Genomic DNA, 56,564 nt, shown 5'->3' with positions numbered 1-56,564 from the left:
CGTCGGCGTCGGGGCGCGACCTCGCGAGGGTGGTGGTCGGGATGGGCCCGCTGCTCAGCACGAAGCTGAACGTCCCCCGGCGGCGGCGCGGCTTGGTGGCGCGGTCGCGGCTGAGCGAGCGCCTGGGTCGCGGTGACGAGGCGGCTCTGACGCTCGTCTCGGCGCCCGCCGGATTCGGGAAGACCACCGTTCTCACGGAGTGGCTGGCCGCCGCCGATGGGAGGTCGATCGCCTGGCTGTCGCTCGACGAGCGGGACGACGATCCGACCGTCTTCTGGACCTACGTCGTCTCCGCCTTGCAGACCGCGGTCGCCGGTGTGGGCACCGGCGCGCTCGCGCTCCTGCAGGAGCCGCACGCGGCCATGGACGAGGTGCTCGTCGCCCTCGTCAACGACCTCGACGCCGTGCCGGGCGACGTGGTGCTGGTCCTGGACGATTACCACCTCGTCACGGCTCGGGTCGTGCACGAGTGGATGACCTTCTTGCTCGAGCGGCTGCCGCCCCACGTCCACCTGGTGATCGCCACCCGCGCCGACCCGCCCCTGCACCTGGCCCGACTTCGGGCGCGCGGCGAACTGGTCGAGGTCCGTGCAGCGGACCTGCGCTTCACGGCCGGGGAGACGGCCACGTACCTCACCGACGCGATGGGCCTGGCCGTGAGCCCGGAGCACGTCGCGGCGCTCGACACGCGGACCGAGGGGTGGATCGCCGCGCTGCAGCTCGCGGCGTTGTCGATGCGGGGCCGCGACGACGTCGCCGGCTTCATCGCCGGCTTCGCCGGCGACGATCGCTACGTCGTCGACTACCTGGTCGAGGAGGTGCTGGAGCGCCAACCCGGTGACGTACGGGACTTCCTGCTGCGGACGGCCGTGCTCCGCCGGCTCAGCGGCCCGCTGTGCGACGTCGTCGTCGGCCGGGACGGCGGCACGTCGATGCTGGAGGCCCTGGAGCGCGCGAACCTGTTCCTGGTCCCGCTGGACGACCGCCGCCACTGGTACCGGTTCCACCACCTGTTCGCCGACGTGCTGCACGCGCGGCTGCTGGCCGAACAGCCCGAAGCCGTCCCGGAGCTGCACCGGCGGGCCGGCGACTGGTTCGCCCAGCACGGCGAACCCGCCGAGGCGATCCGGCACGCGCTGGCCGGTGGCGACCCCGAACGGGCGGCCGACCTGGTGGAGCTGGCCATGCCGGCGGCCCGGCAGAACCGCCAGGAGACCACGCTCCGCCACTGGTTCAAGCAGCTGCCGGAGCAGGTGCTCCGTGACCGGCCGCTGCTCCGCGCGGGATACGCCGGCGCGATCCTGGTCCACGGCGAACTCGACGGCGTCGAAGAGCACCTGCGCGACGCCGAACGCTGGCTGGACGCGGCCGGCGCCCGGGAGCCAGGCGGCTCCGGAGCCGACGACGCCGTCCTCCGAGCCGTCCGGGGCCAGGTCGCCGTGTACCGCGCCGCCCAGGCCCGCCTGACCGGCGACCTGCAGGCCACTATGACCCACGCCCAGCGCGTCCTCGACCTCGCCGGGGACGACGAGCACCTGGTGCGCGGCTCGGCGGCCGGGCTGCTCGGACTGGCGTACTGGACCGGGGGTGACCTCGACGCCGCGAACCGCTGGTGGAGCGAGTCCCGTGCGCAGCTGCACCGGGCCGGTCACCACTCGGACACCTTGGGCGTCTCGCTCGCGGTGGCGGACATCGAGCTGGCGCGCGGGAGGCTCCGGGACGCCGAGGCCACCTACCGGTCCGGGCTGACGGCCGCGGTGCGGCACGGCGGGTCCGTGCTGCGCGGAGCGGCCGACATGCACGTGGGGCTGAGCGAGCTCCACCTCGAACGCGACGAGCTGAACGTCGCGCGCGAACACCTGGCCGTGAGCGCCGCTCTGGGGGAGGGCGCCGGCCTGCCGCAGAACCGGCACCGCAGCAGGGTCGCGACGGCGCGGCTGCGGGCGGCGGAGGGCGACCTGGCGGGCGCGGTCGACCTGCTCGACGAGGCCGAGCGCCTGTATGTCGGCGACATGTTCCCGGACGTCCGCCCGATCCCCGCGCTGCGGGCGCGGATGTGGCTGGCGCAGGGCCGGGTGGGCGAGGCGTTCGGCTGGGCGTGCGAGCGCCGGCTGTCGCCCCGGGACGACCTGTCCTACCTGCGCGAGTTCGAGCACACCACGCTCGCCCGTGTCCTGCTGGCACGACACGAACTCTCGGGTGACCCGGGCAGCCTCGCCCAGGCGACCGGGCTCCTGGAGCGGCTGACGCACGCGGCCGAGGAAGGGAAGCGGAGAGGGAGCGTGATCGAGCTGTCCCTGCTGCTGGCCAGGGCGCAGCAGGCCGGCGGCGACACCCCACGCGCGCTCGCCTCCCTGGACCGGGCCGTGGCGCTCGCCCAGCCGGAGGGGTACGTCCGGGTCTTCCTCGACGAGGGGGAGAAGCTGATCCCGCTGCTGGAAGCCCTCGCCGCCCGGGCGGGCACGAGCCCCTACCTCCACCGACTCCTCGCCGCAGGTCCGGACCAGGACGGCGCGGCTGCCGGCCGACGATCCCTGGTCGAACCGCTCAGGGCCCGTGAGCTCGACGTGCTGCGGCTGCTGGGCACCGATCTGGACGGCCCGGACATCGCCCGCCGGCTGTTCGTCTCGGTGAACACCGTCCGCACCCACACGAAGAACCTCTACGCCAAACTCGGCGTGAACAACCGCCGCGCGGCGGTCCGCCGCGGGCAGGAGCTCGGCCTGCTCGCGCCGACCGCCCACCGGACTCGCGCGATCGCCCCGTAGCGCTGCGGCGGGCTGCCGCGGTCGGCGCCGGCCGGCCTCCTGACGGCCCGGTTCACCACCCGGATCACCACACATGGTGATCCGCACTCACCCTCCGGCTTCCTACGTTCCGTGCCGTACCGAGCAGACGCCGGAGCGGCGACCGGGAACCTTCCCGGCCCGGAGCGGCCAGGAGGTCGGCGATGGCGGAGAACCGGCACCTCGGTCTCTCCGACGGGGGGTGCTACGAGATCCGCATCGAGGGCCGACTAGGCCCCCGCTGGGCTCCCTGGTTCGACGGCCTGAGCCTCACCGCGGCCGACGACGGCACCACCGTCCTGTCCGGCCCGGTTGCCGACCAGGCCGCGCTGCACGGCGTCCTCACCCGCATCCGGGACCTGGGCCTGGCCCTGGTCTCGGTCACCCGCCTCGACAGCCACTGATCCGACGACCGCGCACCCGTTGCGGCCAGCACCCACCAGGAGATCGCGATGGCAACGACCACCCCACCCGCACCGACGACCATCGTCCCCACCGATCCGATGCGGCGCACCTCCCGCGCCGCCGGCATCCTCTACCTGCTCACCTTCGTGTCCGTTCCGACCCTCGCGATGTACCAGGACGTGCGGGAGGAGGACGACTTCGTCCTCGGCGCCGGCAGCGACGCCGGCGTGCTCTGGGCGGCGTTGTCGGAGGTCGTCGTCGCCCTGGCCGGCATCGGCACCGCCGTGGTGCTGTTCCGCGTCGCGCGGCGGCAGAGCGAGACCGCCGCGCTCGGGTTCGTAGCCTCCCGGGTCGTCGAAGGCGCCCTCATCATCGTCGGTGTCGTCAGCGTGCTCACCCTGGTCACCCTGCGGCAGGACGTCGCCGGCACCGCCGACGCGGACCCGGCGTCCCTGCTCACCGCCGGCCACACCCTGTCCGCGACCTACGACTGGACGTTCCTGCTCAGCCAGAGCCTCATGCCGGTCTTCAACGCCCTCTGCCTGGGCACCGTCCTGTACCGCTCCGGCCTCGTGCCGCGGATCCTCCCGACCATCGGCCTGATCGGCGCCCCGCTGCTGCTGGCCTCGGATCTGGCGATCTTCTTCGACCTGTACGACCGCACCTCGCCCGCCTCGCTCCTCGGCGCGCTCCCCATCGCGGTGTGGGAGTTCTCCCTCGGCGTCTACCTCGTCGTCAAGGGCTTCAAGCCGGCCGCCGTCGCCGCCCTGCAGGGTCGGCAGGACCAGCGATGAGGGCCGCGGTCTACCGCCGCTTCGGCGGGCCGGACACCGTCGGCGTCGAGGAGGTGCCGCGGCCGACGGTGGGGCCGGACGACGTCCTCATCCGGGTGCACGCCAGCACCGTCAGCGCCGCCGACCACCGCGCCCGCAGCCGCGAGGTGCCCCGCGGACTCGGCCTGCTCGCCGCTACCGGGATCGGCCTGCTCCGTCCCAAGCGGCGCGTGCTCGGGATGGACGCCGCCGGCGTCGTCGAGGCCGTCGGCCACCGCGTCACCCGGTTCGCGCCCGGCGACGAGGTGATCGCGATGCTGGGGGCGGCCTTCGGCGGGCACGCCGAGTACGCCCGGATCCGGCCCGACGGCGCGGTCGCCCACAAGCCCCCGAACATGACGTTCGAGGACGCCGTGACCCTCGTCTTCGGCGGCCTCACCGCCCGCCGCTTCCTGCAGCAGGCGCACCTCGTCCCCGGTGCCACGGTGCTGGTGAACGGCGCCTCCGGCGCGGTCGGCACCGCAGCCGTGCAACTGGCCAAGCACGCCGGCGGGCACGTCACCGCGGTCTGCAGCGGGCCCAACCGAGACCTGGTGAGCTCACTGGGAGCCGACCGGGTGATCGACTACGCGACCGAGGACTTCACCGCCGATCCCGCCACCTACGACGTGATCGTGGACTGCGTCGGCAACGCCCCGTACGAGCGCGTCCGGCACCTGATCCGGCCGGGCGGCGCGCTGCTGCTCGTCATCGCCGACCTGCCCGCGATCCTGCGCGCCCCGATCCGCAGCCGGCGCACCGGCCACCGGATCACCACCGACGGCGGCAAGCCCACCGCCGAGGATCTCCGGGCGCTCGTGGCTCTCGCCCGGGCCGGCGCCTACCGGGCGGTCCGGGACCGCACCTTCGACCTGGCCGACATCGCCGAGGCGCACCGCTACGTCGACACCGGCCACAAGCGCGGCAACGTCGTCCTCCGCCTCCCCGGACCGACGACCTCGTCCATCCAGCAGCACTTCCGAGAGGCAGCGTCATGATCGAGGCACACGAGCTCACCAAGCGCTACGGCGACAAGATCGCCGTCGACGGCATCAGCTTCACGATCGCCCCCGGCTCCGTCACCGGCTTCCTCGGACCGAACGGCGCCGGCAAGTCCACCACCATGCGGATGATCATGGGGTTGGACCGGCCCACCTCCGGGTCGGTCACGGTCAACGGCAAGCCCTACGCCGACCACCGTTCTCCGCTGAGCGAGGCCGGTGCGCTGCTCGACGCCAAGGCCGTCCACCCCGGCCGAAGCGCCCGCTCCCACCTGCGCACCATGGCCGCCACCCACAACATCCCCGCCTCCCGCGTGGACGAGGTCATCGAGATGACCGGCCTGGCCACCGTCGCGGGCAAACGCGTCGGGGGCTTCTCCCTGGGCATGGGCCAGCGCCTCGGCATCGCGTCGGCGATGCTTGCGGACCCCCGCACCCTGATCCTCGACGAGCCGGTCAACGGCCTGGATCCCGAAGGCGTGCAGTGGGTGCGCCGGCTCGTCCGGTCGCTCGCCGACGAGGGGCGGACGGTCTTCCTCTCCTCCCACCTGATGAGCGAGATGGCGCAGACCGCCGACCAGCTCCTGGTCATCGGCCGCGGCCGGATCATCGCCGTAGGCCCGGTGCAGGAGGTCATCGACTCCGTCTCCGCTGCTGCCGTCCGCGTGCGCAGTCCACGCGCCGGCGAGCTGGCCGACCTGGTTCGAGGCGAGGGCGTCGTCGTCACCTCGCCCGAGCCCGGGACGCTCGAGCTCCGTGGGGTCGACGCCGAGACCATCGGGGAGACCGCGTTCGCCGCCGGGATCGTGCTGCACGAGCTGAGCCCGCGCAGCGCCACCCTCGAGGAGGCCTACATGAGCCTCACCCAGGACGCCGTCGAGTACCGCTCCGACGCCACCCTCTCCGCCGCCACCGCTGCCACGACATCCACCGCCATGCCTGCCACTGCTGAGGAGACGAACCGATGAGCACCACCCTCGCTGCCCCCGACCCCGTCGCCGCCGTTCCGCCGCCTGCTCCCGCACCGGCCGCGAGGGCACGCCTGACCTTCACCGGCGTACTTCGCGCGGAGTGGATCAAACTGCTGTCCCTGCGATCCACCTGGTGGGTGCTCGCGGCGACCGTGGCGCTGATCGTCGGCGTCTCCCTGGCCGTGGCCTTCTCCCTCGACGCCGTCGCAGCCGACCCGGCGACCGCGGCCGCGACGGCCGCGTTGACCGGCGCCGAGGTGGTGTCCGGCGGCTTCCAGCTCGGCATGCTGACCATCGCGGTGCTCGGCGCGCTGCTGATCACCGGCGAGTACTCGACCGGCATGATCCGCTCGACCCTGGCCGCGGTACCCACCAGGCTGCCGGTGCTGGCCGCCAAGGCCCTCGCGCTGGCCGCGGTCACCGCCGCGGTGGCCGCCGTGTCGATCGCGCTGGCCTTCGTGGTGACGATGCCGATCCTCTCCGGGCAGGACCGCACCGTCGCCCTCGGCGACGCGGATACCTGGCAGGTGTTCGGCGGCACGGTGTACTTCCTCATCGCCGCCGCGGTGTTCGCCCTCGGCATCGGGACTCTGCTGCGGTCCAGCGCCGCCGCTATCACCGTGGCGATCACCGTGCTACTCCTCCTGCCCGGCGTGCTGACGTTCATCAACCTGAGCTGGGTGCAGACACTGGTGGACTACCTGCCCGTACCGGCAGCCGGAGCGTTCCTCGGCGGCGGCGAGGACTCCCTGGCCTCCGTCGGCAAGGACCTCAGCCCGCTGACCGGAGTGCTCGTCGTCGCCGCCTACGCCCTCGTGCCCCTCGTCGCCGGTGCGGTCGCGCTGCGCCGACGCGACGCCTGACCGCCACCGGTCGATCCGCTCGAGCGCCGCAGACCCTCCAGGCGGCACCGGGATCGCCGCCACGCGGCGGTCCCGGTGCCGCCCACGACGAGCAGCAGCAGCGGCAGACCGACGTAGAGCGCCGCCGTCAGCGCCGCCGTCAGCGCCTCCGCGCGCGTCGTGCTGCTGCGGCGCGTGGCCAGCCGCTGGATCACAGCCGCGGCGGGTGTACCGGTCTCCAGGCCCCGTCGGATGCGGCCCGATGGCCCACGAGATCCGAGGCGGCGCCCTTAGCCGTCGCACGGGGGGACGCCCACTCATCGCCGGCACCCTGACCGTCATCGGAATCCCCACGACCGGTTCGATACGCGACCGGCCCTCCAGTCAGAGGCCGCCTCCGCCCACCGACGGGGAGGCCCCGGGTCCGCGAGCTCGCCGCCGGTCGCGGGGAGGAAGGGGCAGTCGCCGGCAACCTGCGGTGGGATCGGCCGTCAGCAGAAGCGGGCGCCGGTGATGGTGGCGCGGAAGAACGCGCCTTCGTCCTGCCGGTCGGTGCCCCACCACCACCCCGCACGGAGCCGGGAGCCGATGGTGACGCCGTCGAAGGTTTCCTCGGTCTCGATGGTCACGCCGAAGGGGTAGCGGCCGAAGGGTTCACCGCCAGGGTTGCCCCAGCGCTGCATGAGGACGCCGAGCAGCCGTCCGTCGGGAGCGACGTGGAACTCGGCGCGCTCCTCGTGCTCGTCGATCCGCCAGGTGACGACGGCGTGGTCCTGGTCGCGGCCCGGTGTCCAGGTAGCGGATCGGAAGGTGGTCGGGGCAAGGGCCATCTCGCCGGCGAGGCGGCCGGCGGCGCTGCGGGTGACGTCGGGTCCGGTCGCGGTCATCACGGGGACCAGCCCCGCGAGCCGCCAGTTCATCTGTCCGGTACCGGAACTGTACCGGTCGAAGCCGGTGACGGGTACGCCGAACAGGCGGGCCGTGGCTGCCCACACGAAGCCGTGGGGAGGGGCGAGCACCTGCTGGGCGGTGAACTGTCGCCAGGCTCCGAGCCGGATCTGCCCGTGCATGGTGAGTGTCACCGACGGCCACAGCGGCGTCCCTGGGGCGATTGCGTGCCGCAGCCACCGGCGTGCGGCCGCGGGGAGGTCGGCCACCGCCGCGGGATCGAAGGTCTCGGCGGGCCGGCTCCGTCCGGCCAGCCGGTCCCACTCGGCCCGGACCCTGCGGGCGGACCTCGGGGCCGGGGGAGGGGTCATCGGCCGCTCCTGGCGGCGGGCCGCGGCTGCCGGTGGGCGGATGCGACGGCGAAGGCGATGGCGACGAGCACCGCCGCGTCGACGATCAGCCCCGCCCAGGCGAGAGAGGCCGACGGCAGGAGCACCGCGATCGAGATGAGCGATGCCAGCAAGCCGACCGGACGCCACGTCGGCCGACGGGCGGCCAGGAGTCCGGCGGTGAGCAGGAAGAGCACGACGGCAACCAGCCAGGTCCCGCCGACAGCCATGCCGGCAACAGAGCCGGCCTCCGGTTGCACGTCCGTGTACCGCAGCTCACCGGGCTGGCCCCACCGCCACAGCAGCGCTACACCCATCAGGTGCACCAACCCGTGGATCGCCAGTACCAACGCGCCCATGGTCCTCAGCGCCCGCCGCAGGCCGCGTTCCCGGAGCATCGGCCCCGTGCCGGTCACCTCGCGAACACTACCGTCCGTCCTCGGATCCAGCCGGAGGCCTGGGGGTCGCCGAACTGCGCTCACCGCAGCGCCGGAAGCATGCGGTCAGCCGTGACCGGTTCCAGGGCGGACGGCCACGCGTTCGGCACCAGCGACCGGCAGTCGCTGGACGACGCCGGCGTCAGACGGGCCGTCGGACCGCGAACCGGTACGCCCGGCAGCGGGAGCCGGCGGGTGGTTGCCGGGCCCGGGGCGGTGGCCATCGGTTGATCAAGACAACGGCGACCTGTGCAGGCCCGGGAGGTGAGCGATCGCCCACATCGAAGTGTCCGAGGGGCGACACGCTCCATACACACGGCTCCGAGCCGGCTCGACACGATGACGGGAGCGCCGGTCTCACCTGCCAATGCGGTCAGCCAGGCGGTCGTTCCTCGATGCGCTCTCTGATCGATCGAAGGCTCGCGCGCATGGTTCGCGTGAAGCGTGCCCTCATCAAGGGCAGCACCAGGCGGAGCGCGCCGCTGGCCCGGGAGTCGATCACCAGGACCAGGTCGGTTCCGCCCGTCGTCCGGGGAGAACAGTGGACCTCCTGCCTCAGCTGGAACGATCCGTGGTCGACGGTGGCGGCGAAGTGGGTCTGCGGCCGGTAGACAGTGACGGTCACGGTCCCCTCGATCCGTCTGCCGCCCTGGATCCGGACCACCCGCGCGGTGGATCCGGGGCCCATCGGCCCGACCGAGGTCTGCGTCATGTCGATTATCGAGGGGTCCCATCTCGGGTGGTTGGCGAAGTGCTCGGTGGCGACGAACCGGAAGACGTCGGAGGGCGCGGCGTCGATGTGCTCCCCAGCGCTCAGGCGCACGGGCCCTCCTCCGCTCCGATGGACCGGTCAACCGGCTGTCAGAGGAGTGTGCTCGCCCGGTCCCGGCTCCACGAGGCGTTCCCATGTCACCTCCAGTGGCGACGGCGGGTGGTGGCGCGGCGGGGTGGCCGCAGCGCTCGGAGCCATGTCGACCGTCCTTGCTGCCGCGCGTGATCCGGTCGGCCCGGAGACGAGCCTGGTGTCGCTGGCCGAGGAAGGGTCTGCCCCGGTGAGCACAAGGGCGCACCGACGACGATCCTCACAGCGGCGAGGACTGGATCGACGTCCTGGCGTTCTTCGAGGGGGGCGGCGCGTCGGGTGGGGGCCTCAGCGGGACGGAAGTGACGAGATGGAAGTTCCCGGCCGGCAGGACCGTGGTCCCTGACCCCAGCAACAGTCATTGCGGAGGCTCACCTCGTGCAGCTGCCAGCCGCCGTCGGCGATCCGACCGCCGCAACCCCCGGTCCCGACCGGCACGGCGGAGGCTCGCCTACGGGTCTCGATCCTGATCTCGTCTGACCGAAGGGCGGCGGCCGCCGCCTGACGCGCCTCGGCGGGCGGCCTTCGTCAGTCCAGCGCGCCCGCTCTCGGGACCGCGAACGGCGGAAATGGGCACGCGTCGGTCCCGCAGCCGGATCTGGACGAACCCCTGCCAGGCGGCACCCTTGGCCAGGTTGCTCGCGAGGGCGGCAGCAGCAGGCCGAGCAACGTGCTCACGCCGACGAACGGCGCGGTGGGGAGGTCAACCACCACGGGGGCGGAAGCGACGGCCTGTCCGACCGTGAAGGAACCACAGGAGTGGGCTGGGAACGGGGTGGGCGCGGACGGTCCCGGTCAGGGTGCGCCGACCCGCTCATCCGGCGTCCCGACGGCGAGAGACGGTCATCGTCCGAGGGCGGTCAGGGGCCGCCGGGGAGCGCTGCGGTACCAGCGGACGGTCGCCTCGATGCCTTCCCTCTAGGGGGTGACCCGACCAGGTCCGAAGGCGTCGAGGTAAGCGGTTGCGTCGACGCAGTGCGGCTGGCGGAACTGGTACAGCATCTCGGCGCCTTCCCGGGCGACCGGCCAGGCGCCCCCGACGACGCGAGCCGCGTTGGCGCTCAGCCGCGCCACCCTCAGCGATCGCCCCGCCTGCCCGAACAACTCCTCGAGAAAGGTGCGGGCGGTTCCCGGTGGCGGCGTGGGCAGGTGCCAAGCCCGGCCCAGCGCGGCGTCGTGCTCGCCGAGGTCCACCAGGCCGTGGGCGAAGTCGTCGATGAACATGGGGGCCAGTGGCTCATCCATGTCCCCGACCCACATTGCGGGCCCACGGCCGAGCGCCGGGCCGAACACGTTGCGCCCCAGGACGGACTCGACGGCGGCCCGTACAGCTCCGTTGCCCGGCCGATGACCGTGCGCACCCGCCCGCTGCTGTGCGCAGCGAGCACACGCTCGGCGAGCCAGGCGCGCAACACTCCCTTCCAGCTGACCGGCCGGAGCGGCAGGTCCTCGGTCATCGGTCCGTTGACGCGCCCGTACATCCACGTGTCGTCGACGAACACCATGCGTGCGTCGGCCGAGTGCGCCCCGGCGAGCACCCCGTCCACCGCGGCAGGCAAGCTCTCCCGCCAGGCCACCAACGGCACGTTGACGGCGTTGTAAACCACACCCGCGCCGCGGCACACCTCCCGCATCCGCTCGGCGTCCGTGGCATCGCCGGCGCTGGCCTCCACCCCGGGCGGCAGCGTCATCCGCCCACTGCGGTTCACCGCCCGTACCCGTCGGCCGCGCCGGACGAGCTCCCGTACGAGCGCGGTACCGGTGCGGCCGCTCGCGCCGATGACCACGTGCGGGCCGTCCGCGTCGCTCATGGTGGTCCCTCCGTCGGCGACGAGTGTTTCCCGGGCGTCTTCGAGTCAAGCGCGCCACGAGCCGTCGCCAAGAGGACATCGCGTCACTACTTTGCGACTTTGCGCACCAGCGGCTGCCCGGTGCGGCGAGCGACACCTCCGGCCATTCGGTCGCATACACGAGTGATGGAGGCCGAGTGTCGAGAACCGGTCAGCTGCCGGACCCCCGGGTCAGGCCCACGCGTCAAGCGCTGCGGCAGGCCCTGGTGGCGGTCGTCGAGGAGCAGTCGTACCAGGCCGGTGACGGTCACCCGGGTCTGCCGGCAGGCCATGGTGAAGAAGGCCACCTTCTACCTCCACTACCAGGACAAGTACGACCTGCTGCTGGACGTGGTGGGGGAGCGGTTCGGTGTCATGAGCCTGCGCGACAGTCCGCCACCGCCGGACCTGGCGAGCTACTCCCTTGAACGGGCCTCCGCGACGGTCCTCCCGTTGCTCGAGCACGTAGCTGCTCACGCCGGCTTCTACCGCGGCATCGTGGGTGCCGGGGGCTCCCAGGAGATTCGCGCCGACCTGCGGACCTACGTGCGGGGGTTGATCCTCCAGCGCATCCGGGCGGTTCTTCCGGCGGGGATCAGCACGCCGGTGCCGGTCGACGTCGTCGCCGCCTACACCGCGGCGGCCGGGCTCGGCGCCGTCGTGTGGTGGCTCGACGCCGGGATCCCCTCGACACCCGGCCAGTTCGCGGAGTGGTTGCTGCGGCTGCTCTCGTTCGGCGCGCACCAGGCGCTCGGGCTCCCGGCTCCCGCACCGCAGCCCTAGCAGCGCCGGGCCGGACGGCCCGGCGGTCGACGAACGGCGCATCCAGGGCCTGCTGGCCCGCACAGGAGTCCTCCGGTGGTCGGGGAGGGGCCGGTCCCCGCAGTCGTGGGGATCAGCCGTGACGGCGGTCGCCACGGTCGGGGGGCGTCATGCGCGCTGCGCCCAGGGGTGGTCGCACCGGTGCCGCACCCCCCCGGCACGCGCGGGGGCGGCCCGGGCGAGCCGGAACCCCCCTGCGGGGTGCTGCTCTCTCGGTACGTCGTGCAGGTGAGGTGGTCGAAGGCGACCTCGGCGGCCTCGAAGGGGCGAACCCCGGGTCGCCCCAGCGCGGGTCGTGCTCGCCGACGCAGTAGCGGGTGCTGCCGCCGTCTGCCGCGACGATCGACGAGAAGTCGATGTCGCCGCGGCCCACGATTTCGATCCGTCGGTCCGGAGTCGGGTTGAGGTTCTTGACGTGGAGCCGCTGGACCCGGTCGCCGTACTACTCGTGGCCGCCGCACGGGCAAGGAAGGCATCCCCGCCCCCAGCGGCCAGTGCATCGCGAACCGCTTGGTGGGCGGTCCTGGACGGGGGCGCCGCAGTGGTGACCCCATGCTGCCCTACTCGAGCCGCCCGATGCCTTCGGCAAAGCGCAGCAACGCCTGAGCGCCGGGCTCACCGAAGTCGGCGAACGGTGCGGTGTCGAGCGTCGCCATTGTCCGGCGCAAGAGAACGTGCAGCTGCACTTCGAGGGCCCTTGCATACCTGTATGACTAGCGGCGCAGCGCCCGAACTGGGAATCCCGGCGTGATCACTACGTGTGGCCTTGCGGAGAGCTGGGCATCCGCGCTGTGACGTAGGGACCAGTCGCCGCAGTCGATCACGATGGTTGCTGACTTGTCGCTCCTCCCCAGTAGCGGTCGATGACCCACTCGATCGCCGGTCGGATGCCGAGCGTGCACGGGTACGCCGTACCCCGGATGCCGCGCAGAGTGACGTGCCTGTTGATGTGAGTCAACGATCGGTCCACGGGTGGCGAGCCCGGCCGCGCCTACTCCGGATTTCGTCGGACGACTCTCTTCGCCGGGTGACAGCCGCGGGATGTGGGATCGACCTCGATGCATCGGCACCGGGGAGCCGTGGGGACGTTGACCTCCGTAGGAGTGAGACGGGCCGTTGGGTGCTCGGGGAACGGACCAGGGTTGCCGACCGCTAAGCAGCGAGGCAGGCGAGCGAAATCGCACTGCGCTGACCAGCTCCGGGATGGGAGGTGAACTGATGGACGTGCGCCTGCACGAGCACGAAGCTGGCCCGGCGTTCGACGATGGTTTCGCCGCGGCCGTGCTCGACGCGCTTCCGGACGCCACCGCGGTCGTCGACGCCACCGGCACCATCGTCATGGTCAACCGGGCCTGGCGGATGTTCACGCTGGACAACGGAGGTAACCCCAGCAGCACCGGTATCGGAGTGAACTACTTGGCGGTGTGCGAGAGGGCTGCAGCCGCCGGCTGTCCGGAAGCGGCTGCGGTCATCGCCGGTCTGCATGCCGTGCTGACCGGGGCGACAGTGCAGTTCGACAACGAGTACCCCTGCCCTTCCCCGGCCGTGGAACGCTGGTTCCTGTTGCGGATCACCCCGCTGACCGGATCTCGCGGTGGGGCGGTCGTCTCGCACGTCAACATCAGCCGCCGCAAGATGGCAGAGGACGAACTCGCCCACGAGGCGTCTCACGACCCGCTCACCGGCCTGGCGAACCGGGCGCTGTTCTTCCAGCACCTGAGCTTCACCCTCGAGCCGCGCCCGGGGCGCCGCCAAGAGCCGGATGCGGGTGTGATCTTCCTCGATCTGGACGGATTCAAGCCGGTCAACGACATGTTCGGGCATGACGCCGGCGATGAAGTTCTGCTGACCGTTGCCCACCGGCTGCGCCGCGTACTCCGCGAGCAGGACACCATCGCCCGACTGGGCGGCGACGAGTTCGCAGTGTCCGTTCCCCGTGCCTCAGCGGAGCAGCTCGCCGGCCTCGTCGAGCGACTGGATGCCGCCCTCGCCGAGCCCTACCGCGTCCACGGTCGGCAGGTGCACGTCCGTGCCAGCATCGGGAGTCACGTCGCCACCGCCGGTGATTCCCCGGCCGACGCGCTGCGGTGTGCCGACCTGCACATGTACCAGGTCAAGCGGAGACGCCAGCAACAGCGGAGTCACCCGGTCGAAGGCCTTCGTGGCGGGCGACCGGAGTAGCCCCGCGGCGGAACGGAGCAGCCGGGCGACCGTGCACGGGCTGCTCAGGCCCGTGCCGGTCAGCGCTTGGCGCCGGCGCCTGCCCTGCCGATGCTTCCGGGTGACGTCCCACTGCGGCCCCATGGTGCCGAGTCGACCGGCTGATTCGACTGCCGCCATGTAGTCACGCCCGAACTCGCGGGTACCGGATGATGGCCGGGCCCCGGGACAGCCGGCGGATGTAGTCCTTCAGTCACTGCGCGGCCATGCCGACATCCGAGACAGCGTCCCCCCGGCGCGGAAGCCGCAGGGGGTTCCCGCGGTATCCGAGGGGAATCCGCACACCGCAGGGGTCCGCACCCTGTTCAGGCCGGTCGAGAGGATCGGCCTCGCTGGGCGGCGATCCACGAGGAAGCGGATGACGCTCGGCCATCGACCGGACGGCGTCGTGGCGGCCCATCCCCGGCGTTTCGTCGAGCACAACCCCCGAGATCCGCGAGCGAGCCGCCGTCGGCCGTGGCCTGAACTCCGAGATACCCCGGAGGTGCAAGGCGACCCGGACTCAACCAACTGGCGCCGACCCGTCCCCGCCGGTCGAGGGGAGCCACTCCTCCGTCAGGGCGGCTGGCGACGCGGGTCGCCCTAGGTGATAGCCCTGGACGAGGTCGCATCCCAAGTTCTTCAGGTGCTGCAACTGGGCGGCTGTCTCGACTCCCTCGGCGACGCAGGTCATCCCGAATTCGTGCGCCAGGCTTACGACGGCCGCCACGAGGGCGGCGTCTCGCGGGCTGCCGGGGATGCCGGCGACGAACGACCGGTCCACCTTCAGCTGGGCGAGCGGGAGGTAGCGGAGATAGGAGAGCGAGGAGTAGCCGGTGCCGAAGTCGTCGATCGACAGGGAGACACCGAACTCGGCGAGGGCGGCGAGGGCGTCGCTCATGACGGAGCGCTCGGACATGAGCGTCGTCTCGGTGATCTCCATAGTCAGTACGGCGGGCTCCAGGCCGTAGTGGGCCACGAGTCGTTCGACCATACGGACCAGCCCGGGGTCCAGCAGCTGCCGCGGGGAGAGGTTGACCGCGACGGAAAAGCCTTCGGGCACGGCACCGGCCCGTTGCCAGACGGAGACCTGGTGCAGCGCCTCGCGGAGCACCCACTCGCCGATCGGGACGATGAGGCCGGTGTCCTCGGCCAGCGGGATGAAGTCGTCCGGGGGCACCTCTCCGTAGCCGGGCCGGTTCCACCGCAGCAGGGCCTCGACGCCCCGCAGTGCCTCATCGGACGTCGACAGAACCGGCTGGTACTCCAGCGCGAGTTCTCCTCGGGGGAGTCCGTGCCGCAGCGCCTCCTCGGTGTCCAGGTGCCGGAGTGCCTGGTAGCGGAGGCCGGCCTCGAAGCGGGAGAAGCGGTTGCGTCCGTGGTCCTTGGCCAGGTACATCGCGGTGTCGGCCTCCCGCAGCAGGTCTGCGGCGCGGTGATGCTCCTGGGCCACGGTCACCCCTACCGAGGCCGTGATGCGCACATCTTTGCCGTTCAGGTCGACGGGCTCCTGGAAGCCCATGACGACGCGTTCGGCCAGAAGGGCCGCCTCTCCGGTGTCGGTGTCCTCGCACAGGACGACGAACTCGTCGCCGCCCAGGCGGGCCACCGTGTCCGACGCCCGGGTGGTGGCGAGCAGCCGCCGCGCCGCGTGCTGGATGAGCTGATCGCCCACGTCATGGCCGAAGGAGTCGTTGACGAGCTTGAAGCGGTCCAGGTCGATGAACAGGAGGGCGACGGGGACCCCTCGCGCGTGCCGATGCAGGGCGTGCTCGAGCCGGTCCATGAGCAGCCGGCGGTTCGGTAGCCCGGTCAACGAATCGTGCAGGCCTTGATGGGCCAATCTGGCCTCGGCCCGGCGGAGCAGGACGTTGTCCACGTCCCGGCGGAGTTCAGAAGCCTCCTGCACCTCGAGTTGCTCCCACGGCAGGGAACGCCCGCTCACCGTCTGTCGCCAGAGCTGGAAGGAGTTCCGGGGTGACAGCGGCGTCGCTCGGTTGCTGGACGACTGGTCACCCAGCCAGTCGACGCTGTGCATGACCTCCCGCCGGAACCAGGCGAGGTAGTCGCCGTCGCCTCCGAAGGGGACCACGAGCAAGCCGGCCACCGTGGGAACGAGGTCGGCCAGGTCCGGTCGATCGGTGGCGAGCGCCTCGCTGACCAGGGTCGGCACTGCACCGTCACCGGCGAGTGACAACCGGGAGATCATCGCGTCAACCGCCGCGGGGGGAGGGGTGTGCCCGATGGCCACATGGCGCTCCTCAAGGCAGACGATCGCGCCGTCCGCAGACACGAGGTCGAGCAGGGTGACCTCCTCGTCGACCAAGCTTGCGCCGACGTCCGAGCTCTCCGTCATCTGTTCCACGAGCAGCGTGCGTACCTGCTGGATCTGCAGCTGCCGCCGCAGCCGCGCATTTTCTGACATGACGCGGAGCTGCAGGGACACCTGCTGGGTGAGCAGATCGCAGGCACGGCGCACGACGTAGGGCACGTGGCGCGGCCGATGGTGTGTGCACGAGATCATCCCGACGAGCTCGCCGTCTCGAACGAGCGAGAACGACATGCTGGCCGCCACGCCCATGTTGCGCATGAACTCCAGGTGGTGTGGCGAGACGCTGCGCAGCTGGGACAGGCTCAGGTCCAGCGGTACCCCCGTCCGGGAATTCACGGCAGGCACCAGAGGAACGGGCACGTAGTCGCTGGTCACGATCAGTCGCGAGGGCTGCAGCGTGTAGAGCCGGCGGGCCTGGGCCGGAATGTCCGACGCGGGGTAGTGCAGGCCCAGGAAGGGCTCCTGATCGGCGGATCGATCTTCGGCGACCACCTCGCCGTGGCCGTCAGGGTGGAAGTGGTAGACCATGACGCGGTCGAAGCCGGTGAGCGCGCGCAGTTCCCGGGCGGCCCCGGCTCGGAGTTCGTCCACGTCGACGGCAGTGGAGAGCCGCTGCGCCGCCGCGTGAAGCTGGGTGACCAGCCTGGCCTCCGGTTGCGTCGGGGCCGGCTCCATCTCGATGACCAGCAGCCCATCGGCCTCGTGCGGGATGGCGTCGAACGGACGGGCCCCGACGACGACCTCGACCGGGGCGCCGGGGGCTTCGGCGAGTGCGGACCGGAGACGGGGGAACCACTCAGGCCACGCACCGTGCCGGGCACGCACGTCGAGTCGCGGCGACGCGTCGACGCCGAGGAGCTCCGTGGCGTTCCGGCTGGCCTGGACGAGGGTGAAGTCGTGCGGATCGACCGCCAGCAGCACTCCGTGTGGCTGGATAGCTCCCGGTGCGTGCAACGGTTCTCGCGAGCACTCGTCCAGTCGCAACCGCTCGTCCTCCGGCAGGAGGTCTTGGGCGCGCGTCACGTCGGCGTCCCGAGACTTGGGCAGCTGCCCCGGTCCCTACCGGTCTCACCGGCCCATAGCGGTAGGACGACTGCCCCTGACGGCGAGATCGGGCCAGCACAGCGGGTCACGGTAGGGGCATCCGTCCAGGGGAGAGGGCTTGCAGCTGGAGCATCACCGTACGGGTGGTGAGCGGCAACTTCCGGCCGTGGAGCGGCGTACCGGTCGCCGAGCTGCCGGAGAGGCGGCACCGTCGAAGGGGGAGCCTGTGCGGTGACGCTCCGCCGCCCGGCCCTACCGGGCTCGCGGTGGGGAGCCGGTGAGACTTCCTGCGGAGCGAAGAAGACAGACACTCACACGGCCATCGTTCTCGCTGCCCATCGAGACCTGTGTCCCGGGACGGCGGCAGGGAACAACCCGTGTTCACGGACCCCAAGTCCTGCCGCCGAGAGCGGCCACTCCCCGCGGCGACTGGCGGGCCGGTACCACGCATGCAGCGGCAGCTCATTCAGCTATCCGCGTACCAACGCTGCACCAGTCAGGAGTGCCGCACGACATCTCGCCCGGCGGCGCTCTACGCCACGCCCGCGCCGGTGGCTGTTGCCCGGGGACGGGTCAGCGTCTGGTAGGTGCCCGGGGACGGGTCAGCGTCTGGGAGGCCAGAGACGCGGCCTCGGCCCGCAGCCTTGCGAACGCGGTCGATCTCTCCACTCGTTGCCGGCGACTCCTCATCGCCCTCGAGGTGACCGTGGTGGCCCTGCCGTCCGCTTCTCCGCGCAGTCCACACTGCGAAAACGTCCCCAGCTCCTCGCGCGCCGGGACCTCGTGACCGGCCGCCTCGACCTGGTGGCACGGCTGGACCGCGCAACCGCGTACCCGGTCCGGGACGCCCTCTCCGCGCTGCTGGTCACCACCTGCAGGCGGCGACACGCTCATCTCGTGGGGGTCCACCCGGTGCGTGGTCTCGGTCCGGACGGTCGCAACGACTGCCCGCCCACCGTGCGTCAGTGCGAATCGGACCAAGCCAGAGACGAGCGAACCCCCGCCGGCCAGTGACGCCGTGGGGGTTCAACTCGGTGTCCGAGGGGCGACACGGTACATACGCACACCCCTGCGCTCGGTCTGAGCCAACCGGACCATGGGCAGTCCCGGGACCGCGCCGCTTCCCCCGGTGGGCGCCAGCGGGTCCGGTCACGAATACGTAGGAAGTCCTACTCCTGGCGCGGTCGGGTGTCGCGGCTCGGCGGTCCGGTAGTCGGGCACGGTGCTGCCCGGCCGAACCTCGGTCAGCAGTCCGCCCGAGGGGTCCATGTGGCAACGATGACTGTGCCGCCGTGGTCACCTGAGCACCCGGTGCTCGAAGTCTTCACCGTCCTGCCAGATCACGTCGAGATCCAGGTACATCGACGCGGCGCATGAGAGGTCGTCCTGGGAAGGTTCGCCGGGCAGCAGTACGGCTACTCGGTCGACGAGCGTCCGGTCGGCTGTGAGGTTCAGGAGGTATCGGTACCGGTGCACCTGCCCGATCGCCGGGAACAGTCCGTCGACGGTGGCCTTCGCCTCGACGATCAGGCGGCGACGCTCGTCGTAGATGTCCGCGACGAGGTCCGTGCCCCCGTCCCTCCCGATCCGGTACTCAAGCCTCGGCCTGTAGTCGAGCGTCGCGATGTAGGAGGCGACGAGGTGGGCCTCGAGCCTCCTCTCATCGGCGAGTGCCTGCGCGACCGTGGTGTCCGGGTCCGCGAGCCGGGTCGCGGCGAGTGCCAGTTCGCCGCGGGCGCGCCAGCACTTCATGGCGTACAGCTCGAGCTCGCGCCCCTTGAGCCGCTCGTGCATCGCCCGGTAGACGTCGGCGTGCCGGTATCTGCCGTCGAGCGCCACGAAGGTCTGGTAGATCGTCCGGTGCCCACCGTCGGCCTTGGTCGGCCAGCCGAGGGCGAGCACGGCGTCGGCGACCTCGGCGAGCGGCGCCTCCCGCGGGTCGGTCGGTCGAGCCCGCCGGTACTCATCGGTCTCGAGGTCGTGGGCGAGCGCGCCGGTCGACTCGAGGTCGATCACGGCCCGCAGGACGGGGTCGATGGTGAGCGCCGGCGCGATGCCGAGGGTCTCGGCGAGGTGCTCCCGGGTGTCCGCCCAGGTGGCGGTGCCCGCGGTGTCGAGCTGCTGCTCGATGTAGCGGGTCGCGCGGCTCACCCGGTGCTCGAGGGTCGGGCCGAGCGGGGATGTCACGGTGCGACCGTCCAGACAGCCTCGAGCAGCGGCGGGACCGTGCGGGCGACCTGGGCCTCGGTGGAGACCTGCACGACCTCAGGGCGCGGTGCGGGTCGAGCATGGGCGCGGGCGGTGAGCGTGGCGCTCGGTGGGGTGGCAGGCGACGTCATGACCGCGACCGTGCCATGCACCAGGCGCTACGTGCAGGGCAGGCGCTTCAGAACGCCCGTCCGCCCGGCGAGCAGGCACGCCGGTGCCGGTGCCGGTGTTCAGGCATCAGACGAGCGTGCCGACAGTTGAGACAGGTGAACCCCCATCGGCCGGATTGCCGTGGGGGTTCAACTCGGTGTCCGAGGGGGACTTGGGCACCGGGAAGTGGGAGCCGTCCCACCGGCTGCTCCCGCTGGGGGAGTGGAGCGCGGTGTGCGCGGCGTCGTGGACATGGTCGGAACGTAGCGCGCCGGTCGGACAGTGAGGATCGTTCTGCTGTCGTCGACCATCCATCCGGCGTCAGCTGCCGGATTGCTTCCTGTGCGGCGAGCCTCGATCGGCGACAGCCAGCAAGGCAGATGTCCCCGGGGTCGCCGGGAGGTATCCCGGTGAGAGGCGCGCGATACGCGAGGACACCGGTGAGCTGATCGAACGGTTCACGCACCGGGCGATGGATCCCCCGATCCCGACCCCACGTCGTCCAGGCCCTCGAGTGGCGCTCGGCGACGTCCGGCGGCCGTGAGCCCTGGCCGAGTCGCGATCACGCTGCGGTTGCCGCCATGGGCCGGCCGGCCCCGCCTGTGGACAGAGGAAGCACCCCCTGGACTACGGCGTCGCCGGTGGGTGCTCGGCGACGCAGAAGAGGTTCCCTTCTGGATCGGCGAGAGTGGTCCACTGCACGTGCGGGACCTCGTCCAGGACGTCCCATCGGTAGGTGGCCCCCAGGCGGATGAGGCGCTCCACCTCGAATTGCCGTGAGCCCCACGGGACGGTCAAGTCCAGGTGGACCGCCTGGCGCTCCGGGCGGGCACCCTGCCGGGGGCGGAAGAACATCCCGAACCCGCTGTTCCCGGCGGGCGGCAGGTAGACCGTGCCGTCGCCCGGTGAAGGCGTGGAGCCGGTGACGGACGCCCAGAACCTGGCGAGCGTCGTCGGGTCCTGTGCCTCCATGTTGATGGCTCCTAGGCTGACCGGGGGAGGCGTCACTGCGCACCCACCTTCCTGTGCGACTCGCCGCGGGCGGGTGGCGGCGAGGGTGGTGAGGAAGGCGGGTGAGTGAGCCAGGGGGAGAGCCCCGGGCACTGGGTGCTGCTCGAGTGGCGGGTGCCCACGCTACGCATCGGGGGGCCGGTGCCAGGCGGGACGTGGCTCCGCACACGCGCGAGACGTCAACCGGGAGACCTCATGCCGGCCGCGCCGCCAGGACCCGTGCTGCCTCCCGCTCCGCCTCGGTGTTGGCCACCCCGGCCCGCGAGCCGGCCAGCTTCGCCCGGATGTGCTCCCCCACGGTGACCGGCGGGTACGCCGACGTCCCGTCGGCGTCCAGGCAGGTCGGCAGCGTCTCGATGACGGCGTCGATGTTGCCGTCGTGGAAGAACGCCGCGGAGCGCCGGCGCTCGATGCACCCGTCGACGATCGGCGGCTTCACCCGGTGCAGGGTCGACATCCACCGCTCGTTGGTCCACCGCGCCATGAGGTCACCGAGGTTGATCAGCAACGCGCCGTCGGCGGGCATGACGTCGTGCCAGGCGCCGTCGCGGCCGAGGACCTGCAGGCCCCTGACCTGGTCGGCCCACAGCACGGTGACGATGCCGTAGTCGGTGTGCTCGCCCATCCCGGTGAGGTCGCCGTCAAGCGTCACCTCGCCCGGCGGCAGGGCGTAGTTGTTCATCCGCAGCACGTCGAGGCTGTGGTCGGTGTACCGCTCGAAGAAGCCGGGCGGGAGGCCCAGCGCGTCGGCGAACATCGTCGTCAGGGTCCGTGCCACCCGGCCTGCCTCGCCGAAGTAAGCGGCCACCGCCTCACGGAAGCCATCGGCCTCGTGGGGCCAGACGTTCTCGGCGTAGTCGACGACGGGCAGGTCGACGCCCGGGTAGTCGCTGCGGGCGGCGCCGACGTTGAAGGCCTCGAAGAAGTCGTGCATCCGGTTGGAGGGCGCCAGCCCCAGGCTGAGGCTGAGCGACTCGGTCTTCGGCGGGCTGTACCCGCGGTTGATCTCCGGGGGCGTCCGATAGCCCTTCTTCGCCTCCAGAGGCAGGCCGAAGAAGGAGTCGAGAGCGGCCCCGAAGGCATCGGTGACCGCGGTCGGGATGCCGTGGCCGAGCACCTGCACGAAGCCGACGGTGCGCGCGGCCTCGTCGAACGACCGCGCTGCGGCCGCCCGGGCCTCGGCGGTGCCGGCCTGGTCGACGTAGGCGGAGATGTCGACGACGGGCACGGTGAACTCGTTCACGGGGTCTCCTCGAGAAGGTGCGAGTGGGCTGTGGGAGGGGCGTCGGGGGTGGTGGCCACCATCGCCGTGGCCCGGCGGCGCAGGTCGGCCTTGCCGGACTCGTCGAGCCAGCAGGCGTCGATGGCGTTGGCGGTGAAGGCGGCCAGCTGCTCGCGGCGGTAGCCAAGGGCGTGCGCGAGCACCCGGAAGTCGTGCGTGGGATCGGTGCCGAACATCGGCGGGTCGTCGGAGTCGATCGTCACGCACAGCCCGGCGTCGACCATCTGCCGGATCCGGGTGTGCGTGCCGTCACCGCTGCCGGAGTAGCGGCCGATGTCCGAGCTGACCGGCGTGCAGGTGAACGGGATCCGCTCGGCCACGCATCGGGACGTGATCTCCGGGTCGTCGACGACGTGGTAGCCGTGGTCGATCCGGCTGCAGCCGAGCTCGTCCAGCAGGGTCACCACGTGCCCGGGAGGACCGGACTCGGAGTGGGCCGTCCGGCCCAGACCCGCGCGGCCGGCGAGCCGGTAGGCCTCGACGAACCGCCCGGGTGGGCCGTTGACCTCGGCGTAGTCCAGCCCGATGCCGACCACCTCGTCGACGCGGTGCTCGATCACCTGCTGGACCAGCTCGACCGCCTCGGCGCCGCTGCGCTCGCGGTTGATGCCGACCACCAGGCCGGCGTCGATGCCGGTGTCGTCGCGGGCATCGCGCAGGCCTGCGACGACGCCCTCGAGGATCCGCGGGTAGGGGATGCCGGGGTGCCCCGGCGGGCTGAGCTGGATCTCGCGGTAGAGGACGTTGTGGTCCGCGCCGCCCGCGGTCAGCGACTCGTAGGTCACCCGGTGGAAGTCGTCGACGTCGCGGATGACCGAGCCCACGACGTCGAGCACCCGGAGGAACTCGCCGAGGTCCTCGTAGCTGTCGTGGTCGTAGAGGTCCTCGACGCCGCGCCCGAGCGGTACCCCGTGCTTCGCAGCGAGCTCGACGACGGTCCCGGGCGCCACCGTGCCGATCAGGTGGCAGTGCAGGCTCACCTTGGGTAGGGCCGCCACCATGGCATCCACGGCCGGGTCGGTGGGCACGGGCCGGGAGTGCGGTGGGTAGCCGGGCGGGCGGCGCGCCGTCGCAGTCATGCGCGGTCCGCCTGCCCGAAGCGGCTGAGCACCGCCGCCTCGACCAGCTGGGCGAGGAGGTAGAGCAGCAGCGACACCAGGGTGATGACGACGACGAGCGCCCACACCTTGCCGATCTGCGACCGGGCCGCCGCCGAGACCACCGCGTAGCCCACGCCCTGGCCGGTGGCCAGCCACTCGGCCAGCAGCGCGCCGGTCATCGACCCCGGCACCGCGATGCGGACCGAGGCGAAGAACGCCGGCAGCGCCGAGGGGAAGGCCACCTTCCTGAGCACCGTCATCGGGCTGCCGCCGTAGACCAGCACCAGGTCGCGCATCTGCGGGCCGACCGACCGCAGCCCGGCGACGATGTTGACCAGCGCCGGGAAGAGCACCACCACCGCGCTCATGACGGCGACGATCACGTAGCCGCGCCCCACGAGCAGGATGAGCATCGGCGCCAGCGCGATCAGCGGAACGGTCTGCAGGATGAGCGCGACCGGCATGACGGCGCTCTCCGCGGCACGGAACCGCACGACGACGGCGGCCAGCGCCACCGCGACGAGCATGCCGGCGGTGAAGCCGATGCCCGCGTCCAGCAGGGTCCGGCCGAGCAGCCTGGCGATCTCGGCCCGCAGCGCGGTGGCGTCCTCGTCGACGAACAGGATGTCGACGACGTCCAGCGGACCCTTGCCGACGTAGCTCGAGACGTCGAAGGCCCACAGACCCCCCACCCACAGGGCCACGACGACCGCCAGGACCAGCGCCATGGTGCCGACGGTCCGCAGCGTCGCCCTCAGCAGCGGGTGCCGGCCCCGGCCCGGGCCCCCGACCGGGTGGGACACCAGCAGGTCGGCGCTCACGCCACACCTCGGGACCACGGGGTGACGACCCGTCCGAGCAGGGCGAACAACCCGTAGAAGGTGCCCGCGACCAGCGCGCAGCCCAGGCCGATGGCCCAGGCGCCGTCGACGTCGACGTTCTGCTGCGCGATCTTGAGCGTGACGGCCACGCCGCGCTGCACGCCGCCGACGTACTCGCCCAGGATGGCCCCGAGGAAGGCGAGCGGCGCGGCCACGCGGAGCGCGGCCAGCACGGAGGGGAGCGCGGCCACCAGCCGCACCTTGGTCAGCTGCCGCAGCGGTCCGCCGCCGAAGACGCGGACGACCTCCAGGCTGGCCGGATCCGCCGACCGCAGGCCCAGCACGGTACCGACGACGGTGGTGAAGAAAACCGACAGCGCCGCCAGTGCGGTCGCGGTGCCCGCCCGCTGCCCCTCGTCGGGGTTGCCGATGACGATGAACAGCACGGGGGCGATCGCGACCAGCGGCACGCAGTAGGTGATCACCGCCAGCTGCATGATCAGCTGCTCCACCGCCGGCACCAGCAGCGTGACGGCGGCCAGCGCGACGGCTGCGACGGTGCCGTAGCCGAAGCCGACCGCGGCCTCCTGGAGCGTCATCCCGAAGTGGGTGGCGTAGAAGGTCCAGCCCCGGTCGGCGGCCGCGGCCACGACCCCGGCCGGGGAGGGGATGCGGGCGTCGGCGAGCAGGGTGAGCACCAGCAGCCACCACACGGCCACCACGCCCAGCAGGCCCAGCGCCCCGAAGGCGGCTGTGCGCACCGGCTCACGGGACAGCACGCCGTTCACCCCGCCGCCGTCCCGCTGCCGAACAGCAGTTCGGAGGCGTGGTCGTGCAGGGCGTGGAACTCCGGCGTCCGCATGATCTCCGGGTGCCGGGGGCGCGGCAGGTCGACGTCGATGACCTCCACGATCCGGCCCGGCCGCGCGCTCATCACCGCGACCTGGTCGGACAGGAAGACCGCTTCCGAGATCCCGTGGGTGACCATCAGCGTGGTCGCCGGCTTCTCGGTCCAGATCCGCAGCAGCTCCACGTTCAGCCGCTGCCGGGTCATGTCGTCGAGGGCACCGAACGGCTCGTCGAGCAGGAGCACCGACGGCTTCACCACCAGCGCCCGGGCGATGCTGACCCGTTGGCGCATGCCTCCGGACAGCTGCGCGGGCTTGGCCTTCTCGAACCCGGACAGCCCCACCAGCTCGATCAGCTCGGTCACCAGCCCGGCGTCGGGCCGGGTGCCGGCGACCTCGAAGGGCAGCCGGATGTTGGCCTCCACCGAACGCCACGGCAGCAGCGCGGAGTCCTGGAAGGCGATGCCCAGGGCGTGCGCCCGCCGCAGCTCGGCCGGGGTGGTGCCGTCCACGAGCGCGGTGCCGCCGGTCGGCTGCTCGAGGCCGGCGAGGATCCGCAGGATCGTGGATTTCCCGCAGCCCGAGGGGCCCAGCAGCGAGGAGAAGCTGCCCTGCGCGGTGTGCAGGGTGGCGTCGGTGAGGGCCTGCACCTGTTTGCGGCCGGAGCCGAAGGACTTGGTCAGGCCCTGGAGGTGGATGCCGGTGCCCCCGGCCGGCCGCGGTGCGGCCGACCGGAGGACCTCGGCCTCGGAGAGCGAGGTCACGATGGGGTTCCTGTCCGGATCGGGGCGGTCAGGCCGCGCTGGGCACCTCGACGAGCTCCGGCTTCTCCTCGAGCAGCTCCTCGAGGAGGGAGAGGTCGAAGAGGTCGTCGGCGTCGGAGATGTCGATGCCGGCGGCGGCCAGGGTGGCCAGGTTCTGGTCGATCAGCTCGTCGGAGATGGTCAGCAGCCCGTTGGACTCGACGTCGGGCGTGACGATCAGGGTGCTCTGCACCTCCGCCTGCTCGACCTCCTTGGCCATGTCCAGGTCCAGGTCCGCCCCGTACTCCTCGACCGCGAGCCGGGCGCCTTCCTCCGGGTCGCGCAGGTAGTCCTGCCAGCCGAGGATCTCGGCCTCCAGAAACGCCTTCACCGCTTCGGGGTTCTCGGCGATCATCTCGTCGGTCGTGATGATGCTCTCGGCGACGAAGGGCAGGCCGTTGTCGGCGAAGGGCAGGTTGGTCACCTCGTAGCCGGCGGCCTGGACGGTGATCGACTCGTTGGTCAGGTAGGCCAGGAAGCCGTCGACCTCGCCGTCGATCAGCGGCGCCGGGTCGTACTCGACCGGCACCTTCTCCACGGAGGCGGGGTCGATGCCGTTGACCTCGAGCAGCGCGTCGAACAGCGTCTCGTTGCCGCCGGCCTGGACGCCGATCCTCTTGCCCACCAGGTCTTGCGGAGTGGCGATGTTCCCGCCGTCGGCCAGGGAGAGGATGGTGAACGGGTTCTTCTGGAACTTGGTGCCGACGATCTTGAGCGGCGCGTCCTCCTCGGCGATCACCTGGGCGGTGGCCACGGCGTTGCTCAGGCCGAAGTCGGCCTCCCCGCTAGCCACGAGCGTCTCGATCGGCCCCGGGCCGGGGTCCATCGTCACGTCGGAGAAGCCGACCGCGGTGTAGTGGCCGTTGCTGTCGGCGAAGTACTCGCCGGCGAACTCGGCGTTCTTGATCCAGGACAACTGCAGCGTCAGCGGGCCGAGGTCCCCGCCCTCGCCCTCGGCGGCGGCGGTGTCGGTCTCGGCCGAGCCGCCGCACGCCGTGAGGGCGAGGACGGCCCCGGTGAGCGCGCTGGCGGTGCGCAGGACGCGCTTGTTCATGGGCTTCTCCTGGTCGGAAGGGGCGGGTTCTTCTCGACGGCGGAGCGGTTCCCCGGCCCCGTCGTCGTCCGTGCGGGACGCTAGGAGCGGTGGGTTTCGGCCCAGGTGGAGCAGCGTTTCGGCGGCGTAAAAGAAACTCCCATCCCGGCCTGGAACGGTCGTTCCGCCGGGTCAGTAGTCGACGCGCACCGGGTTGTCCCGCCAGGCCGCGAACGGCGTGACCGCGGTGCCCAGCCGCAGCTCGTGCACGGCGGTCGGCCAGGAGAGCGGGGCCGCGGTGAGCAGGTCGTAGAAGGCCCGGTCGTCGAAGCCGCCGTCGGCCGCGTCGTGGCGGTTCGCCGCGAACACCACGCGGTCCAGCCGCGCCCACAGCGCGGAGGTCGCGCACATAGGGCACGGCTCGCACGAGGTGTACAGCGTGCACCCGGCGAGGGAGAAGACGCCGAGCTCCCGGCAGGCCGCGCGGATCGCGCTGACCTCGGCGTGGGCGGTGGGGTCCAGGTCGCGGGTCACCCGGTTGACGCCGATCGCGACGACCTCGTCGCCACGGACGACGACCGCCCCGAAGGGGCCGCCGCCGGCGGCCACGTTGGCGGTGGCGAGGTCGACGGCCTGCTGCAGCCACGTCTCGTCGGCAGCGGACGTCATGGGGTGCCTCCTCGGGTCAGGCGCCAGATGCGGTCCCTGCTCATCGGCAGGTCGTGGGGGCGGACGCCGAGGGCGTCGCGCACGGCGTTGGCGATCGCGGGTGCGACCGGGTTGTAGGGGGCCTCGCTCATCGACTTGGCGCCGTGCGGGCCCAGGGCGTCGACGGTGTCCGCGACCAGGACCCGCGTCGTCGGCACGTCGCCCAGCTGCGGGGTGCGGTAGGTGCGAAAGCCGCGCGTGCGCACGTCGCCGTCCACGACGACGACCTCCTCCTGCAACGCGGAACCGACCGCCTGCGCCACCCCGCCCTCCACCTGGCCGCGCAGCTGCTCGGGGTTGAGCACCACCCCGGCGTCCACGGCCTGCACCGAGTCCAGGACGCGCACCTCGCCGGTGGCCGGGTGCACCGCGACCCGGACGGCGTGGACGTTGAAGGCCACCGAGCGCCGGCCGCCGTCGCAGGTGCCGGTGGCCACGACGGGGCCCTCCGTCCGGCGCAGGGCGGGGAGCCCGCCGAGGGCGTCCAGCCGGTGGCGCACCTCGGCCGCGGCGCGCTGAACGGCCAGTCCGGCGACCACCGACCCGGTGGATCCGAAGGCGCCGGAGTCGTAGCCGGAGGTGGCGGTGTCGGAGGCGATCAGCCGGACGCGGTCGGGGTCCAGCCCCAGGGCCTGGGCAACGAGCTGGGTGTGCACGGTCGCCGTTCCGTTGCCGAACTCGGCCGTGCCGACCGCGACCGTCGCGGTGCCGTCGGTCGAGAGGGCGATCCGCGCGTGCGAGTGGTGCCCGCGCGGCGGGATGGTGGCGATCATGGCCAGCGCCATGCCCTCGCCGATCGCCCAGCCCTCGGCGGGCGGGACGACCGGGCGGGTGTCGGCCAGCGCTGCCTCGGCGAGGTCCAGGCACTGGTCCAGGCCGTAGCTGCCGAACTCCAGGTCGGTCGTGGGCGGACCGTTGACGACCAGCGGGTCGCCGGGCACCACCACGTTGCGGCGCCGCAGGTCGAACGGGGTGATCCCGACCTCGCGGGCCAGCTCGTCCAGCGCCGACTCGATCGCGAAGACCACCTGGCCCAGCCCGTAGCCGCGGAAGGCACCGCTGGGCGGGTTGTTCGTGTAGACGGCCTCGGCGTCGACCCGCTTGGCCGGGCAGCGGTAGACGGCCACCGATTCGTGGACGCCGTGGAACATGACCCCGGGCCCGTGGTTGCCGTATGCCCCGGTGTCGCTGAGCACCTCGACCCGCATCGCGGTGAGCCGTCCTTCCGCGTCGGCCCCGAGCTCCACGGTCACCCGCATCGGGTGGCGCAGCGGGATCGCGGTGAACTGCTCCTCGCGGGTCATCTCCAGCTGCACCGGCCGCCGGTCGCCGCGCTCGGCGAGCCGCAGCGCCGCCAGCGCCACGACGTCCTCGACGAGGAGTTCCTGCTTGCCGCCGAAGCCGCCCCCCACCCGGGCCGCGACCACCCGCACCCGGTCCGGTGCGTGGCCGAGCACCCGGGCCAGTTCGTCGCGGACGAGGAACGGCACCTGGGTGCTGGTGCGGACGACGAGGGTGCCGTCGTCGTCGACCCAGGCCCGGGCGCCGTGCGTCTCCAGGGCGGCGTGGGCGACCCGGCCGCTGGTCCACGTGCCCCGCACGGTGTGCGCGGCGGTCCGGAGCCCGGTCGCGACATCGCCGACCTCGCCGTGCGTGGCGGCCACGACGTTGCGGGCCGGGTCGGCGATCCGGGAAGCGGCGGCGTCCTTGTCGCCGTGCAGCAGCGGAGCACCGGGGGCGCGCGACGCCTCGGGGTCGAAGACGGCCGGCAGGACTTCGTACCGCACGTCGACCAGGGCGGCGGCGCGTTGCGCGGCGGCGGCGGACTCTGCTACGACCGCCACGACCCGTTGCCCCCGGAACCGCACGACCTCGTCCAGCAGGCGGGTGTCGTCGGGGTCGTCCAGCCGGTTCTCGTGCCGGGCGGTCGAGTACAGGACGTCCGGGGAGTCGGCCGGCGTCAGCACCAGCACGACGCCGGGCACCTCCTCCGCGGCGCTGCGGTCGACCGCGACGACGCGGGCGTGCGCGTGCGGCGAGCGGACCAGGGCCACGTGCAGCACCCCGGTGTCCGGCAGGTCGAGGGTGAAGGCCTCGCGGCCGGTGACCACCCGCGGTCCGGCCGGGGCGGCGACCGAGCAGCCGACGCCGCCCCCGGCCGTCACGTTGACCGTCCCCGCGAGGGCGTCCCGGATCGAGCGGTAGCCGGTGCAGCGGCACAGGTTCCCCTTGAAGGCCCGCTCCGGCTCGGCCACCTGCACGGTGCCGTCGGCGTCGGCCAGCGCCGTCGCGGTCACCACCCACCCGGGCGTGCAGAACCCGCACTGGAACGCGCCGGCCTCGACGAAGCGGCGCTGCACCGGTGACAGCTCCCCAGGCGTCCCGAGCCCGGCCGCCGTCGTCACCGCCCGGCCGGCGGCGCGGGCCGCCGGGGTGATGCAGGAGTGCACGGGCACGCCGTCCAGCAGGACGGTGCACGCGCCGCAGTCACCGGAGTCGCAGCCCTTCTTCACCGCCGTCCCCCCGCAGGCGCGGATCCAGCTGCGCAGGCACTGCCCGGGCGCCGGCGCGCCGGGCACCTCGTCCCCGTCGAGGATCATGCGGCTCCCTCCACCAGCTCGGCGTGCACCTCGGCCGCGAGCCGTACCGTCTGGGCGGCCCGCCAGTCGGCGGCACCGTGCGGATCGGCGAACCACCCCGTGGCGTCGCAGGCGGCGGCGACCGCGTCGCGCACCGCCGCCGCGGTCTCGGTGGGCGGCAGCGCCAGCACCACCGGCCGGGGCACCGAGGCGGTCACGGTGAGCACGACCGAGTCGGCGCTCCGCCGCCCGATCACCAGGGCGGCGGAACGGCCGTAGGTGGTCAGCGCCGCCCTGCGCAGGGCGCTGGCCTGCCGCAGCGCGGGCCCGGGCAGCTCCACCGAGCGGAGCACCTCGCCGGGCCGCAGGTCGACGACGCCTGCGTCGAGCACGAAGTCCGCCACCGGTGCTCGCCGCTCGGCGCCGTCGGGCGTCCACACGACGACGTCACCGGCCAGCGCGGCGGTCAGCGCGATCATGGCGCCGGCCGGCAGGCCCAGGCACAGGTTGCCGCCCACGGTCGCGGCCGACTGCACCTTGAACGACATCAGCAGGGCGTCGGCGCACTGCTCCGCCAGCGCGGGGGAGGGCCACGGTGCCGAGCGGGCCTGCTGCACCGTGCAGGTGGCGGCCAGCCGCAGGCCGCCGCCCGGCAGCGGCTCCCAGGGCTCCCACTCCATCGCCGTGAGGTCGACCAGGCCGGTGACCTCCGGCTGCGGCTCCGAGAACAGCCACGTCCCGCCGGCGAGCAACCGCTCACCCGGGCGCAGCCGCAGACCCTCCCGGTCGTGCGCGCCGCGGTAGGTCTCCACGTGGGTCAGGTCCATTCCTCCACCTCGCCCAGCCGTGAGTAGGTGTCGCTGATCGCCGAGATCCGGTCGCGACCGGCGCGGCCCACGCGGGCGAGGACGCCGTCGGCGAGCACCGCGACCACGCTCATCGCGGCGGCGTAGGAGTCGTAGGCGAGCGTTCCCTGCACCGGGCAGGGCAGCCACACCCGCGCGGCACCCGAGTGGCCGGCGGCGGTCGGGTCGCCCAGGAGGACGACGTCGGCGCCGGTCGACGCGGCGGTGGCGAGGAAACCGGCGAACCCGGCCGGCCGGCGGCGGAAGCCGACGGCCAGCACGACGTCGCCACGGCCCAGGTCGGCGAGCTCCTCACCCAGCACCTGACCCGGCACGGGCGCCAGGTGCACCCGGGGCCGGGCCTGCACCAGCTGCTCGCGCAGGTGCAGGGCCACCGGGTGGCTGTTGCGCCAGCCGACGACCAGCACCTGGCGGGCGTCGGCGAGCACCGCCACGGCCTCGGCCACCGCCGGCTCCAGCACCGCGGTGGCGACGGCGTCGGCCTCGCAGGAGGCGTGCGCGGCCAGGTCCGGGGTCCCGCCCACCCGCCGCGGCTCGCCGGCGGTGCGCAGCGACCGGAGGTGGTCACGGACCTCGTCGAAGTCGCTGAAGCCGAGCGAGCGGAACAGCCGGCTCATCGTCGCCTTGGAGACCCCGGCCAGGGCGGCCAGCTCGGCGGCGCGGTAGGTGGCCAGGTCGTCAAGGTGGTCCAGCAGGGTCTCGGCGGCCCGCCGTTCCTGGGAGGTCAGCGCCGGGTGGCAGCGAGCGATCCGCTCGTCGATCCGGAGCCCGGTCACGTCCGCGCCTCGACCTCGGCGGCCACCCGGAGCACCGCCGCCTCGAACGCGTCCAGCCCGCGCGCGACGTCGACCTCGCGGACGTCCTCGTCGGGGGCATGGCTGATCCCGTCCGCGCAACGGAGGAACAGCATGCCGACGTCGGTGACCGCCGCCATCGCCATCGCGTCGTGCCCGGCCCGGCTCCACAGCCCCATCGGCTGGTCCGCTCCGCGGTCGTCGGTCGCGCCGATGCCCTCGACCACCGCTTGCTGCAGCCAGGCGGCGCAGGGCACGGCGGGGGCGCGGTGGTTCTCGACGACCTCCAGCCGGAGGCCCCGGCGTGCGCAGATGCCGTCGATCTCGGCGTGCAGCGCGTCCCACATCCCGTCGCGCTCGGCGTCGGTCGCGGCGCGCAGGTCGAGGGTGAGGTCGGCGCGGCCGGGGACGACGTTGACCGCGCCCGGCTGCACCTCCAGCCGGCCGACGGTGGCGATGCAGCCGGAGGCCCGCGCCAGCCGCTCGACGGCGACCACCGCCTCGCCCGCGCCGACCAGCGCGTCGCGGCGGCGCTCGTACGGAGTCCCGCCGGCGTGCCGGGCCTCGCCCAGCACCGCGAGCCGGAACCGGCGCGCGCCGGCGATCGTGGTGACGTAGCCCAGCGACCGGTCGGCCGCCTCGAGGCAGGGGCCCTGCTCGATGTGCGCCTCCAGGTAGCCGACCAGCTCCTCCGGCGCCCGGGCGGCCGCGCCGATCCGCGCCGGGTCGAGCCCGAAGTCGACGAAGGCCCGGTGCAGCGACACGCCCCCGGCGTCGCGCAGCTCCCACCACGCCGGGTCCCAGGTGCCGGCCACGGCCCGGCTGCCGAGCAGCGCGGTGCCGAAGCGGGCACCCTCCTCGTCCCCGAAACCCACCACCTCCAGGGCGAACGGGAGATCGGCGTCGCGGAGCCGCTCGGCCACCGCCACGGCCATGACCACGCCGAGCATCCCGTCGTAGCTGCCGGCGTCGGGCACGGTGTCCAGGTGCGACCCGAGCACCAGGGCCGGCAGCCCCGGGGCCCGTCCCTCGCGTCGGCCCCACTGGTTGCCCGCCGGGTCCTGCCACGGGGTCAGCCCAGCGGCCGCCATCCACGACGCGGTCAGCCGGTTGGCCGCCGCGTGCTGCGGCGTGAGGTGGAGGCGCTCGAGGCGGTCGGGGGAGGCGGAGAGGCGGTCCAGCTCGGCGCAGCGGGCCAGCACGGTGGCTGCGGTGGTCATCCTGCGTACACCTCGCGGGCGGCACCCACACCGCCGCCGGCGGGCACCGCCGCCCCGCAGCCGCGCAGCACCTGCTCGAGCGCGGCCAGCGTGGTGAGGACGGCGTCGCGCCGGGCGTTGTAGCCCATCGTGCCGATCCGCCAGACCCGCCCGTGCAGGGGGCCGAACGAGGTGCCGATCTCGATGCCGAAGTCCTCGAGCAGGGCGGCGCGCACGGTGTCCGCTGCGACGCCGTCGGGGACGTGCACCGCGACGACGTTGCTCATCCTGTGCGCCGGGTCGCCGAAGACCTCCAGGCCCAGGCCGCGGACGCCGGCGAGCATCGCCCGCCCGTGCAGTTCGTGCCGGGCGACCGCGGCGTCGAGACCCTCCTCGACCAGCAGCCGGGCGCACTCCCGCGCGGCGTAGAGCATCGAGCTGGCCTCGGTGTGGTGGTTGAGCCGGCGCGGGCCCCAGTACGCCATCACCTGGGCCAGGTCGAGGTAGTTGCTGGCGATGCGGGTGCCCCGGTCGGTGTCACCGTCGTCGCGGATGCCGGCCTCCACGTGCGTGCGGGCCTCGATCAGCTCGACCGCCCGCGGCGAGAGGGTGATCGGCGCGCTGCCCGGCGGGCCGCCGAGGCACTTCTGCAGGCCGGCGGTGGCGACGTCGACCCCCCAGGCGTCGGCCTCGAAGGTGTTGCCGCCGAGAGAGGCGGTGGCGTCGCAGTAGAGGAGGACGCCGTGCCGGCGGCAGATCTCCCCGATGTCGGCGAGCGGCTGGCACATCGTGGTCGAGGTGTCGCCGTGGACGACGGCGACGAGCTTCGGCCGGACCCGCAGCACCGCCTCCTCCACCACCTCCGCCGGTACCACCTCGCCCCAGGGCACCTCGACGGTGTGCACGGCGGCACCGCAGCGCTCGGCGATCTCGCGCAGCAGGGCGCCGAACCGCCCGAAGACCGGCACGAGGACCCGGTCCCCAGGCTCCAGCAGCGAGACCAGCGCCGCCTCGATGCCGGCGCGGGAGGTGCCGTCGACGAGGAGGGTCTGCTCGTTGGCGGTGCGGAACACCTCGCGGTAGAGGGCCATCGTCTCGTTCATGGTCGCGGTCATGAACGGGTCGAACTGCCCGACCAGCTGGGCGGACATCGCGCGCAGGACCCGGGGGTCGACGGTGATCGGCCCGGGGCCCATGAGCAGCCGTGGGGGGACGTCGAGACCGGCGGTGGCGACCATCAGGCGGTCCTCCTGAGCTGCCGGCCCCACCCGTGGTCGGGCCGGTCGGGGTCGACCACGGAACCGCGCACGAGGGTGCGGGTGACACGGCCGGGGAAGGTGAGCCCGTCGTAGGCCGAGATGGGGTTGCGGTGCGCCAGCCGCTCGGCGGCGACGGCGGTCTCCTGAAAGGGGTCGTAGACCACCAAGTCGGCATCGGCGCCGACCGCGATCCGGCCCTTGGCGCCGAACCCGACGAGGTCGGCGGTGTTCCGGGACATCCAGCGGCTGACCGTCGCCACGTCGATGCCGCGCCGGGCGGCCTCGGCGGCGACGGCGGTGAACCCGACCTGCAGCCCCGAGACGCCGCCCCAGGCCTGCTGGAGGTCGCCGTCACCCCGGGTCTTCTCCTCGGCCGTCGCGGGGGAGTGGTCGCTGACGACGCAGTCGAGGACCCCCTCGGCGAGCGCCGCCCAGAGCTCGTCGCGGTTGCCGGCGTCGCGGATCGGCGGGCAGCACTTGAACTCGGGCGCGGCGTCCGGGATCTGCTCGGCGCTGAGGACGAGGTAGTGCGGGCAGGTCTCGACGGTGACCGCCAGGCCCTCGTCGCGGGCGTCGCGGAGCAGGGGGAGCGCCCGCGCGCTGGAGAGGTGCAGCACGTGCACCCGGGCGCCGGTCTCCCGGGCGCCGTCGAGCACCTGCCGGATCGCCCCGGTCTCGGCCTCGTCGGGCCGGCTGAGCAGGAAGTCGGCGTACGCCCGGCTCGGGCGGGCGGGTGCGGCGTCCAGGACGGCGGGGTCCTCGGCGTGCACCACGACCAGCCCGCCGAACCCGGCGACGGTCCGTAGCGCGCGGCGGAAGCCGGCAGGGTCCAGCGGCGGGAACTCGGCGACGCCGCTGGGGGAGAGGAAGCACTTGAAGCCGACCACGCCCGCGTCCCACAGCGGTTCCAGGTCGCGCTCGTTGCCCGGCACCGCGCCACCCCAGAACGCCACGTCGACCGCGAGCCGGCTGCGCGCCGCGTCCTGCTTGCGCCGGAGGTGCTCGACCGTGGTCGTCGGCGGGATCGAGTTCAGCGGCATGTCGACCACCGTCGTGACGCCACCGAGAGCGGCGGCCAGCGTGGCGGTGGAGAACCCCTCCCAGTGGGTCCGGCCCGGCTCGTTGACGTGCACGTGCGTGTCCACCGCGCCGGGGAGCAGGTAGGCGGTGTCCGGCACGTCCGGGGGGAGATCGGTGTCGTAGGGCTCGATCCCGGCGATCCGGCCGCCGGCGATGCGCACGGTGGCGGGCCGGACGTCGTCGCCGATGAGCACCCGCCGCGCGCGCAGCGTCGAGCCGGCCGTCGGGGCGGCGTTCACGCGAAGGCCGGCACGGCGGTCCAGGCGCGGGGCTCGGCGGGGACGCCGGCGCGCTGGAGGGTGGCCTGGATCAGCCCGTAGGGCCGGTCGGCCGCGACGAACACCTCACCGCCGTTGGTCAGCCCGAAGGGGCCGAGGTCGACCTCGAAGTGGTGCTTGTTCGGGCAGCTGATACGGATCTCGGCGACCTCCGGGACGGCGTCCATCGCGGCGGAGCCCATGGCGTGGATGGTCTGCTGCAGCGCCAGGCTGTGGGTCGCGGCGAACGCCTCCACCAGCGCGGCGCGGACGGTGGCGTGGGCGGCGTCCCAGTCCGGTGGGGGCTCCGCGTACCGCCACCAGGCGGTGACGCTGGTGGCGAGGATCCGGTCGGTGGTCTCGGCGAGCGTGGTGAACCGGTCGCGCGGGAACCCGGAGAACTCGCTGCCGGTGCTCTTGAGCAGGGTCAGCCCGGTGAGCCCGCCGAGCACGAACGTCTCGTCGCCGTCGGTCTGCACCACCGCGGTGCGCACCTCGCCGCCGTGGCGCGCGAAGGAGTGGCCCGCCCCCGGCGTGCCGGCACCGATGCGGTCCCAGGCGTGGTGCTCGGCGGTCATCTGCGTGCCGGCCACCCACGGCTGGGCCCGCCAGTGGCCGGCCAGCAGGAGGAGGAACGCCTCGGGCGAGGCCACACCGTGCTCCTTGGCGAGCGCGTAGACGGTGTTCTTCTGCGTGTCCGTGGCATGCACGTGCGCGTTGTCGCCGTCGGTGTACGCGTCGCCGAAGTCGCCGCGCAGCTGGGTGGTGACGGTGAGGTCGGCGATGCCGTGCTGCGGCGCCCCCCGCTGGAGGCGGACCAGCCGGACCTCTGCCTTGCCGTACTGGTGCGAACCGAGCACGTACGAGCTGCCCATCAGGACCCCCGGTAGGTGGTGTAGGAGAACGGGCTCAGGAGCAGCGCGACGTGGTGGTGCTCGCCCTCGACCATCGCGAAGGTCACCGTCACGACGGGGTAGAAGGTGGCGCGTCGCCGGCCGGCGAACCAGGCGCCGGTCTCGAACTGCACGGTGTGCACGCCCGCCGGCAGGTCGGCGTCCACCCGGGCGCGCCCGTCGTCGTCGGTCCGGCCCGGCCGGGTGCTGCCGTCGGGCAGGGTGAGGAGCAGGTCCATCCCGGCGGCCGGGCGGCCGAGCGCGGCGTCGAGGACGTGGGTGCTGAACGAGCTCACGGGCTCACCAGCCCCTCCAGCCGGAGCAGGGCAATCTCCGCCAGCTGCGACCGGGTCACCGAGAACTCCGTCGCGGGGTCGTTGGCCAAGCGCTGCTCGAGCAGGTCCAGCAGCTCCGGCCCGCTGCGCCCTGCGGCGCGGACGAGGTAGATCCGCCCGAAGCGCTCCTCGTACCGCCGGTTGCCCTCGGCCAGCCGCCGCCGCAGCAGCTCGTCCGCCGGGTCCACGCCGGCCTGCTCCCGGCCGGCCAGCGCGGCGGACGGGCCGCTGCCGGCCGGTTGCTCACCGATGCGGGGGTGGTCGGCCAGAGCGGCATCGACCTCGGCGTCGGTCCAGGAGGCGGTTCCCTCCCGGGCGGCGGCGAGGAGGGCGTCCACCGAGCCGTAGGGACGCCCGCCGGCGACGGCCGCCACGAACGAGGGGATGTCGGCGCAGCGCCGCAGCAGCGCCGCGGCCTCCCCGGCTGCGAGGGCGTCGAACTCGGCGATGCGCACCGGGCGAACGTAGGAAACGGTGGTTTCAGCCGCGTTGCGTCCGTTTCAGCGTTGTGTGTACTCGACGACGAGGTCGAGCAGGTCGCGGTCGCGCCCGGCTCCGGCCACCAGGCAGACGCCGGCGGGAAGCCCCTCGGGGGTGCGGACGGGGATGCTGACGGCGGGCAGCCCGGCGATCCCGGCCAGGCAGGTGAGCCGCATGGTGGCGTTGCGGTCCTCGAGGGTGGCGCCGGTCGAGATCGACGGGGCCACCGAGGGCGCGCTCGGCAGGGCCAGCACGCGGTCGCCGACGAGCTCCCGCACCCGGACGCGGGCACCGTCCAGCACCGCGCGCGCCCGCTCGGCGGCGGCCTCGTCGACGCGCGAGGCGGTCTCGAAGCGGGAGCGCACGTCGTCGCCCAGCACGTCGAGGTTCCCGTCGAGCCACGCGCCGTGCGCGCGCCATGCCTGGAACGCCTGCCAGGTCTGGAACGCGGTGCGCCACTCGTCGAGCTCGTCGAGCCGCACGTCGAGGGCCTTCCCGCCGGCCGTGGCCGTCCAGGCCCGCACGGCCGCCGCGACGTCGGGCTGCGCGCAGCCGACGAGCTGGTCGACGACGACGAGCTCGGTGCTGCCCCCCGGGGATCCCGGCGGCAGCAGCACGTCGCCGACCGTGCGCAGCAGCTCCGGGGACCGGGTCAGCCAGCCCACCGCGTCGAACTCCGGCGCCAGCGGTACCAGGCCGGTCCGGTCGACGGCTCCGTGGGTCGTCCGGATGCCGAACAATCCCTGGTAGGCGGCCGGCACGCGGATAGACCCGCCGGTGTCGGTGCCCAGGCCGATGGTGGCGTGGCCGAGGGCGACCGCGCTGGCGCTGCCGCTGGAGGAGCCACCTGGGATGCGGTGCGGGGCCCGCGGGTTCGGTGGTGTGCCGTAGTGGGGGTTCGTACCGGCCAGGGAGTAGGCGAGCTCGTCGGTGCGGGCGATCCCGCGCACGGCCGCGCCGGCGGCCAGCAGCGCGTCGACGGCGGCGGCGTGCCGGAGTTCCGGGCGGGCGCCCGCCAGCCACGCCGGGTTGCCCGCGCCGACGGGGTGACCGGCCACCGCGTAGAGGTCCTTGACCGCGACGGTCTGCCCGGTCAGCGGGCCGGTCCCCGTCGGCCGGACGAGCGGGTCGCCGACGACGCGCCAGACCCGGCTGTCCAGGGCGGGGGGCGCCACCGAGACGTGCGCGGCGGTGACCCGCCAGCCCCCGTGCTCCGGCACCCCGGGGGTCCTGCGCCACAGCTGCGTCTGCAGTCCGCGCCCGCCGCGGGCGAGCTCGGTCACCGCCACGACGAGGGCGGAGTCGGCGTCGATCACCTGCACGTGCGTCTCGGTGACCGTGCGCCGGGGCGCGCCGCCGCGGCGCGCCCGGAAGGCGACGATCCGCTCGTGCCCGACCAGCACGCCGTCGGCGTCGGCCCGCAGCGTCTCCGGCCCGGGGGCGAACAGCCGGTCCAGGACGGCGACGTCGTCGGCCATGAGCGCGGCCTCGTAGGCGGCGACCGCCTCGAGCAGCCCGGGTGGCGTCCCGGCGTCGGTCATGCGAAGTCGGCCTTCCGGATCGTGGCGTGCACGCCCTTGACGACGTCGACCACCTGGCTGATCCGGAAGTCGGTCGCGGCGGAGAGGTACGCGTAGGCCAGCCGCGGGTCCATCCCGAACCGCGCCTGCAGGAGCGCGATCGCGGCACGCACGCAGTTCTGCACGGCGGTGTCGAGGTCCTCGTCCAGCCCGGTGGGCACCAGGTGGTCGGTGGTCTCGGCGAGCGGGCCGGCCAGCTCCCCGAACCGCCGCACCGCCTCCTCCCGGGCGAGGACGTCCAGCCGCAGCGTCGCGCGGAGACTGCCCTCCAGGGCGGTCAGGCTCACCTCCCCGTCGCCCTGCGCGAAGTGCGGGTCCCCGACGTAGGCGAGCGCGCCGTCGACCTGGACCGGCAGGTAGAGGGTGCTGCCGGCCGTCAGCAGGGCGATGTCGATGTTGCCGCCGTGGCGGCCGGGCGGCACCGAGTGCGGTCGCTCGCCGCCGAGCACCGCGACGCCCATGATGCCGAGGAAGGGGTGCAGCGGGAACCGCGCCCTGCGCTCACCGCCCGGAGTCAGCGGCAGCGAGGCGTGCGCTCCGTCGGCGTCCACGCCGGCGAAGGCGCTGAAGACGGGCAGGTCCTCGCCGGGGTACTCGCCGGGCAGGGCGCCCCGGCCGTGCCGGTTGGAGATGACGCCGTAGGGGACCCGCGGCGTGGCGTCCAGCAGGGTGATCGCCAGCAGGTCGCCGACGCGGGCCCCCTCGACGGCGACCGGCCGGCTGACGACGTGCGGCCCGTCGACCCCGAACCGGTGCGGGTCGTCGCTCTTCGCCAGGGCGACGGCGTCCTCGAGCACCTCGGCGACGCCGTGCCGGCCGAAGTACGTCACGGGATCGCGACCCTGGTCCTCCAGGATCCCCTCGTGGCTCACGGTGTCGACGGTGATCTCGGTGCCGGCGGTGACGGTGAGCACCGGGGAGTCCGCCGCGCACGGCAGCCGGCCCCACAGCACGGCGTCCGGGGTGGCGGGGAGGTACGTGCCGGCGGCGATCGGGCCGCTCCCCGGCTGGAGCACTGGAATGATCACCGGCGGAAAGCTACGGAACCGACGTTTCAGCCGTGTTCCGCCGGCGCGGCCCACCGGTGCTCCCCGCGCGCCCGTCCCGGTGCAGGCTGCACGACGTCGGCATGCGACGAGGAGCACACCCGGCCGAGCGCGTGATCCCGGCGGGAAATGTCCGCGCTACGACCCCGCAACACGTGCCCACGAGCATCGGCCCATGCCAACTGCGTCCCTGTCCTCCTCCTTCCTGCGCCGATCCATCGGCGCCCTCGCGCCGCTCGCCCTGGTGACGGCGATGGCCGGCTGCACGTCGACGGGCGCCAGCACGGAGGAGAGCGGCGAAACACAGGTCGTCCAGGTGGGGACCCTGCGGGGTCAACCGCACTTCTACGCGCCGTACCTCTACGCCGAGCACGCCGAGGGCGACGTCGAGTTCGAGGTCGTCGCGCTCGAGACCGCGCCGGCACTCAACGACGCGCTCGCCAGCGGGTCCGTGGACATCGCCGTCGGCAGCATCACGGCGACGATCGCCGGCGCAGCGGCCGGCCGCGACGTGCAGATCGTCGCCGCTGCTGCGGACGGCGGCAGCGGCATCGTGGGCACCCCGGAGATCCAGTCCGTGCGCGACCTGGTCGGCAAGCGGTTGGGCTACCTCGAGTCCAGCTCCCAGCTGGTCGCCCTGCGGCTCATCCTGGAGCGCGAGGGCGTGGACGTCGAGGACGTGGAGCTGGTGTCGCTCAGCGCCCCCGAGTTCTTCAACGCCTTCAACACCGGCCAGATCGATGCCTTCGCCGCACCCGAGATCGGCGTGTCCCTCGCGCTCGGTGCCGGCGGCCAGGTCATCGCCGACCCCTACTCGACCGAGATCGGCCGGCTCAACATCGCGCTGCTCACCACCGGGGGGCTCATCGAGGAGAACCCCGAGCTCGTGAAGGCCGTGGTGGACACCCACGCCGCGACCACCGCCTACATGGCGGAGAACCAGGACGAGTGGCTCCCGGAGATGATCGGGGAGTACGGCGGCGACCAGGCGATTCTCGAGAGCGCGCTGGAGAACTTCTGGCTCCGCGCCGACCTCTCGCCGACCTACGAGGAGCAGATCGGCAACCTCGCCGCCCAGATGGCCCGTCTCGGGATGATCCAGGAGGCCCCGGCGCTCGAGGACGTCGTGGACGCGTCCTTCGCGTCACGCGACGAGCCGGCAGGGTTGTGAGCTCCCCGACGACCGGACGGTCGGCCGCGGCGGGCCGGGCGGCACTGGGGTTCGGCGTTCTCGTCGGCATCGTCGGTCTGTGGCACCTCGGTGTCCGCGGGCAGTGGGTCCTCGTCTTCGACATCAAGATGGCGTTCCTGCCCGAGCCGGCCCGGGTCGCCCGCCTGCTGTGGGACTTCGCGTTCGGCGGGGTCTTCGACGACGCCTTCAGCGGCACCCTGTGGCAGCACCTGTGGGCCAGCACCGGCCGGGTCCTCGCCGGTTTCGGCCTGGCCGCGGCGCTGGCGATCCCGCTCGGCGTGCTGATGGGTCGCTACCGGCTGGTGCACGCGGCGTTCGACCCGGCGGTGAACCTTTTCCGCCCCATCCCGGCGACCGCCTGGGTGCCGCTGATCCTGCTGATCATCGGTTTCGGCAGCCAGGCGACGATCTTCCTGATCACCTTGTCGGCCTTCTTCCCGATCCTCCTCAACACCGTGGCCGCGGTCCGGGAGGTGCCACCCCGGCTGGTCGAGGCGGCGCAGATGCTGGGCACCTCGCGCGCCAACGTGCTGCTCAAGGTGGTCGTTCCGGCGTCGACCCCCGGCATCGTCAGCGGGCTGCGGATCGGGTTGGGTCTCGCCTGGGTCATCCTCGTGCTCGGCGAGAGCAACGGCATCGAGTGGGGCCTGGGCAGCATGATCACGCTGGCCCGCGAACAGGTCCGCACCGACCGCGTCGTCGTCGGGATGATCGTCATCGGGCTCGCCGGCTTCCTTTCCGACCGCATCCTGCTGCACGGTCTGCGCGGGATCTTCCGCCGACGTCCCCTGGTGAGGTCCACATGAGCGTGTCCGACCTGTCCCGTCTCACCCGGCACACCGACGGGGGTCGGGTGCTCGTCGACGACCTCGGGAAGCGCTACGGCGGGGCCGCAGGCGTGGACGCCGTCGCCGGGGTCACCCTCGACATCGCGCCGGGGGAGTTCGTCGCCATCGTCGGCGCGAGCGGCTGCGGGAAGAGCACCCTGCTGCGCATCCTCGCCGGTTTCGAGGCACCCACCAGCGGGACGGTCGAGGTGGGCGGCCGCCCGGTCACGCGCCCCGGCCCGGACCGGGGGGTGGTGTTCCAGGACTACGGGCTGTTCCCCTGGCTGACCGTGGCGGAGAACGTCCGCTTCGGGCTGCGGCAGCGGGGGACACCTCGCCGCCGGGCGGGCCAGATCGCCGACGCGTTCATCGAGGTGGTCGGCCTGACCCGCTTCGCCGACCGCTTCCCGGGGGAGCTCTCGGGCGGCATGCAGCAGCGCGTGGCGATCGCGCGGGTGCTCGCCAACGACCCGGCTGTGCTGCTGATGGACGAGCCGTTCGGTGCCCTCGACGCCCTCACGCGGACGCAGATGCAGCAGGAGTTGCGCCGGCTGTACCGCGAGGCGGGGACGACCGTGGTCTTCGTGACCCACTCCATCGAGGAGGCGGTGTACCTGGCCGATCGGGTGGTGGTGATGACCGGGGGCGCCGCCAAGGGGGTGCCGGGGCACATCACCGAGGTCTTCCCGGTTCTGCTGGGCGATGACCGGGACGTGAACGCGGCGGACTTCAACGCCCTCGAACGCGCCATATCCGAACGGGTCCACGCCGGCTGACCGATCCGAGCTCGCGCGCCCGGTCCTCGCCCGGAACAACCACCCGCCAGCCCCGAAGGAGCGATGTTGTCCCGGGACACCGATGTAGGTGTCTCGGGACATCGAGCTGGTGTCCGAGGGGGGACTTGAACCCCCACGCCCGATAAAGGGCACTAGCACCTCAAGCTAGCGCGTCTGCCATTCCGCCACCCGGACGAGTGCGAGCAGAAGACTACCTGACCGCCGGCGCCGGATCACGCACCCCCCGGCGGCTCAGCCGGCGGCCAGCGCCACCCGCCCGCGACCGGCCCGCTTGGCGTCGTAGAGCGCCGCGTCGGCCGACGTGTACAGCCCCCGCCGGTCGCGCGAGTGCCGCGGCAGGTGAGCCACCCCGAGGCTGATCGACAGCGAGAGCAGCGAGTCGTCGGGGAGCACGAAAGGCTCGGCCCGGACCGCCTCCAGCAGGTCCGCGGCGCGCCGGGCGGCGGCCTCCCGGTCGCACCCCGGCAGCAGCACGGCCAACTCGTCGCCGCCCAGCCGGGAGAGCACCGCGTCGTCGCTCCGGATGCGGCTGCGCAGCACCCCGGCCAGGTGCACCAGCACGTCGTCGCCGACCGGGTGGCCGTACGTGTCGTTGATCGTCTTGAACGAGTCGACGTCGATGAGCACCAGGGCGGTGCCGCCGGGCACGGGCCGGTCGAGCGCGGCCTCCAGCGCCTCGTCGAAGGCCCGCCGCGTGGCCAGCCCGGTCAGGGAGTCGACGGTGAGCTGGCGCTGCAGCGCATCCACCAGCACCTCCTGCGTCCGGTTGGCGCGCACGAGGAGGCTGGCCATGGCCACGAGCAGGGCGCCGACGAAGACGAAGTCGGCCAGCGCGGCGGCGGGTGGCAGCAGGACGAGCAGGGTGAGCAGCTCGGCGGCGAGCGCGACGGCGGTCACCACCACCACCGCCGGGGTCCGCAGGTGCACGGCCGTCCAGAGCACCGGGAAGGCGTAGAACGCCTGCGCCCCAGCCGACGTGTCCGCGGTGAGCAGGTTGAGCGAACCGGTGAGCAGGACGCCGGCCAGGCCCAACCCGAGGAACCCGTTCCACCGGTCGATCCGCTCGGGGGGCAGGACGCGGCAGGCCACCGCGGTGCCCAGCAGGGCGGCGAGGCCCACCCAGTGGACGACCGCCGCCGCCGCGCCGCCGCCCGACTCGTAGAAGGCCGGCAGGACGAACAGGACCGCCGCGCTGACCAGCAGCAGGACCGCGGCGTTGGCGGCGGCGGCCTGCGGGTCACGGGCGCCGAACGGGCGCATCGTCCTCACGGATGGTCCATCGGCCGCAGGTTTCGGACGGCGGAGTACCGCATCACCCGCCGGGGTGAGCCCCGCCGGGGTGGCACGATCGCGGTCATGGCCGACACCCCCGCCCCGCTGGCCGGCGCCCAGGCCGAGGTGGCCGAGCTGCTCAGCGACCTCATCCGGATCGACACCACCAACACCGGCAGCACGGCCACCAGCGCGGGGGAGCGGGCCGCCGCGGAGTGGGTCGCCGGCAAGCTCGACGAGGTCGGCATCGCCTCGGTCATCCACGAATCCGAGCCCGGCCGGGCCAGCCTGGTCGCCCGCATCCCGGGCGCCGACCGCAGCCGCCCCGCGCTCCTGGTGCACGGTCACCTCGACGTCGTCCCCGCCGACCCGGCGGAGTGGAGCGTGCACCCCTTCTCCGGCGAGGAGCGCGACGGCTACATCTGGGGCCGCGGCGCGGTCGACATGAAGGACATGGACGCCATGGTGCTGGCGCTCGTGCGCGACTGGGCCCGCACCGGCGTCCAGCCGCCGCGCGACATCGTGCTGGCCTTCGTCGCCGACGAGGAGGCCGGCGGCAAGCTCGGCGCGCACTTCCTCGTCGACGAGCACCCCGACCTTCTCGAGGGGTGCACCGAGGCGATCAGCGAGGTCGGCGGCTTCAGCATCACCGTCCGGGACGACCTGCGCCTCTACCTGGTGCAGACCGCGGAGAAGGGGCTGGCCTGGATGCGGCTCACCGCCGCCGGCAAGCCCGGTCACGGCTCGATGCTGCACGAGGACAACGCCGTCACCCGGCTCTGCGAGGCCGTCGCCCGCATCGGCGGCCACCGCTTCCCGCTCACGCTCACCCCGCCGATGCGCCAGTTCATCGCCGCGGTGGAGGACGCGTACGGCATCGAGATCGACCTGGCCGAGCCCGAGCTGGCGCTGGCCCGGCTCGGCAGCATCAGCCGGATGATCGGCGCGGCCCTGCGCAACACGGCCAACCCCACGATGCTCGATGCCGGCTACAAGGCCAACGTCATCCCCGGCACCGCGAGCGCCACCGTCGACGGGCGCTTCCTCTACGGCCAGGAGGAGGAGTTCGAGCGGCAGCTCGCCACGCTGATCGGCGAGGGCGTGCAGCGCGAGTGGCTGGTGCACGACCAGGCGGTGGAGACGACGTTCGACGGGCCGCTGGTCGACCAGATGGTCGCCGCGCTGAAGGCCGAGGACGGCGGCGCCCGGCCGGTGCCGTTCACCATGAGCGGCGGCACCGACGCCAAGAGCTTCCAACGCCTGGGCATGCGCTGCTTCGGCTTCTCGCCGCTGCGGCTGCCGCCGGAGCTGGACTTCGCCTCCCTGTTCCACGGCATCGACGAGCGGGTGCCCGTGGAGTCGCTGCGCTTCGGTGTCCGGGTGCTGGACCGGTTCCTGCGCAACGCCTGAGCCGTGGTGTGATGCCGGGGTGACCTCCACCACTCCCGCACCCCGCCCCGGTTCCGTCGCCCTCATCACCGGAGGGACGGGCGGCTTCGGCCGCGCCCTCGCCACGAAGCTGCGCGAGCGCGAGGTCACCGTCGTCCTCGCCGACCTCGACAGCGAGCGCAACCGCCAGGTCGCGGCCGACCTGGGCTGCGAGTTCGCCGTCCTCGACGTCACCGACCGCGCCGCCAACGAGGAGCTCGTCGCCCGCATCGAGGGCGACCACGGCCGCCTCGACGCCGCCTACCTCAACGCCGGCATCTCGGCGGCCAAGAGCGACGACGCCCTCGACCTGGACGAGTTCATGCGCGTCGTCGACATCGACCTGTTCGGCGTCGTCTACGGCGTCGCCGCGGCCCGCCCGGCGATCAAGCGGGCCGGGGGAGGGGCGATCGTCGTCACCGCGTCGCTGGCCGGGCTCTCGCCGATGGCCACCGACCCCGGCTACAGCGTCGCCAAGGGCGGGGCCATCGCCTTCGTGCGCTCGATGGCCCCGCGCCTGGCCGCCGAGGGGACGACGATCTCCGCGATCTGCCCCGGCTTCGCCGACACGGCGATCATCGACCGCATCCGCGACCAGTTCACCGCCGCGGGCTTCCCGGTGCTCACCGCCGACGAGGTCGCCGACGCGATGATCATGGCGTGGGGGCAGGCCGAGCCGGGAGCGGCCTACGTCATCCAGCCGGGCGTGGGCACGGTGCCCTACAAGTTCAAGGGCGTCCCCAGCGCCAAGACGGCGACCGGCGAGACCGCCGTCGTCCCGGAGGCGCTGCGCCCGCCGTCGATGCGGTAGGACGTCGAGGAACGCCCCGACGTGCTGGAGGCAACCCGATGAAGCACCGGATCCACAGCGAGATCGAGATCGCGGCCTCGCCGGGCACGGTGTGGGCGCATCTCACCGACCTGGCGTCCTACGTCGAGTGGAACCCCTTCATCCCCAGTGCCGCCGGCACCGCCGAGGTGGGGGCGCGGCTGTCGATGCGGTTGCAGCCGCCCGGCGGCCGTCCCCTGCCGATCAAGCCGCAGGTCACCGAGGTCGTGCCGGGGGAGGTGTTCGAGTGGCTGGGGCACCTCGGCGTCCCAGGGGTGTTCGACGGTCGGCACCGCTTCGAGCTGACCGGCGTGCCGTCGGGCACCCGGCTGGTCCAGAGCGAATCCTTCCGCGGCCTGCTGGTGCGCCCGCTGAAGGGCTTCCTCGACGGTGCCACGCTCGCCGGGTTCGAGGCGATGAACGCCGCGTTGGCCCGCCGTTCGGAACAGGGCCGGACGGGGCCCTGATCAGCTCTCGACCGGGTCGGTGCAGGCGAACAGGAAGGCCGGCGGGACGTTCCACGGGGTGACCCGCCAGCGCACCGCGGTGAACCGCTTCCGCAGCTCCGGCAGCAGCAGCGGTGAGTACTGGATGACCACGGTCGTGCCGCCCGGCGCCATCGACCGGGGGACGACGTCCAGGATCCGCCGCCGGAGCCCCGGCTCGAGCGAGGTGTAGGGCAGCGCGGAGACGACGACGTCGGCGCGCGCGTCGCCCAGGTGGGCGGCGAGGTTCTCCGCGGAGTCGCACACCACCTGCACCCGCGGGTCGTCGAACCGCTCGTCGAGGAGCTTGGCCAGCCGCGGGTCGATCTCCATCGTGATCAGCCGCGCGCCGGGGCGCAGCCGGGCCAGGATCTCCTGGGTCTGCGCCCCGGTGCCCGCCCCGAGCTCGACGACCAGGTCGGCGGCCGGCACGTCGGCCATGTCAAGCATGTCGCGGACCGCGGCGCGCGAGGTCGGCAGGACGGCGCCCACCTGCCGGGGGTGGGCCAGGAACGCGCCCAGGAAGCGCAGCCGGTCGGTCACGTGCTCGATCATGGGTTCCCCTCCTGAGGCCGCCCGGGAGGGCGACCACCGCTGCGCACCCTGGCACGGCGGGGCCGCCGGGGCCAAGCGGCCCCCGTGACGACGGTCACCGGTCGTCTGGCAAGGTCGGGCCCATGCGTGCATGGCGGGTACACGAACTCGGTGATCCCTCGAAGGTCATGAGCCTCGACGAGGTCGACCGGCCCACACCGGGCGAGGGCCAGGTGCTGGTCAAGGTGCGGGCGGCGGCCCTGAACTTCCCCGACGTGCTGATGGCCATGGGCATGTACCAGGAGAAGCCGCCGCTGCCCTACACGCCCGGCGTGGAGCTGTGCGGCGAGATCGTCGAGACCGGCCAGCGGGTCATCGGCTCGCCGGCCGGTGGGCCCGGCGCCTTCGCCGAATACGCCCTCATGGACGCCGCGGCCGCCTTCCCCGTGCCCGAGGGCATGACCGACGAGAAGGCCGCCTCGCTCTACCTGACCTACCAGACCGGCTACGTCGGCCTGCACCGCCGCGCGCACCTGCAGGCGGGCGAGACGCTGCTCGTCCACGCCGGCGCCGGTGGCGTGGGCACCGCCGCGATCCAGCTGGGCAAGGCCGCCGGAGCGACCGTCATCGCCACCGCGGGCGGGGCGCGCAAGACCGAGGTGTGCACGCAGCTCGGCGCCGACCACGTCATCGACTACACGACCGAGGACTTCGTCCCCATCGTCAAGGAGCTGACCGGCGGCCGCGGCGCCGACGTCGTCTACGACCCGGTGGGCGGCGACGTCTTCGACAAGTCGCGCAAGTGCATCGCCTTCGAGGGGCGGCTGGTCGTCGTCGGGTTCACCAGCGGGCGCATCCCCGACGCACCGGCCAACCACATGCTGGTGAAGAACTACAGCGTCGTCGGGCTGCACTGGGGGCTGTACCGCAAGCACGACCCCTCCGTGTTCACCCAGACCCACGAGCAGCTGGTCCGGCTCTTCGGAGAGGGCAAGGTCGACCCGCTGGTCGGCGAGGTCCTGCCGCTGGACCAGGCCCCGCAGGCGCTGCTCAAGCTCGCCTCCCGCGACACCGTCGGCAAGGTCGTGCTCGTTCCCTGAGCCGGCCGGGCGGGGACCGGGCCTGGCCCGCCACTGCTGAGCGGCGCGCCGCCTAGACCAGCGGCTTGGGCAGGTAGGAGAGGCGGGCGCGGCGGCGCAGGATGACCTTGCGGGTGCCGTCGGCGTGCAGCTGCAGACGGGCAAGCTCCCAGCCGCCGACGTCCGACTGCAGGCTGAGCATCGTGGCGGCCGCGGACCGGGACGTGCCCGGCGGGATGCGCAGCGGCGCGAACTCGTAGTCCCCGGCGGTGTCCATCGCGCCGATTGTGCCCGGCGTTCGCGCCGCGGGCACGTGTTCGTCATCTCCCTCACACCGTCCCGCCCTGCCGGCTGCGCAGGTGGACGGCACGATGGGGGCAGACCGCAGCCGCTTCTCAGGGGAGGACGACGTGACCGAGCCCGGTTTCTCGAGCGACGTGCCCGACGCCGACCGCGCGGAGCAGGAGGCGCCCCTCCAGCCGCCCGCGCCGACCCGCGCGGCCGAGGCGAGCCCGCCCGCCGGGGACGTGCCGGAGGCGGATGCGCTGGAGCAGCAGCTGGCCGCACGCCCCGGCGAGGCCGGCGCCCCGCGCGGCCCGCTGGGTGCGCGCGAGGCCGACGACGCCGACGTCCTGGAGCAGGAGGCCGACGTGCCGCTGGACGACGAGGACCAGCCCGGCTGAGACGGCGCCGCGGCGCCCCGGAGCCGCCCGATCGGACGGCGCCCCGGGCGGCCGCCCCCAGGACTCCCTGGGACGCTCTCTGCCCCGCCCCGGTGGGCAGAGGGCGACTGTCCGCGGGGCCTCATCGGCCGGACGGGGGCCGGGGGCGCGACGCCCACCCGGCCGGCGGACCGTCGGCCGGGTGAATCGGCCCTCCCGGGCTGCCCCGCGGCCCGCCGGCCACCAGAGTGGGCGGCGGACGCCGGGAGGTGGATCGATGACCAGGGACGGCCACGGGTCGGCCGAGGCCGAGGTGCACGCCGCCGCCGAGCGGTGGGCCCGTGCCGCCGGGCACCCCACCCCGGTGCTGGATGCGCCGGGCCCGACCCGGTCGATGGCCACCCGGTTCCTGCGCGGGCTGCTGCTCGGGGTCGCGGTCGGCGCCGTGCTCCTCGTCTCGACCGCGCAGGGCCCCACCGCGGCGCTGTGGGGCCTGCTCGCGCTGGTGGGCGGTGTCCTCGTCGGCCGCATCCTCCAGGACCGGCGGCGTCCGTCGCCGCGCGCGGTCCCGCACCGGTCCTGAGCGCCGAGCGGCGATCACGCACGCTGGCCGGATCCGCTCTCGTTTGGTTAGGCTGCCCTAACTGATCGAGGAGGGGCCATGCCGAGCAGCCCGACCCACCCCGCACCCGAGCGCCGTCCCGAGGCCGACGCGCTGCGCCCGGAGCCGGCCGAGCGCGCCCGCACCATCGCCACCCGGATCGCGGCGACCGTCTGCGCCCCCGGCACCGGCGGCGGCCGGCTGCTGGCGCACACCGTCACGCGCGCCGGGCAGGTGCTGCTCGTCGTCCCCGCCGACGGGGACGTCGCCGCGGCCGTCCGGCAGGCCCCCGACCAGGACCTCTCCGCCCTGCTGTTGGTCAGCGACCACGCGCCCGTGCCGCTGCGCCGGCCGACGAGGGCGCAGCTGTGGCTCTCCGGGTGGGCGACCCCCGTCCGGCCCGAGGACCAGCGCGCCGCCCTGCTGGCCTTCGCCGAGACCCGGCCCACGGAGGCACTGCTCGACGTCGGCCGGAGCGCGCTGCTGCTGCGGCTCGACCTCGCGGAGGTGGTGCTGGGCGAGGGTGGGGCGGGGGTCGACGTGAGCCCCCAGGAGTTCGCCGCAGCGCGCCCGGATCCGCTGGCCGCCGTCGAGGCCGACCACCTGCGCCACCTCGCCGGCGCCCACGCCGACGTCCTCGAGCTGCTCGCCGCCCGGATCCCGCCCGAGGTGGTGGGCCCGGCCGGCGTCGTCCGCCCGCTGGGGCTGGACCGGTTCGGCTTCCGGCTGCGCGTCGAGCGGCCGTACGGGCACACCGACGTGCGCGTCCCCTTCACCCGGCCGCTCGCCTGCGCGGGGCAGCTCGGCGCCGCGGTGGGGCAGCTGCTCTGCGCCGCCCGGGCGGGACGGCGCGGCCACCGCTAGCCGGCGATCTCGCGCAGCAGCTCGGCCAGCCGGGTGCGCCGCGGCCGGACGTCGACGTCGCGCACCGCCCGCGCCAGGGCGGCGCCGCTGGCGTGCACGATCGACAGGTGCCGCTGCGCCCGCGTGAGGGCGGTGTAGACCAGCGGGCGGGAGAGCATCCCGCCCGCCTCCGGCGGCAGCACGACGACGACGCCGGGCCACTCGGACCCCTGCGCGCGGTGCACGGTGATCGCCCAGCCGTGGCGCAGGTCGGGGAGCGCGTTGCCGCTCACCGTCACCGGGCCGGAGCTGAAGTCGACGTTCAGCGACCCGTCGCCGGTGCCGGTGACCACGCCCACCTCGCCGTTGGCGAAGCCGGTGGGTTCGAGATCCAGGTGGTTGGCGGTCGCCACGACGCGGTCGCCGACGTCGAAACCGAAGACGGTCCCGTCACCCGGGTTCAGCTGGGCCTTGAGCGCCTTGTTGAGCTCGATCGTGCCCGCCGGCCCCCGGTGCACCGGGGTGACCACCTGCACCGCGCCCGGATCGATGCCGAGCGCGCGCGGGATCGAGTCGGTGACCAGCTGCACCACCCGCCGGGCGGCCTCGGCGCTGCCGGTGGCCGGCACGACGACGACCTCGCGGTCGGGGGAGTCGACCGGCGGCAGCTCGCCGCCGCGGACCGAAGACGCGAGCCGGGCGATCGCCCCGCCCTCGGCCTGGCGGTAGAGGGTGCTCAGCTCGGTCACGGGGACGACGCCGGAGTCGATCAGGTCGCCGAGCACGTGCCCCGGGCCGATCGAGGGCAGCTGCGCGGGGTCACCGACCAGCAGCAGGTGCGTGCCGTCGGGGCAGGCCTCCAGCAGCGCGGCGGTGAGCTCGACGTCGAGCATCGAGGCCTCGTCGACCACGATCACGTCGGCGTCCAGCGGCCACTCCTCGTTGCGGGAAAACCCGCCGGAGGCGCCCTGCGCGCCGAGCAGCCGGTGCACCGTCACGGCCGGGTGGTCGGTGAGCTCCTCCAGCCGCTTGGCCGCCCGCCCGGTCGGCGCGGCGAGGGCGACGTCGGTGCCCTTGGTCCGCAGCAGTTGCACGATCGCGGCGATGGTGCGGCTCTTGCCGGTGCCCGGGCCGCCGGTCAGCAGGCTGACCCCGGCCGAGAGCACCTGGGCCACGGCCTTCTTCTGCGCCTCGTCGAGCCCCTTCGCCACCGAGCGCACCGACGCGGGGTCGGCGATCCGCTCCGCGGCGGCGGCCAGCCGGGCCACGTTCTCGGCCACCGCCTCCTCGGCCATGCCGTAGCGCGCCAGCGACAGCATCCGCAGCGCCGGGTCCGGCTCGGCCGGCTCGTCCGCGTCCTCGTCGAACTCCGGTTCGGGCGGCTCGTGGTCGAGCACGTCACCGGACTCGACGGCCGCCACGATGGCGGCCGCCGGGTCGGCGATGCCCTCCGCCTGCAGCGCGGCGACGACCAGGTCGACCGGCAGCACGGTGTGCCCGTCGCGGGTCGCCGTCCGCAGGGTGAGCCCCACGATCGCGCGGCCGCGCCGGGCGTCCTGCCGGTCGGCGCCCTTGAGGACGGCGATGGCGAGCCGGTCGGCGTCGCCGAGGGAGACCCCCGAGAGGCCCAGCAGGGCCCACGGGTCGTCCCGCAGGCGGCGGGCGGCGTCCGGGCCGAGCGCGTCGGCGACCCCGGCGGCCAGCTTGGCCGGCAGGCCGGCGCCGACGAGCAGCTCGACCACCTCGTAGGTGGGGGCGGCGGCGAGGAAGCTGGAGAAGAGCCGCTCGGCCCGCTGCCGGCCCACCCGCGGCAGCTTCAGCAGCCTGTCGGCGGTGACGTCGTCGGGGGTGGTGATGCCCGCGGCCGGCAGCTCGGCCGCCGCGCGCTTGCCCAGCCCCGGCCACAGCCCGGCGGTGCAGAAGGCGGCGAAGACCAGGTCCGGGCCGGGGGTCGTCGGGTGCGCGCTCACCGGTCCGACCGGCGATCGGGGTAGCTGAAGTGCGGGGCGGAGACGTCCTCCAGCGCCGTGCGGATCGCCGCGGGCAGCCGGACGGTGTCGGCGTCGATGGACGCCTGCAGCTGCTGGGCGGTGCGGGCACCCACCACGGGGGCGACGACGCCCGGCCGGTCGCGCACCCAGGCCAGCGCCACGGCGAGCGGCGTCGTCCCCAGCCCCTGGGCGGCGGTGATGACCGCCTCGACGATGCGGTCGGCGGTGGCCGAGCGGAGCCCGTCGATGAACCCCTGCCACTGCGCCGAGGCGCCCCGGGACTCCGACGGCGTGCTGTGCCGGTACTTGCCGGTCAGCAACCCGCGACCCAGGGGGGACCAGGCGAGCACGCCCAGCCCCAGCGCCTCGGCCGCCGGCACGACCTCCCGCTCGACGCCGCGCTGCAGCAGCGAGTACTCGACCTGGGTGCTGACCAGCGGGGTCCGCCCCGGCCAGGCCCGCTGCCAGGTCGCCGCCTGGGCGGTCTGCCAGCCGGTGAAGTTGCTGACGCCGACGTAGCGCGCGCGGCCGGAGGAGACGGCCAGGTCGCAGGCGGCCAGGGTCTCCTCCAGCGGCGTCGTCTCGTCCCAGGCGTGCAGCTGCCAGAGGTCGACGTAGTCCAGGCCCAGCCGCTCCAGCGAGGCGTCCAGCGCCGGGATCAGGTGCCCCCGGGAGGCCCCGCGGCCCATCGGGCCGGGGCCCGTGCGCCCGACGGCCTTGGTGGCCACGAGCACCTGCGACCGCGGCACGACGTCGGCGAGGAGGTGGCCCAGGGTGCGCTCGCTCTCCCCGTCGCAGTAGACGTCGGCGGTGTCGACCAGCGTGCCGCCGGCGTCGACGAAGGCCGTGAGCTGCATGGCGGCCTCGTCCTCGTCGGTGTCGCCGCCCCAGGTCATCGTCCCCAGCGCGAGCCGGGACACGACCAGACCGCTGCGCCCCAACGCCCGTTGCTCCACGACCGGCCAACCTACCGCCGCCGACCGCCCGGCACCCGGGAGCACCGGCCACCCGGGGCGGCGCGCCGGGTGGCGCAGGGGGCGACGCCTAGGGTGGGCACCCGTGCCCGAACGCTGCTGCTCCTGCCCGGCCGCCCGTGTCCCGACCGGGGGGTGCTGACGTGGGCTGGATCGAGGCGGTCGTCCTGGGCATCGTGCAGGGGCTCACCGAGTTCCTGCCGATCTCCTCCAGCGCCCACCTGCGCGTGGTGGGCGAGGCCTTCGGGTGGGGCGACCCGGGCGCGGCGTTCACCGCCATCACCCAGATCGGCACCGAGGCCGCCGTCCTCCTGTACTTCCGCCACGACATCTGGCGGATCGTCACCGCCTGGATCGCGTCGCTCGGCGGCCGCCGCAAGGGCGACCCCGACGCCCGCATGGGCTGGCTGATCATCATCGGCAGCCTGCCGATCGTCGTCCTCGGCCTGCTGTTCCAGGAGGAGATCGAGACGACCTTCCGCGACCTGCGGATCGTCGCGACGGCGCTGATCCTGTTCTCCCTGGTGCTGTTCTGGGCCGACCGCGCCGGGGCCAAGCGGCGGGAGCTCGACCAGCTCACCGTGCCGCACGGCATCGGCTACGGCTTCGCCCAGGCGATGGCGCTCATCCCCGGCGTCTCCCGGTCCGGCGGCACGATCACCGCGGGCCTCTTCCTCGGCTACACCCGGTCGGCGGCGGCGCGCTACTCGTTCCTGCTGGCGGTGCCCGCGGTCCTCGGCTCCGGCTTCTTCCAGACGTACGAGGCGCTCACCGGCGACGTGGAGGGTCCGGGCATCAGCTGGGGGCCGACCATCCTCGCCACGGTCATCGCCTTCGGCATCGGGCTCACGGTGATCGCCTGGCTGCTGCGCTACCTGGACCGGGGCAGCTTCACCCCGTTCGTCGTCTACCGCATCGTGCTGGGGCTGCTCATCCTCCTGCTGGTCTTCACCGGCGTCCTCGACCCCGTGGGGTCCACCGGTATCAGCCCCTCGCCCGCCCCGCGCTGAGCGCCACGGCGACCCGGAACCGGTCGGGCTCCGGGTCGCCGTGGGTGGTGGGGCTCAGGCCTCCGGGGCCGCGTCGAGGTCCAGCGTCTCGATCATCGCGTCCAGCACCGCGACGTTGCGCTCGTAGTCGAACCGGGGCAGCCCCACGGTGTCGGCGACGAGGGTCCGCGGGCCGTTCTCGCCGTCCTCGAGGGCGATGGCGTACCGGGTCGACGGCATGCCCTCCGGCCAGAAGCCCTCCCCGGTGGCGGTGCGCTCGATCCGCACGGCGTCCCGGTCGTCCACGGTCAGCTCGCGGCGCGCCTGCTCACCGGGCTGCTCCTGGGTCACCCGGTCGAAGGGGACCGGCTCGACGGACACGGCGATCGCCGCCACCCGGACGTCGGTGGCGTCGGGCACGTCGAAGTCCTGCGGCGAGAACCGGCTGCAGGAGGGCACGGTCTCCCCGGCGTTGACCGACCAGTCCGACGGATGGTCGATCGCGAAGCCCGCCGGGCTGGTGCAGGTCTCCCCGAGGGTGACGCCGTCGGACGGCTCGCGCGTGAGCACGTCGACGACGATCCGCTGCGGATCCGACAGCCGGGCCACGGCGAACGGGCGCTGCTGGTCCAGGCCGGCGTAGAAGGAGTAGCGCCCCTCGAAGAGGGTGTCGGCGATCAGGGCCTCCAGCGTGCTGGTCCCGGCGATCTCCAGGCGCTCCCGTCCCTCCCACGGCTCGACGCCCTCAGGGGCGTCGGGCGGGAGCAGCAGGTCGGACAGCGTGATCCCCAGCGTCGCGTCGCCGGGGACGTCCAGCGGCAGGCCCGACCCCGCGCTCCTCGGGTCCTCGGTGTAGCCGACCTGGTAGCCGGCCTCGCCGTCGCCGGCGAGCTCGAACACGATCCGGTCGAAGCCTTCGTGGGCGCCCAGCCGGACGTCGGTCAGCACGACCGGCGCGCCGGTGCCCTCGACGTCGACGTCGGCGGTGCCGCCCTCGCCGATCGGGTCCAGGCCGCCGGACCCGCCGTCCCCGCCGGGCTCGTGCAGGACGTCGACGACCAGCCGGGCCGGATCGGAGAGCTCCGCGACGCCGAAGGGCACCTGTTCCTCGAGGCCGATCGTCCAGGCCAGCATCGACTCGAAGTCGCCGGTCTCCACCGCCTCGGTGATCACCTCGCCGCCGGGGGCGGTGATGTGGTCCCGCCCGGTGTAGGTCTCGCGGGGCTCCTCGCCGGAGAGGTCGACGCCGCTGGCCGGGCTGACCCGCACCTCGAGGAACGCGGAGCCGGCCACCTGCACCTCGCGGCCCGAGCCGTCCTCGGTGATCGGCGGCTCGACGTAGCCCACCCGGTAGCTCGGCACGTCGTCGCCCTCGAACTCGAGGACGAACCGGTCGAACTCCTCGTGCCCGGCGGCGCGCACGTCGGTCAGGTAGGCCGGAGAGCCACCGGCCGGGAAGGCGTCATCCTGCACGGTCTCCGTGCCGGGCTCACCGACCGGAGGCAGCGGCGATCCGGCTGCCTGCAGCGTCCCCGGGAGATCCGGGACGACGGTCGGGGGAGGGGCGGGGGTAGCGCCGGCGGTGGTCACCAGCAGGGAGCTGGCGCCCAGCCCGGCGAGCAGCAGTCGCATCATCGCGATCTCGCTTCCGGTCTCGGGTGTCCGGTCCCCTGGGGCCTGCCCACTCGCCCGTGCAGCCGGAACCCGGGTCGGCCTCCCGTCACCGGATCGTCACGTGCGCCGGGCGGGAGGTCCCTCCGTCGACGTTCCGGGGCGCCGCCCGACCCGGCGGGCGAGGAGAACGTGCTGGTACCACCTACGCTCGGCGCCGTGACCACCGTCATCCTCCTGCGCCACGGCCGGAGCACCGCGAACACCGGCGGCGTGCTCGCCGGGTGGACGCCCGGTGTCCAGCTCGACGAGACCGGCCAGGCGCAGGCGCGGGCGGTGGGGGAGCGGCTGGCGCCGGTGCCGCTGGCCGCTGTCGTCAGCAGCCCGCTGGAGCGCTGCCGGCAGACCGCGGGTGCGGTGCTCGCCGGGCGCGACCTCGAGCCGGCGACCGACGACCGGCTGGGCGAGGCCCGCTACGGCGACTGGACCGGTCGGCCGC

At 73.6% G+C, this 56,564-nt stretch carries 52 protein-coding genes, 1 tRNA gene and 1 pseudogene (1 of these 54 only partly in view); 20 read left to right on the top strand and 34 right to left on the bottom strand.

Annotated features, from left to right (window positions below; translation table 11 throughout):
- The first annotated feature begins 41 nt into the window (after positions 1–41).
- From ACI792_RS05550 to ACI792_RS05525, 6 genes are all read left to right on the top strand, one after another.
- Entirely contained in the window at positions 42–2,768 is a 2,727-nt protein-coding gene (locus ACI792_RS05550; RefSeq protein WP_456601700.1) for a LuxR C-terminal-related transcriptional regulator, read from the top strand.
- A 182-nt stretch (positions 2,769–2,950) separates the two neighbouring features.
- Positions 2,951–3,190, top strand: a complete 240-nt coding sequence (locus tag ACI792_RS05545) for a hypothetical protein (protein ID WP_456601699.1) — start codon at positions 2,951–2,953, stop codon at positions 3,188–3,190.
- Between the two features lie 48 nt (positions 3,191–3,238).
- Positions 3,239–3,985 (top strand): DUF4386 domain-containing protein, encoded by a 747-nt coding sequence (locus ACI792_RS05540; RefSeq protein ID WP_456601698.1) that lies wholly within the window; start codon positions 3,239–3,241, stop codon positions 3,983–3,985.
- Positions 3,982–5,001: an NAD(P)-dependent alcohol dehydrogenase gene (locus ACI792_RS05535; RefSeq protein WP_456601697.1), complete on the top strand. Its 1,020-nt coding sequence runs from the start codon at positions 3,982–3,984 to the stop codon at positions 4,999–5,001. The genes ACI792_RS05540 and ACI792_RS05535 overlap by 4 nt, the downstream gene beginning before the upstream one ends.
- Positions 4,998–5,972 (top strand): ABC transporter ATP-binding protein, encoded by a 975-nt coding sequence (locus ACI792_RS05530; RefSeq protein WP_456601696.1) that lies wholly within the window; start codon positions 4,998–5,000, stop codon positions 5,970–5,972. The genes ACI792_RS05535 and ACI792_RS05530 overlap by 4 nt, the downstream gene beginning before the upstream one ends.
- Positions 5,969–6,838 carry an ABC transporter permease subunit gene (locus tag ACI792_RS05525; RefSeq protein WP_456601695.1) on the top strand — a complete coding sequence of 290 codons (870 nt, stop codon included), beginning with the start codon at positions 5,969–5,971 and terminating at the stop codon, positions 6,836–6,838. Before ACI792_RS05530 ends, ACI792_RS05525 begins: the two co-directional genes overlap by 4 nt.
- Before the next feature lie 470 nt (positions 6,839–7,308).
- On the opposite strand, the gene ACI792_RS05520 is transcribed toward ACI792_RS05525, so the two are convergent.
- The 5 genes and pseudogenes from ACI792_RS05520 to ACI792_RS05500 all read right to left on the bottom strand — a co-directional run.
- The gene (locus ACI792_RS05520; RefSeq protein WP_456601694.1) at positions 7,309–8,076 is read right to left on the bottom strand and encodes a DUF6544 family protein; all 768 of its coding nucleotides are present in this window, start codon (positions 8,074–8,076) and stop codon (positions 7,309–7,311) included.
- Positions 8,073–8,510, bottom strand: a complete 438-nt coding sequence (locus ACI792_RS05515) for a hypothetical protein (RefSeq protein WP_456601693.1) — start codon at positions 8,508–8,510, stop codon at positions 8,073–8,075. The genes ACI792_RS05520 and ACI792_RS05515 overlap by 4 nt, the downstream gene beginning before the upstream one ends.
- 394 nt (positions 8,511–8,904) lie before the next feature.
- Complete coding sequence (locus ACI792_RS05510; protein ID WP_456601692.1) at positions 8,905–9,354, bottom strand: SRPBCC family protein; 450 nt, start codon at positions 9,352–9,354, stop codon at positions 8,905–8,907.
- Between the two features lie 957 nt (positions 9,355–10,311).
- Complete coding sequence (locus tag ACI792_RS05505) at positions 10,312–10,638, bottom strand: hypothetical protein (protein ID WP_456601804.1); 327 nt, start codon at positions 10,636–10,638, stop codon at positions 10,312–10,314.
- 83 nt (positions 10,639–10,721) lie between these two features.
- Positions 10,722–11,204 (bottom strand): annotated as a pseudogene (locus ACI792_RS05500) (NAD-dependent epimerase/dehydratase family protein); the annotation flags it as partial.
- Between the two features lie 279 nt (positions 11,205–11,483).
- Between ACI792_RS05500 and ACI792_RS05495 the strand changes: the two are divergent.
- Positions 11,484–12,005, top strand: a complete 522-nt coding sequence (locus ACI792_RS05495; RefSeq protein WP_456601691.1) for a TetR/AcrR family transcriptional regulator — start codon at positions 11,484–11,486, stop codon at positions 12,003–12,005.
- Between the two features lie 1,257 nt (positions 12,006–13,262).
- On the top strand, positions 13,263–14,225 hold the full coding sequence (locus ACI792_RS05490) for a diguanylate cyclase domain-containing protein (protein WP_456601690.1): 963 nt from the start codon (positions 13,263–13,265) through the stop codon (positions 14,223–14,225).
- A 541-nt stretch (positions 14,226–14,766) separates the two neighbouring features.
- On the opposite strand, the gene ACI792_RS05485 is transcribed toward ACI792_RS05490, so the two are convergent.
- From ACI792_RS05485 to ACI792_RS05380, 22 genes are all read right to left on the bottom strand, one after another.
- A complete protein-coding gene (locus tag ACI792_RS05485) occupies positions 14,767–17,598 on the bottom strand; it encodes an EAL domain-containing protein (RefSeq protein WP_456601689.1) in 2,832 nt (943 codons plus the stop codon).
- Between the two features lie 1,317 nt (positions 17,599–18,915).
- Positions 18,916–19,806 (bottom strand): hypothetical protein, encoded by an 891-nt coding sequence (locus tag ACI792_RS05480; RefSeq protein WP_456601688.1) that lies wholly within the window; start codon positions 19,804–19,806, stop codon positions 18,916–18,918.
- Complete coding sequence (locus ACI792_RS05475; RefSeq protein ID WP_456601687.1) at positions 19,803–19,958, bottom strand: hypothetical protein; 156 nt, start codon at positions 19,956–19,958, stop codon at positions 19,803–19,805. The genes ACI792_RS05480 and ACI792_RS05475 overlap by 4 nt, the downstream gene beginning before the upstream one ends.
- A 646-nt stretch (positions 19,959–20,604) precedes the next feature.
- Positions 20,605–20,949: a VOC family protein gene (locus tag ACI792_RS05470; protein ID WP_456601686.1), complete on the bottom strand. Its 345-nt coding sequence runs from the start codon at positions 20,947–20,949 to the stop codon at positions 20,605–20,607.
- 232 nt (positions 20,950–21,181) lie between these two features.
- Positions 21,182–22,231 (bottom strand): isopenicillin N synthase family dioxygenase, encoded by a 1,050-nt coding sequence (locus ACI792_RS05465; protein ID WP_456601685.1) that lies wholly within the window; start codon positions 22,229–22,231, stop codon positions 21,182–21,184.
- A complete protein-coding gene (add, locus tag ACI792_RS05460; protein WP_456601684.1) occupies positions 22,228–23,349 on the bottom strand; it encodes an adenosine deaminase in 1,122 nt (373 codons plus the stop codon). The genes ACI792_RS05465 and add overlap by 4 nt, the downstream gene beginning before the upstream one ends.
- Positions 23,346–24,191, bottom strand: a complete 846-nt coding sequence (locus ACI792_RS05455; protein WP_456601683.1) for an ABC transporter permease — start codon at positions 24,189–24,191, stop codon at positions 23,346–23,348. Before ACI792_RS05455 ends, add begins: the two co-directional genes overlap by 4 nt.
- On the bottom strand, positions 24,188–24,952 hold the full coding sequence (locus ACI792_RS05450) for an ABC transporter permease (RefSeq protein WP_456601682.1): 765 nt from the start codon (positions 24,950–24,952) through the stop codon (positions 24,188–24,190). The genes ACI792_RS05455 and ACI792_RS05450 overlap by 4 nt, the downstream gene beginning before the upstream one ends.
- Before the next feature lie 23 nt (positions 24,953–24,975).
- A complete protein-coding gene (locus tag ACI792_RS05445) occupies positions 24,976–25,803 on the bottom strand; it encodes an ABC transporter ATP-binding protein (RefSeq protein ID WP_456601681.1) in 828 nt (275 codons plus the stop codon).
- A 28-nt stretch (positions 25,804–25,831) separates the two neighbouring features.
- Positions 25,832–26,896: an ABC transporter substrate-binding protein gene (locus ACI792_RS05440; RefSeq protein ID WP_456601680.1), complete on the bottom strand. Its 1,065-nt coding sequence runs from the start codon at positions 26,894–26,896 to the stop codon at positions 25,832–25,834.
- A gap of 171 nt (positions 26,897–27,067) precedes the next feature.
- Positions 27,068–27,544, bottom strand: a complete 477-nt coding sequence (locus ACI792_RS05435) for a nucleoside deaminase (RefSeq protein ID WP_456601679.1) — start codon at positions 27,542–27,544, stop codon at positions 27,068–27,070.
- On the bottom strand, positions 27,541–30,183 hold the full coding sequence (locus ACI792_RS05430; RefSeq protein WP_456601678.1) for a molybdopterin-dependent oxidoreductase: 2,643 nt from the start codon (positions 30,181–30,183) through the stop codon (positions 27,541–27,543). The genes ACI792_RS05435 and ACI792_RS05430 overlap by 4 nt, the downstream gene beginning before the upstream one ends.
- Positions 30,180–30,989: an FAD binding domain-containing protein gene (locus tag ACI792_RS05425; protein ID WP_456601677.1), complete on the bottom strand. Its 810-nt coding sequence runs from the start codon at positions 30,987–30,989 to the stop codon at positions 30,180–30,182. Before ACI792_RS05425 ends, ACI792_RS05430 begins: the two co-directional genes overlap by 4 nt.
- The gene (locus ACI792_RS05420; protein WP_456601676.1) at positions 30,980–31,804 is read right to left on the bottom strand and encodes a MurR/RpiR family transcriptional regulator; all 825 of its coding nucleotides are present in this window, start codon (positions 31,802–31,804) and stop codon (positions 30,980–30,982) included. The genes ACI792_RS05425 and ACI792_RS05420 overlap by 10 nt, the downstream gene beginning before the upstream one ends.
- Positions 31,801–33,042: an allantoate amidohydrolase gene (locus tag ACI792_RS05415; protein ID WP_456601675.1), complete on the bottom strand. Its 1,242-nt coding sequence runs from the start codon at positions 33,040–33,042 to the stop codon at positions 31,801–31,803. Before ACI792_RS05415 ends, ACI792_RS05420 begins: the two co-directional genes overlap by 4 nt.
- Positions 33,039–34,259: a pyridoxal-phosphate-dependent aminotransferase family protein gene (locus tag ACI792_RS05410; RefSeq protein ID WP_456601674.1), complete on the bottom strand. Its 1,221-nt coding sequence runs from the start codon at positions 34,257–34,259 to the stop codon at positions 33,039–33,041. The genes ACI792_RS05415 and ACI792_RS05410 overlap by 4 nt, the downstream gene beginning before the upstream one ends.
- Positions 34,259–35,599: an allantoinase AllB gene (gene allB / locus ACI792_RS05405; protein ID WP_456601673.1), complete on the bottom strand. Its 1,341-nt coding sequence runs from the start codon at positions 35,597–35,599 to the stop codon at positions 34,259–34,261. The genes ACI792_RS05410 and allB overlap by 1 nt, the downstream gene beginning before the upstream one ends.
- Entirely contained in the window at positions 35,596–36,492 is an 897-nt protein-coding gene (pucL, locus tag ACI792_RS05400; RefSeq protein WP_456601672.1) for a factor-independent urate hydroxylase, read from the bottom strand. Before pucL ends, allB begins: the two co-directional genes overlap by 4 nt.
- On the bottom strand, positions 36,492–36,806 hold the full coding sequence (gene uraH / locus ACI792_RS05395) for a hydroxyisourate hydrolase (protein ID WP_456601671.1): 315 nt from the start codon (positions 36,804–36,806) through the stop codon (positions 36,492–36,494). Before uraH ends, pucL begins: the two co-directional genes overlap by 1 nt.
- Positions 36,803–37,300 carry a 2-oxo-4-hydroxy-4-carboxy-5-ureidoimidazoline decarboxylase gene (uraD, locus tag ACI792_RS05390; protein WP_456601670.1) on the bottom strand — a complete coding sequence of 166 codons (498 nt, stop codon included), beginning with the start codon at positions 37,298–37,300 and terminating at the stop codon, positions 36,803–36,805. Before uraD ends, uraH begins: the two co-directional genes overlap by 4 nt.
- 45 nt (positions 37,301–37,345) lie before the next feature.
- On the bottom strand, positions 37,346–38,866 hold the full coding sequence (locus tag ACI792_RS05385; RefSeq protein ID WP_456601669.1) for an AtzH-like domain-containing protein: 1,521 nt from the start codon (positions 38,864–38,866) through the stop codon (positions 37,346–37,348).
- Positions 38,863–39,933 (bottom strand): acetamidase/formamidase family protein, encoded by a 1,071-nt coding sequence (locus ACI792_RS05380; protein ID WP_456601668.1) that lies wholly within the window; start codon positions 39,931–39,933, stop codon positions 38,863–38,865. Before ACI792_RS05380 ends, ACI792_RS05385 begins: the two co-directional genes overlap by 4 nt.
- 193 nt (positions 39,934–40,126) lie before the next feature.
- Here ACI792_RS05380 and ACI792_RS05375 point away from each other — a divergent pair, with 193 nt between their 5' ends.
- The 3 genes from ACI792_RS05375 to ACI792_RS05365 are packed head-to-tail and all read left to right on the top strand — an operon-like array spanning position 40,127 to position 42,746.
- Positions 40,127–41,122 carry an ABC transporter substrate-binding protein gene (locus ACI792_RS05375; RefSeq protein WP_456601667.1) on the top strand — a complete coding sequence of 332 codons (996 nt, stop codon included), beginning with the start codon at positions 40,127–40,129 and terminating at the stop codon, positions 41,120–41,122.
- On the top strand, positions 41,119–41,949 hold the full coding sequence (locus tag ACI792_RS05370) for an ABC transporter permease (RefSeq protein ID WP_456601666.1): 831 nt from the start codon (positions 41,119–41,121) through the stop codon (positions 41,947–41,949). The genes ACI792_RS05375 and ACI792_RS05370 overlap by 4 nt, the downstream gene beginning before the upstream one ends.
- On the top strand, positions 41,946–42,746 hold the full coding sequence (locus ACI792_RS05365; protein ID WP_456601665.1) for an ABC transporter ATP-binding protein: 801 nt from the start codon (positions 41,946–41,948) through the stop codon (positions 42,744–42,746). Before ACI792_RS05370 ends, ACI792_RS05365 begins: the two co-directional genes overlap by 4 nt.
- A gap of 107 nt (positions 42,747–42,853) precedes the next feature.
- Here the strand turns inward: ACI792_RS05365 and ACI792_RS05360 are convergent.
- Both ACI792_RS05360 and ACI792_RS05355 read right to left on the bottom strand, forming a co-directional pair.
- A tRNA-Leu gene (locus ACI792_RS05360) sits at positions 42,854–42,941 on the bottom strand.
- Positions 42,942–42,998: 57 nt separating this feature from the next.
- Positions 42,999–44,027, bottom strand: coding sequence for a GGDEF domain-containing protein (locus ACI792_RS05355; protein ID WP_456601800.1), 1,029 nt, complete (start codon positions 44,025–44,027; stop codon positions 42,999–43,001).
- A 96-nt stretch (positions 44,028–44,123) separates the two neighbouring features.
- Between ACI792_RS05355 and ACI792_RS05350 the strand changes: the two genes are divergently transcribed.
- The 3 genes from ACI792_RS05350 to ACI792_RS05340 are packed head-to-tail and all read left to right on the top strand — an operon-like array spanning position 44,124 to position 46,763.
- Complete coding sequence (locus ACI792_RS05350; protein WP_456601664.1) at positions 44,124–45,449, top strand: M20/M25/M40 family metallo-hydrolase; 1,326 nt, start codon at positions 44,124–44,126, stop codon at positions 45,447–45,449.
- Positions 45,450–45,468: 19 nt separating this feature from the next.
- Positions 45,469–46,278, top strand: a complete 810-nt coding sequence (locus tag ACI792_RS05345) for an SDR family oxidoreductase (RefSeq protein WP_456601663.1) — start codon at positions 45,469–45,471, stop codon at positions 46,276–46,278.
- A 38-nt stretch (positions 46,279–46,316) separates the two neighbouring features.
- On the top strand, positions 46,317–46,763 hold the full coding sequence (locus ACI792_RS05340; RefSeq protein WP_456601662.1) for an SRPBCC family protein: 447 nt from the start codon (positions 46,317–46,319) through the stop codon (positions 46,761–46,763).
- Here ACI792_RS05340 and ACI792_RS05335 read toward each other — a convergent pair whose 3' ends face one another.
- Complete coding sequence (locus tag ACI792_RS05335; protein ID WP_456601661.1) at positions 46,764–47,336, bottom strand: class I SAM-dependent methyltransferase; 573 nt, start codon at positions 47,334–47,336, stop codon at positions 46,764–46,766.
- 167 nt (positions 47,337–47,503) lie between these two features.
- On the opposite strand from ACI792_RS05335, the gene ACI792_RS05330 reads away from it, so the two are divergent.
- Positions 47,504–48,415, top strand: a complete 912-nt coding sequence (locus ACI792_RS05330; RefSeq protein WP_456601660.1) for an NADPH:quinone oxidoreductase family protein — start codon at positions 47,504–47,506, stop codon at positions 48,413–48,415.
- Positions 48,416–48,467: 52 nt separating this feature from the next.
- Here ACI792_RS05330 and ACI792_RS05325 read toward each other — a convergent pair whose 3' ends face one another.
- Positions 48,468–48,671: a DUF5703 family protein gene (locus ACI792_RS05325; protein WP_091934805.1), complete on the bottom strand. Its 204-nt coding sequence runs from the start codon at positions 48,669–48,671 to the stop codon at positions 48,468–48,470.
- Positions 48,672–48,804: 133 nt separating this feature from the next.
- On the opposite strand from ACI792_RS05325, the gene ACI792_RS05320 reads away from it, so the two are divergent.
- The 3 genes from ACI792_RS05320 (at position 48,805) to ACI792_RS05310 (ending at position 50,521) form a co-directional block, all read left to right on the top strand.
- Entirely contained in the window at positions 48,805–49,077 is a 273-nt protein-coding gene (locus tag ACI792_RS05320; RefSeq protein WP_456581398.1) for a hypothetical protein, read from the top strand.
- 256 nt (positions 49,078–49,333) lie between these two features.
- On the top strand, positions 49,334–49,639 hold the full coding sequence (locus ACI792_RS05315) for a hypothetical protein (protein ID WP_456601659.1): 306 nt from the start codon (positions 49,334–49,336) through the stop codon (positions 49,637–49,639).
- A 78-nt stretch (positions 49,640–49,717) separates the two neighbouring features.
- A complete protein-coding gene (locus ACI792_RS05310; protein WP_456601658.1) occupies positions 49,718–50,521 on the top strand; it encodes a DUF2470 domain-containing protein in 804 nt (267 codons plus the stop codon).
- On the opposite strand, the gene ACI792_RS05305 is transcribed toward ACI792_RS05310, so the two are convergent.
- Together ACI792_RS05305 and ACI792_RS05300 are read right to left on the bottom strand one after the other, a co-directional pair.
- Complete coding sequence (locus ACI792_RS05305) at positions 50,518–52,470, bottom strand: AAA family ATPase (protein ID WP_456601657.1); 1,953 nt, start codon at positions 52,468–52,470, stop codon at positions 50,518–50,520. The genes ACI792_RS05310 and ACI792_RS05305 overlap by 4 nt on opposite strands.
- Complete coding sequence (locus ACI792_RS05300; RefSeq protein ID WP_456601656.1) at positions 52,467–53,432, bottom strand: aldo/keto reductase; 966 nt, start codon at positions 53,430–53,432, stop codon at positions 52,467–52,469. The genes ACI792_RS05305 and ACI792_RS05300 overlap by 4 nt, the downstream gene beginning before the upstream one ends.
- 176 nt (positions 53,433–53,608) lie before the next feature.
- On the opposite strand from ACI792_RS05300, the gene ACI792_RS05295 reads away from it, so the two are divergent.
- A complete protein-coding gene (locus tag ACI792_RS05295) occupies positions 53,609–54,475 on the top strand; it encodes an undecaprenyl-diphosphate phosphatase (protein WP_456601655.1) in 867 nt (288 codons plus the stop codon).
- Positions 54,476–54,529: 54 nt separating this feature from the next.
- Here the strand turns inward: ACI792_RS05295 and ACI792_RS05290 are convergent, their stop codons facing one another.
- The gene (locus ACI792_RS05290) at positions 54,530–56,089 is read right to left on the bottom strand and encodes an AMIN-like domain-containing (lipo)protein (RefSeq protein ID WP_456601654.1); all 1,560 of its coding nucleotides are present in this window, start codon (positions 56,087–56,089) and stop codon (positions 54,530–54,532) included.
- A gap of 195 nt (positions 56,090–56,284) precedes the next feature.
- Between ACI792_RS05290 and ACI792_RS05285 the strand changes: the two genes are divergently transcribed.
- Positions 56,285–56,564, top strand: the beginning of a protein-coding gene (locus ACI792_RS05285) for a histidine phosphatase family protein (protein ID WP_456601653.1). It continues 419 nt past the right edge of the window; 280 of the gene's 699 nt are visible here — the first part of the coding sequence; it begins with the start codon at positions 56,285–56,287; its stop codon lies beyond the right edge, outside the window.

The organism is Blastococcus sp. SYSU DS0669, from assembly GCF_054050895.1.
The sequence above is the reverse complement of the archived record's forward strand: the minus strand, read 5'-3'. Positions and strand labels throughout refer to the sequence as shown.

What these genes read in the sequence shown, in the direction of transcription:
- ACI792_RS05430 (WP_456601678.1), bottom strand. Translation starts at nt 30,183, where the DNA reads ATGATCCTCGACGGGGACGAGGTGCCCGGCGCGCCGGCGCCCGGGCAG.
- ACI792_RS05350 (WP_456601664.1), top strand. Translation starts at nt 44,124, where the DNA reads ATGGCCGACACCCCCGCCCCGCTGGCCGGCGCCCAGGCCGAGGTGGCC.
- ACI792_RS05315 (WP_456601659.1), top strand. Translation starts at nt 49,334, where the DNA reads ATGACCAGGGACGGCCACGGGTCGGCCGAGGCCGAGGTGCACGCCGCC.
- ACI792_RS05525 (WP_456601695.1), top strand. Translation starts at nt 5,969, where the DNA reads ATGAGCACCACCCTCGCTGCCCCCGACCCCGTCGCCGCCGTTCCGCCG.
- ACI792_RS05330 (WP_456601660.1), top strand. Translation starts at nt 47,504, where the DNA reads ATGAGCCTCGACGAGGTCGACCGGCCCACACCGGGCGAGGGCCAGGTG.
- ACI792_RS05375 (WP_456601667.1), top strand. Translation starts at nt 40,127, where the DNA reads ATGCCAACTGCGTCCCTGTCCTCCTCCTTCCTGCGCCGATCCATCGGC.
- ACI792_RS05475 (WP_456601687.1), bottom strand. Translation starts at nt 19,958, where the DNA reads ATGACGTCGCCTGCCACCCCACCGAGCGCCACGCTCACCGCCCGCGCC.
- ACI792_RS05470 (WP_456601686.1), bottom strand. Translation starts at nt 20,949, where the DNA reads ATGGAGGCACAGGACCCGACGACGCTCGCCAGGTTCTGGGCGTCCGTC.
- ACI792_RS05325 (WP_091934805.1), bottom strand. Translation starts at nt 48,671, where the DNA reads ATGGACACCGCCGGGGACTACGAGTTCGCGCCGCTGCGCATCCCGCCG.
- ACI792_RS05440 (WP_456601680.1), bottom strand. Translation starts at nt 26,896, where the DNA reads ATGAACAAGCGCGTCCTGCGCACCGCCAGCGCGCTCACCGGGGCCGTC.
- ACI792_RS05505 (WP_456601804.1), bottom strand. Translation starts at nt 10,638, where the DNA reads ATGGATGAGCCACTGGCCCCCATGTTCATCGACGACTTCGCCCACGGC.
- add (WP_456601684.1), bottom strand. Translation starts at nt 23,349, where the DNA reads ATGACTGCGACGGCGCGCCGCCCGCCCGGCTACCCACCGCACTCCCGG.
- ACI792_RS05545 (WP_456601699.1), top strand. Translation starts at nt 2,951, where the DNA reads ATGGCGGAGAACCGGCACCTCGGTCTCTCCGACGGGGGGTGCTACGAG.
- ACI792_RS05530 (WP_456601696.1), top strand. Translation starts at nt 4,998, where the DNA reads ATGATCGAGGCACACGAGCTCACCAAGCGCTACGGCGACAAGATCGCC.
- ACI792_RS05490 (WP_456601690.1), top strand. Translation starts at nt 13,263, where the DNA reads ATGGACGTGCGCCTGCACGAGCACGAAGCTGGCCCGGCGTTCGACGAT.
- ACI792_RS05550 (WP_456601700.1), top strand. Translation starts at nt 42, where the DNA reads ATGGGCCCGCTGCTCAGCACGAAGCTGAACGTCCCCCGGCGGCGGCGC.
- ACI792_RS05385 (WP_456601669.1), bottom strand. Translation starts at nt 38,866, where the DNA reads ATGACCGACGCCGGGACGCCACCCGGGCTGCTCGAGGCGGTCGCCGCC.
- ACI792_RS05335 (WP_456601661.1), bottom strand. Translation starts at nt 47,336, where the DNA reads ATGATCGAGCACGTGACCGACCGGCTGCGCTTCCTGGGCGCGTTCCTG.
- ACI792_RS05535 (WP_456601697.1), top strand. Translation starts at nt 3,982, where the DNA reads ATGAGGGCCGCGGTCTACCGCCGCTTCGGCGGGCCGGACACCGTCGGC.
- ACI792_RS05290 (WP_456601654.1), bottom strand. Translation starts at nt 56,089, where the DNA reads ATGATGCGACTGCTGCTCGCCGGGCTGGGCGCCAGCTCCCTGCTGGTG.
- ACI792_RS05425 (WP_456601677.1), bottom strand. Translation starts at nt 30,989, where the DNA reads ATGGACCTGACCCACGTGGAGACCTACCGCGGCGCGCACGACCGGGAG.
- pucL (WP_456601672.1), bottom strand. Translation starts at nt 36,492, where the DNA reads ATGGGCAGCTCGTACGTGCTCGGTTCGCACCAGTACGGCAAGGCAGAG.
- ACI792_RS05540 (WP_456601698.1), top strand. Translation starts at nt 3,239, where the DNA reads ATGGCAACGACCACCCCACCCGCACCGACGACCATCGTCCCCACCGAT.
- ACI792_RS05415 (WP_456601675.1), bottom strand. Translation starts at nt 33,042, where the DNA reads ATGACCACCGCAGCCACCGTGCTGGCCCGCTGCGCCGAGCTGGACCGC.
- ACI792_RS05410 (WP_456601674.1), bottom strand. Translation starts at nt 34,259, where the DNA reads ATGGTCGCCACCGCCGGTCTCGACGTCCCCCCACGGCTGCTCATGGGC.
- ACI792_RS05340 (WP_456601662.1), top strand. Translation starts at nt 46,317, where the DNA reads ATGAAGCACCGGATCCACAGCGAGATCGAGATCGCGGCCTCGCCGGGC.
- ACI792_RS05520 (WP_456601694.1), bottom strand. Translation starts at nt 8,076, where the DNA reads ATGACCCCTCCCCCGGCCCCGAGGTCCGCCCGCAGGGTCCGGGCCGAG.
- ACI792_RS05435 (WP_456601679.1), bottom strand. Translation starts at nt 27,544, where the DNA reads ATGACGTCCGCTGCCGACGAGACGTGGCTGCAGCAGGCCGTCGACCTC.
- ACI792_RS05365 (WP_456601665.1), top strand. Translation starts at nt 41,946, where the DNA reads ATGAGCGTGTCCGACCTGTCCCGTCTCACCCGGCACACCGACGGGGGT.
- ACI792_RS05355 (WP_456601800.1), bottom strand. Translation starts at nt 44,027, where the DNA reads ATGCGCCCGTTCGGCGCCCGTGACCCGCAGGCCGCCGCCGCCAACGCC.
- ACI792_RS05310 (WP_456601658.1), top strand. Translation starts at nt 49,718, where the DNA reads ATGCCGAGCAGCCCGACCCACCCCGCACCCGAGCGCCGTCCCGAGGCC.